This window comes from Streptomyces sp. NPDC058872 (genome assembly GCF_042743065.1).
In the GTDB taxonomy this organism is placed as follows: Bacteria; Actinomycetota; Actinomycetes; order Streptomycetales; family Streptomycetaceae; genus Streptomyces.
In genome coordinates, this window is the sequence record NZ_JBHYMK010000011.1 from 57,672 (window position 1) to 114,003 (window position 56,332).

51 protein-coding genes and 1 pseudogene (2 of these 52 only partly in view) are annotated in these 56,332 nt (G+C 72.6%); 13 read left to right on the forward strand and 39 right to left on the reverse strand.

Features of this window, described 5'->3' with window-relative positions; genetic code table 11:
- Positions 1–661 carry the 3' portion of an ADP-ribosylglycohydrolase family protein gene (locus ACFW22_RS09380; protein WP_386400953.1) on the forward strand. 407 nt of this gene lie to the left of the window's left edge, so only the last 661 of its 1,068 coding nucleotides appear in the window; the start codon falls outside the window, past its left edge; its stop codon occupies positions 659–661.
- Between the two features lie 40 nt (positions 662–701).
- Here ACFW22_RS09380 and ACFW22_RS09385 read toward each other — a convergent pair whose 3' ends face one another.
- The 5 genes from ACFW22_RS09385 to ACFW22_RS09405 all read right to left on the reverse strand — a co-directional run bounded on the left by ACFW22_RS09385 (position 702) and on the right by ACFW22_RS09405 (position 5,933).
- The gene (locus ACFW22_RS09385) at positions 702–1,202 is read right to left on the reverse strand and encodes a methylated-DNA--[protein]-cysteine S-methyltransferase (RefSeq protein ID WP_386400955.1); all 501 of its coding nucleotides are present in this window, start codon (positions 1,200–1,202) and stop codon (positions 702–704) included.
- A gap of 13 nt (positions 1,203–1,215) precedes the next feature.
- Positions 1,216–2,694, reverse strand: a complete 1,479-nt coding sequence (locus ACFW22_RS09390; protein WP_386400957.1) for an AlkA N-terminal domain-containing protein — start codon at positions 2,692–2,694, stop codon at positions 1,216–1,218.
- A gap of 287 nt (positions 2,695–2,981) precedes the next feature.
- On the reverse strand, positions 2,982–3,602 hold the full coding sequence (locus ACFW22_RS09395) for an L-threonylcarbamoyladenylate synthase (RefSeq protein WP_386400959.1): 621 nt from the start codon (positions 3,600–3,602) through the stop codon (positions 2,982–2,984).
- 10 nt (positions 3,603–3,612) lie between these two features.
- Positions 3,613–5,016 (reverse strand): phytoene desaturase family protein, encoded by a 1,404-nt coding sequence (locus ACFW22_RS09400; RefSeq protein ID WP_386401134.1) that lies wholly within the window; start codon positions 5,014–5,016, stop codon positions 3,613–3,615.
- 80 nt (positions 5,017–5,096) lie between these two features.
- Positions 5,097–5,933, reverse strand: coding sequence for an inositol monophosphatase family protein (locus tag ACFW22_RS09405; protein ID WP_386400961.1), 837 nt, complete (start codon positions 5,931–5,933; stop codon positions 5,097–5,099).
- Between the two features lie 300 nt (positions 5,934–6,233).
- On the opposite strand from ACFW22_RS09405, the gene ACFW22_RS09410 reads away from it, so the two are divergent.
- Positions 6,234–7,043 carry a serine protease gene (locus ACFW22_RS09410; protein WP_386400963.1) on the forward strand — a complete coding sequence of 270 codons (810 nt, stop codon included), beginning with the start codon at positions 6,234–6,236 and terminating at the stop codon, positions 7,041–7,043.
- On the opposite strand, the gene ACFW22_RS09415 is transcribed toward ACFW22_RS09410, so the two are convergent.
- The 8 genes from ACFW22_RS09415 to ACFW22_RS09450 all read right to left on the reverse strand — a co-directional run bounded on the left by ACFW22_RS09415 (position 6,997) and on the right by ACFW22_RS09450 (position 16,958).
- On the reverse strand, positions 6,997–8,538 hold the full coding sequence (locus ACFW22_RS09415) for an NCS1 family nucleobase:cation symporter-1 (protein ID WP_386400965.1): 1,542 nt from the start codon (positions 8,536–8,538) through the stop codon (positions 6,997–6,999). The genes ACFW22_RS09410 and ACFW22_RS09415 overlap by 47 nt on opposite strands.
- Before the next feature lie 1,121 nt (positions 8,539–9,659).
- Positions 9,660–10,673 (reverse strand): TIGR03842 family LLM class F420-dependent oxidoreductase, encoded by a 1,014-nt coding sequence (locus tag ACFW22_RS09420; protein ID WP_386400967.1) that lies wholly within the window; start codon positions 10,671–10,673, stop codon positions 9,660–9,662.
- A gap of 46 nt (positions 10,674–10,719) precedes the next feature.
- On the reverse strand, positions 10,720–12,123 hold the full coding sequence (gene hydA / locus ACFW22_RS09425) for a dihydropyrimidinase (protein WP_386400969.1): 1,404 nt from the start codon (positions 12,121–12,123) through the stop codon (positions 10,720–10,722).
- Positions 12,124–12,246: 123 nt separating this feature from the next.
- Complete coding sequence (locus ACFW22_RS09430) at positions 12,247–13,527, reverse strand: aspartate aminotransferase family protein (RefSeq protein WP_386400971.1); 1,281 nt, start codon at positions 13,525–13,527, stop codon at positions 12,247–12,249.
- Positions 13,524–14,366: a nitrilase-related carbon-nitrogen hydrolase gene (locus ACFW22_RS09435; protein ID WP_386400973.1), complete on the reverse strand. Its 843-nt coding sequence runs from the start codon at positions 14,364–14,366 to the stop codon at positions 13,524–13,526. The genes ACFW22_RS09430 and ACFW22_RS09435 overlap by 4 nt, the downstream gene beginning before the upstream one ends.
- Positions 14,367–14,776: 410 nt before the next feature.
- The gene (locus tag ACFW22_RS09440) at positions 14,777–16,075 is read right to left on the reverse strand and encodes a UL36 very large tegument protein (protein WP_386400975.1); all 1,299 of its coding nucleotides are present in this window, start codon (positions 16,073–16,075) and stop codon (positions 14,777–14,779) included.
- 107 nt (positions 16,076–16,182) lie between these two features.
- Entirely contained in the window at positions 16,183–16,563 is a 381-nt protein-coding gene (locus tag ACFW22_RS09445; RefSeq protein ID WP_386400977.1) for a PPOX class F420-dependent oxidoreductase, read from the reverse strand.
- 143 nt (positions 16,564–16,706) lie between these two features.
- On the reverse strand, positions 16,707–16,958 hold the full coding sequence (locus ACFW22_RS09450; RefSeq protein WP_386400979.1) for a helix-turn-helix domain-containing protein: 252 nt from the start codon (positions 16,956–16,958) through the stop codon (positions 16,707–16,709).
- A gap of 33 nt (positions 16,959–16,991) precedes the next feature.
- Between ACFW22_RS09450 and map the strand changes: the two genes are divergently transcribed.
- Positions 16,992–17,759 (forward strand): type I methionyl aminopeptidase, encoded by a 768-nt coding sequence (map, locus tag ACFW22_RS09455; protein WP_386400981.1) that lies wholly within the window; start codon positions 16,992–16,994, stop codon positions 17,757–17,759.
- Between the two features lie 4 nt (positions 17,760–17,763).
- On the opposite strand, the gene ggt is transcribed toward map, so the two are convergent.
- Positions 17,764–19,569, reverse strand: coding sequence for a gamma-glutamyltransferase (ggt, locus tag ACFW22_RS09460; RefSeq protein ID WP_386400983.1), 1,806 nt, complete (start codon positions 19,567–19,569; stop codon positions 17,764–17,766).
- A gap of 104 nt (positions 19,570–19,673) precedes the next feature.
- Here ggt and ACFW22_RS09465 point away from each other — a divergent pair, with 104 nt between their 5' ends.
- Positions 19,674–20,405 carry a hypothetical protein gene (locus ACFW22_RS09465; RefSeq protein ID WP_386400985.1) on the forward strand — a complete coding sequence of 244 codons (732 nt, stop codon included), beginning with the start codon at positions 19,674–19,676 and terminating at the stop codon, positions 20,403–20,405.
- Here the strand turns inward: ACFW22_RS09465 and ACFW22_RS09470 are convergent.
- Positions 20,356–21,651: a cytochrome P450 gene (locus tag ACFW22_RS09470; RefSeq protein ID WP_386400987.1), complete on the reverse strand. Its 1,296-nt coding sequence runs from the start codon at positions 21,649–21,651 to the stop codon at positions 20,356–20,358. The genes ACFW22_RS09465 and ACFW22_RS09470 overlap by 50 nt on opposite strands.
- Before the next feature lie 253 nt (positions 21,652–21,904).
- On the opposite strand from ACFW22_RS09470, the gene ACFW22_RS09475 reads away from it, so the two are divergent.
- The gene (locus ACFW22_RS09475) at positions 21,905–23,467 is read left to right on the forward strand and encodes a CocE/NonD family hydrolase (protein ID WP_386400989.1); all 1,563 of its coding nucleotides are present in this window, start codon (positions 21,905–21,907) and stop codon (positions 23,465–23,467) included.
- A gap of 522 nt (positions 23,468–23,989) precedes the next feature.
- Here the strand turns inward: ACFW22_RS09475 and ACFW22_RS09480 are convergent.
- From ACFW22_RS09480 to ACFW22_RS09530, 11 genes are all read right to left on the reverse strand, one after another.
- Entirely contained in the window at positions 23,990–24,433 is a 444-nt protein-coding gene (locus tag ACFW22_RS09480) for a DUF6278 family protein (protein WP_386400991.1), read from the reverse strand.
- A gap of 73 nt (positions 24,434–24,506) precedes the next feature.
- The gene (locus ACFW22_RS09485) at positions 24,507–25,286 is read right to left on the reverse strand and encodes an exodeoxyribonuclease III (protein WP_386400993.1); all 780 of its coding nucleotides are present in this window, start codon (positions 25,284–25,286) and stop codon (positions 24,507–24,509) included.
- Between the two features lie 172 nt (positions 25,287–25,458).
- Positions 25,459–26,091, reverse strand: coding sequence for an MBL fold metallo-hydrolase (locus ACFW22_RS09490; protein ID WP_386400995.1), 633 nt, complete (start codon positions 26,089–26,091; stop codon positions 25,459–25,461).
- Positions 26,092–26,100: 9 nt separating this feature from the next.
- Positions 26,101–27,360 carry an alpha/beta fold hydrolase gene (locus tag ACFW22_RS09495; protein ID WP_386400997.1) on the reverse strand — a complete coding sequence of 420 codons (1,260 nt, stop codon included), beginning with the start codon at positions 27,358–27,360 and terminating at the stop codon, positions 26,101–26,103.
- A complete protein-coding gene (locus tag ACFW22_RS09500; protein WP_386400999.1) occupies positions 27,348–28,214 on the reverse strand; it encodes a YhjD/YihY/BrkB family envelope integrity protein in 867 nt (288 codons plus the stop codon). The genes ACFW22_RS09495 and ACFW22_RS09500 overlap by 13 nt, the downstream gene beginning before the upstream one ends.
- Before the next feature lie 112 nt (positions 28,215–28,326).
- Positions 28,327–28,905, reverse strand: a complete 579-nt coding sequence (locus tag ACFW22_RS09505) for a hypothetical protein (RefSeq protein WP_386401001.1) — start codon at positions 28,903–28,905, stop codon at positions 28,327–28,329.
- Entirely contained in the window at positions 28,902–30,077 is a 1,176-nt protein-coding gene (locus ACFW22_RS09510) for an ROK family glucokinase (protein ID WP_386401003.1), read from the reverse strand. The genes ACFW22_RS09505 and ACFW22_RS09510 overlap by 4 nt, the downstream gene beginning before the upstream one ends.
- Positions 30,078–30,114: 37 nt before the next feature.
- Positions 30,115–30,909 carry an ATP-binding cassette domain-containing protein gene (locus ACFW22_RS09515; protein ID WP_386401005.1) on the reverse strand — a complete coding sequence of 265 codons (795 nt, stop codon included), beginning with the start codon at positions 30,907–30,909 and terminating at the stop codon, positions 30,115–30,117.
- Positions 30,906–31,961 carry an ABC transporter permease gene (locus ACFW22_RS09520; RefSeq protein ID WP_386401007.1) on the reverse strand — a complete coding sequence of 352 codons (1,056 nt, stop codon included), beginning with the start codon at positions 31,959–31,961 and terminating at the stop codon, positions 30,906–30,908. The genes ACFW22_RS09515 and ACFW22_RS09520 overlap by 4 nt, the downstream gene beginning before the upstream one ends.
- The gene (locus ACFW22_RS09525; protein WP_386401009.1) at positions 31,958–32,977 is read right to left on the reverse strand and encodes a sugar ABC transporter substrate-binding protein; all 1,020 of its coding nucleotides are present in this window, start codon (positions 32,975–32,977) and stop codon (positions 31,958–31,960) included. Before ACFW22_RS09525 ends, ACFW22_RS09520 begins: the two co-directional genes overlap by 4 nt.
- A gap of 145 nt (positions 32,978–33,122) precedes the next feature.
- Positions 33,123–33,842 (reverse strand): GntR family transcriptional regulator, encoded by a 720-nt coding sequence (locus ACFW22_RS09530; protein ID WP_386401136.1) that lies wholly within the window; start codon positions 33,840–33,842, stop codon positions 33,123–33,125.
- 139 nt (positions 33,843–33,981) lie between these two features.
- Here ACFW22_RS09530 and ACFW22_RS09535 point away from each other — a divergent pair, with 139 nt between their 5' ends.
- Positions 33,982–34,974: a Gfo/Idh/MocA family oxidoreductase gene (locus tag ACFW22_RS09535; protein WP_386401011.1), complete on the forward strand. Its 993-nt coding sequence runs from the start codon at positions 33,982–33,984 to the stop codon at positions 34,972–34,974.
- A 19-nt stretch (positions 34,975–34,993) separates the two neighbouring features.
- Here the strand turns inward: ACFW22_RS09535 and ACFW22_RS09540 are convergent, their stop codons facing one another.
- The 7 genes and pseudogenes from ACFW22_RS09540 to allB all read right to left on the reverse strand — a co-directional run bounded on the left by ACFW22_RS09540 (position 34,994) and on the right by allB (position 42,225).
- The gene (locus ACFW22_RS09540) at positions 34,994–36,172 is read right to left on the reverse strand and encodes a cytochrome P450 (RefSeq protein WP_386401013.1); all 1,179 of its coding nucleotides are present in this window, start codon (positions 36,170–36,172) and stop codon (positions 34,994–34,996) included.
- Between the two features lie 41 nt (positions 36,173–36,213).
- Positions 36,214–36,342, reverse strand: a pseudogene (locus ACFW22_RS09545) (DNA-binding response regulator); the annotation flags it as partial.
- Positions 36,343–36,384: 42 nt separating this feature from the next.
- Positions 36,385–37,596, reverse strand: a complete 1,212-nt coding sequence (locus ACFW22_RS09550; protein WP_386401015.1) for a sensor histidine kinase — start codon at positions 37,594–37,596, stop codon at positions 36,385–36,387.
- A gap of 520 nt (positions 37,597–38,116) precedes the next feature.
- Positions 38,117–39,043: a DMT family transporter gene (locus tag ACFW22_RS09555; RefSeq protein WP_386401138.1), complete on the reverse strand. Its 927-nt coding sequence runs from the start codon at positions 39,041–39,043 to the stop codon at positions 38,117–38,119.
- 171 nt (positions 39,044–39,214) lie between these two features.
- The gene (locus ACFW22_RS09560; RefSeq protein WP_386401017.1) at positions 39,215–39,661 is read right to left on the reverse strand and encodes a dihydrofolate reductase family protein; all 447 of its coding nucleotides are present in this window, start codon (positions 39,659–39,661) and stop codon (positions 39,215–39,217) included.
- A gap of 107 nt (positions 39,662–39,768) precedes the next feature.
- Complete coding sequence (gene alc / locus ACFW22_RS09565; protein WP_386401019.1) at positions 39,769–40,887, reverse strand: allantoicase; 1,119 nt, start codon at positions 40,885–40,887, stop codon at positions 39,769–39,771.
- A gap of 3 nt (positions 40,888–40,890) precedes the next feature.
- A complete protein-coding gene (allB, locus tag ACFW22_RS09570; protein ID WP_386401021.1) occupies positions 40,891–42,225 on the reverse strand; it encodes an allantoinase AllB in 1,335 nt (444 codons plus the stop codon).
- A 328-nt stretch (positions 42,226–42,553) separates the two neighbouring features.
- Here allB and ACFW22_RS09575 point away from each other — a divergent pair, with 328 nt between their 5' ends.
- Positions 42,554–43,363, forward strand: a complete 810-nt coding sequence (locus tag ACFW22_RS09575; RefSeq protein ID WP_384875888.1) for an IclR family transcriptional regulator — start codon at positions 42,554–42,556, stop codon at positions 43,361–43,363.
- A gap of 283 nt (positions 43,364–43,646) precedes the next feature.
- On the opposite strand, the gene ACFW22_RS09580 is transcribed toward ACFW22_RS09575, so the two are convergent.
- A complete protein-coding gene (locus tag ACFW22_RS09580) occupies positions 43,647–44,327 on the reverse strand; it encodes an ABC transporter ATP-binding protein (RefSeq protein WP_386401023.1) in 681 nt (226 codons plus the stop codon).
- Positions 44,324–45,400, reverse strand: coding sequence for an ABC transporter permease (locus ACFW22_RS09585; RefSeq protein ID WP_386401025.1), 1,077 nt, complete (start codon positions 45,398–45,400; stop codon positions 44,324–44,326). The genes ACFW22_RS09580 and ACFW22_RS09585 overlap by 4 nt, the downstream gene beginning before the upstream one ends.
- A 112-nt stretch (positions 45,401–45,512) precedes the next feature.
- Between ACFW22_RS09585 and ACFW22_RS09590 the strand changes: the two genes are divergently transcribed.
- A complete protein-coding gene (locus tag ACFW22_RS09590) occupies positions 45,513–46,730 on the forward strand; it encodes a sensor histidine kinase (protein WP_386401027.1) in 1,218 nt (405 codons plus the stop codon).
- Positions 46,727–47,350 (forward strand): response regulator, encoded by a 624-nt coding sequence (locus ACFW22_RS09595; RefSeq protein ID WP_386401029.1) that lies wholly within the window; start codon positions 46,727–46,729, stop codon positions 47,348–47,350. Before ACFW22_RS09590 ends, ACFW22_RS09595 begins: the two co-directional genes overlap by 4 nt.
- Positions 47,351–47,420: 70 nt before the next feature.
- Here ACFW22_RS09595 and ACFW22_RS09600 read toward each other — a convergent pair whose 3' ends face one another.
- The gene (locus ACFW22_RS09600; protein WP_386401031.1) at positions 47,421–47,735 is read right to left on the reverse strand and encodes a DUF5955 family protein; all 315 of its coding nucleotides are present in this window, start codon (positions 47,733–47,735) and stop codon (positions 47,421–47,423) included.
- A 362-nt stretch (positions 47,736–48,097) separates the two neighbouring features.
- Here ACFW22_RS09600 and ACFW22_RS09605 point away from each other — a divergent pair, with 362 nt between their 5' ends.
- From ACFW22_RS09605 to ACFW22_RS09615, 3 genes are all read left to right on the forward strand, one after another.
- Positions 48,098–48,712 (forward strand): NTP transferase domain-containing protein, encoded by a 615-nt coding sequence (locus tag ACFW22_RS09605; RefSeq protein WP_386401033.1) that lies wholly within the window; start codon positions 48,098–48,100, stop codon positions 48,710–48,712.
- A 224-nt stretch (positions 48,713–48,936) separates the two neighbouring features.
- Positions 48,937–50,559, forward strand: a complete 1,623-nt coding sequence (gene aceB, locus ACFW22_RS09610; RefSeq protein WP_386401035.1) for a malate synthase A — start codon at positions 48,937–48,939, stop codon at positions 50,557–50,559.
- Positions 50,560–50,775: 216 nt separating this feature from the next.
- Positions 50,776–51,921, forward strand: coding sequence for a GDSL-type esterase/lipase family protein (locus tag ACFW22_RS09615; RefSeq protein ID WP_386401037.1), 1,146 nt, complete (start codon positions 50,776–50,778; stop codon positions 51,919–51,921).
- Between the two features lie 72 nt (positions 51,922–51,993).
- On the opposite strand, the gene ACFW22_RS09620 is transcribed toward ACFW22_RS09615, so the two are convergent.
- From ACFW22_RS09620 to ACFW22_RS09630, 3 genes are all read right to left on the reverse strand, one after another.
- Entirely contained in the window at positions 51,994–53,781 is a 1,788-nt protein-coding gene (locus ACFW22_RS09620; protein ID WP_386401039.1) for a hypothetical protein, read from the reverse strand.
- A 50-nt stretch (positions 53,782–53,831) separates the two neighbouring features.
- Positions 53,832–54,944, reverse strand: a complete 1,113-nt coding sequence (locus ACFW22_RS09625; protein ID WP_386401041.1) for a hypothetical protein — start codon at positions 54,942–54,944, stop codon at positions 53,832–53,834.
- A gap of 97 nt (positions 54,945–55,041) precedes the next feature.
- Positions 55,042–56,001, reverse strand: coding sequence for a fibronectin type III domain-containing protein (locus ACFW22_RS09630; RefSeq protein WP_386401043.1), 960 nt, complete (start codon positions 55,999–56,001; stop codon positions 55,042–55,044).
- Positions 56,002–56,132: 131 nt separating this feature from the next.
- Here ACFW22_RS09630 and ACFW22_RS09635 point away from each other — a divergent pair, with 131 nt between their 5' ends.
- Positions 56,133–56,332: the 5' end (the start) of a hypothetical protein gene (locus ACFW22_RS09635; protein WP_386401045.1), read on the forward strand. The gene runs 400 nt beyond the window's last position; the window shows 200 of its 600 coding nt (coding positions 1–200); the start codon lies at positions 56,133–56,135; its stop codon lies off the right edge, out of view.

Consider the following 56,332-nt stretch of genomic DNA (forward strand, 5'->3'; position numbering starts at 1 on the left):
CGACGGACTGCGACCGCCGCTGACCGCCACCCGCGACAACCCGTACCAGGAGTGGATCGGGGCGCTCATCCGGGCCGACGTCTACGGCTGGGCCTGCCCGGGCGATCCGCGCCGGGCCGCCTCGCTCGCCCGGCGGGACGCGGTCCTCTCGCACACGGGGAACGGCGTGTACGGGGCGATGTGGGCGGCGGCACTCGTCGCGGCGGCCTTCACCGCACCGGACGTGCGGTCCGCCCTGGAGGCGGGCCTGGAACGGGTGCCGGCGGGCAGCCGGCTCGCCAGGACCGTACGGAACGCGATCGCGCTGCACGGGGCCGGACTCGGGTGGTCGGAGGCCCTCACCGAGCTCGCGGAACGGACGGCGGGCCTCGGTTGGCTCCACACGGTCCCGAACGCGGCCGTGCTGACGGCCGGACTCCTTTACGGGGAGGGGGACTTCAGCCGGACCATCGCGCTGACCGTGCGCGGCGGCCTGGACACGGACTCCACCGGCGCGACGGCGGGCTCGGTGGCGGGGGTCCGGTGCGGGGCCGCTGCGCTCCCCCCGCAGTGGGTGGAGCCCTTGCGGGACCGGGTGAGCAGTGCCGTCTTCGGTTACGACGGGGTGCGGATCACCGAACTGGCCGAGCGGACCGTGCGGTTGGTCACGCGGGAGGGATGAGCGGGGACGGCACCGGAAGGGCGGGGATGCGCCGTGCTGCTCAGAAGAGGGCGTCCGGTGCTGCCGCGCCCGCCTCGAAGGCGAGCAGTCGCCGCTTGCGGTCCAGGCCGCCCCCGTATCCGGTGAGACCGCCGCCCGCGCCGATCACCCGGTGGCAGGGGACGATGATGCCGACGGGGTTCTTGCCGTTCGCCAGGCCCACGGCCCGGGAGGCACCGGGGCTGCCGAGTTCTTCGGCGAGTTCGCCGTAGCTCCGGGTCTCCCCGTACGGGATGTGGCGCAGCAACTCCCAGACCTTCAGCTGGAAGGGGGTGCCGACGAGGTGCAACGGCAGCTCGAAACGGGTGAGTTCGCCCGCGAAGTAGGCGTCGAGCTGGTGGATCGCCTCGCCGAAGGGGCGTGGATCGGGATCGCCGAAGGTCTCCTCGGGCGGGCGGTGTCGCTGACCGGTCATGTGGAGACGGCTGAGGACCCCGTCGACGGCGACGAGGGTGAGCGGGTCGTAGGGGCTGTCCACGACGGTGTGCTGGACGGTGGGCACGAGAACGGGTCCTTTACGCGGGCAGGTGGTTGATCGGGTGGTCGTCGGTGGCCCAGAGGTACTGGACGGCGTAGGAACGCCAGGGGCGCCAGTGCGCCGCGCGTGCGGTGAAGGCGGCCGGGGTGCCGGGAAGGCCGAGCCCTTCCGCGGCCCGGCGGACGCCGAGGTCGCCGGCGAGGAAGGCATCGGGGTCGCCGAGGGCCCGCATGGCGATGATCTCGGTCGTCCAAGGACCGAAGCCGGGCAGGGCGAGCAGCCGGGCGCGGGCTTCCTCCCGGTCGTCGGCGGGGCTGAGCGAGAGCGATCCCTCGGCGAGCGCCCGGACGAGGGTGAGGAGGGTGGTGCGGCGGCTGCGGGGCAGGGCAAGGGTCTCGGGGTCGAGGGCGGCGAGCGCCCCGGGGTCCGGGAAGAGGTGGGTGAGGCCGCCCTCGGGGTCCTCGACCGGCGTGCCGTGCGCGGTGACCAGGCGGGCGGCGTGGGTGCGGGCGGCGGCGGTGGAGACCTGCTGGCCGAGGACGGCCCGCACGGCGAACTCCGCGGGGTCGACGGTCCCTGGCACCCGGCGGCCGGGTGCCTCGTCGACGAGCGGGGCGAGCAGGGGGTCCTCGCGGAGCCGCTCGTCGACGGCGACGGGATCGGCGTCGAGGTCGAGGAGCCGGCGGCAGCGGCTGATCGCGTAGAGGAGGTCGCGCGGGTCGGTGAGGGAGAGCCGGCAGACGATGTGGTCGGCGCGCGGGGCGAGGGCGACGATGCCGTGGCCGTGCGGAAGCCTCAGGGTCCGCCGGTAGGCGCCGTCGCGCCACTCCTCCACGCCGGGGACGGCGGTGGCGGCGAGGTGCCCGAAGAGGTTGGAGGGTTCCAACGGAGCGCGGAACGGCAGGCGGAGACTGATGACTCCGGGGACGGCCGAGGGGGGTGACGCCGCTCTGCGGACGGTGCGGGCGCGGAGTTCGCCGGGGGTGAGGGCGAAGACCTGGCGGACGGTGTCGTTGAAGGTGCGGATGGAGGAGAAGCCGGCCGCGAAGGCGACCTCGCCGAAGGGCATCGGGGTGGTCTCGATGAGCAGCCGCGCGGTCTGGGCGCGTTGGGCGCGCGCCAGGGCGAGGGGGCCGGCGCCCAGTTCGGCGAGGAGTTGGCGCTCGACCTGGCGGGTGGACCAGCCGAGTCGCCGGGCGAGCCCGGGAACGCCCTCGCGGTCGACGACCCCGTCCTGGATGAGCCGCACGGCGCGGGCGACGGCATCGGCCCGGACGTTCCACTCGGGCGATCCGGGGCTGCTGTCCGGCCGGCACCGCTTGCAGGCCCGGTAGCCGGCTCGCTGGCAGGCGGCGGCGCTGGGGTGGAACTCCATGTTCTCGGGCTTGGGCGAAACGGCCGGGCAGCTGGGGCGGCAGTAGACCCGGGTGGTACGGACGGCGGTGAAGAACACGCCGTCGAAGCGGGCGTCCTTCGACTGAACGGCCCGCACGCAACGCTCGGTATCGGTGTGCATGGATCAAGGATCGGGGACGGGCGGTGCACGGGCTGGCGAGAAAACGACATGGACGTCCCCCGGCGGGCAGCGGCTCGCACCGCTGCCCGCCCGGCCGGTGCTTCCGGCCGCACGGGGCCCCGGGGCGGCGTTGCGCCGGTCCCCGTCGAGGGGGTTGTCATCGGCGGGGCGGTCACGATCACGGGTGGCCCCTTCCGCACGGCGCGCCTGAACGGACCTGCGCGGACACCGCGCGACGGTCTCGGCCCGCCCGAGAGGTCCTGCCCACGGGCGCCGGGCGCCCCGGGCTACTCGAAGCGGGAGGTGTCCCCCGCCCCGCGCCGGACGATCTCGGGCTCGCCGCTGGAGAAGTCGACGACGGTGGTGGGTTCGGTGCCGCACTCGCCGGAGTCGAGCACCGCGTCCACCTGGTGGTCGAGCCGTTCCTTGATCTCCCAGCCCTGGGTGAGCGGCTCGGCCTCGTCCGGCAGGAGCAGGGTGCTGGAGAGCAGCGGTTCGCCGAGTTCGGCGAGGAGCGCCTGGGTGACGACGTGGTCGGGGATGCGGACCCCGACCGTCTTCTTCTTGGGGTGCAGCAACTGGCGCGGCACCTCCTTCGTGCCGGGCAGGATGAAGGTGTACGCCCCGGGCGTGGCGGCCTTCACCGCGCGGAAGACGTCGTTGTCGATGTGCACGAGCTGGCCCAGCTGGGCGAAGTTGGCGCACATGAGGGTGAAGTGGTGCCGGTCGTCGAGGTCGCGGATGGCCCGGATGCGGCTGATGCCGTCCCGACTGCCGAGCCGGCTGCCGAGCGCGTAGCAGGAGTCGGTCGGGTACGCGACGAGCGCCCCGTTCCGGATGGAGTCGGCCACCGCGCCGATGGTGCGGGGCTGGGGGTTTTCGGGATGCACGTCGAAGTACTTGGCCATGGGGGCCAGTCTATTTTCGCAGGCTCCGCCAGACGGCCTTCGCCGCGTTGTGCCCGGACATGCCGTGGACGCCGGGTCCCGGCGGAGTCGCGGAGGAGCAGAGGAAGACCGCCGGGTGCGGGGTCGCGTAGGGGCGGAGGGAGAGGGTGGGACGCAGCACCAACTGGAGGCCCCGGGCGGCTCCACAGGCGATGTCACCGCCGACGTAGTTGGCGTTCCGCTCGGCGAGTTCGGGCGGGCCCGCGGTGGCGCGAGCCAGGACGCGATCGCGGAAGCCGGGCGCGAAGCGCTCGATCTGTCGCTCGATCGCCTCGGTGAGGTCGCCCCGCCAGCCGTTCGGCACGTGCCCGTACGCCCAGAACACGTGCTTGCCCTCGGGCGCGCGGGAGGCGTCCACGAGGCTCGGCTGGGCGGTGATGAGGAACGGGACCTCGGGGGCGGTGCCGGAGGACGCCTGCCGGAGGGCGGCGCCGATCTCCCCGGAGGTGGGGCCGACCTGGACGGTGCCGGCCCGGCGGGCCTCCTCCGCGGTCCACGGCACGGGGCCGTCCAACGCGTAGTCGATTTTGAAGGCGCTGGCGCCGTACGCGTAGTGGTCGTAGTGGCTGCCGAAGCCGGCGATCCTGGCGAGCGCGGTGGGCGAGGTGTCGAAGACGTAGGCGCGGGCCGGCGGCAGGTCGTCGAGCCGCTTCACTTCGAAGTCGGTGTGGACGGCGCCGCCGAGGTCCTTGAGGTAGGCGACGAGGGCGTCGGAGATCGATTGCGAGCCGCCCCGGGGCATCGGCCAACCGCCGGCGTGCGCGGCGAGCGCGAAGACCAGGCCGACGGCTCCGGTCGCGAACCCGCCGAGCGGGGCGATGACGTGGGCCACCAGTCCGGCGAAGAGTCCCCGGGCCTTCTCGTCCCGGAACCGGCGCATCAGCCAGGTGGACGGCGGGAGGCCGGCGATGCCGAAGCGGGCGAGGGTGACCGGGTCGCGGGGCAGTGCGGTGAGCGGCAGCTGCATGAAGTCCGCCGCGAGGGTGTCCCACTTGCCGAGGAAGGGCGCGACGAGACGGCGGTACGCCCCCGCGTCGCGCGGTCCGAAGGAGACCGCCGTCTCGGCCACGGAGCGGGCCAGGACGGCCGCGGTGCCGTCGTCCCAAGGGTGGGCCATGGGCAGTTCGGGGTGGAGCCACTCCAGGCCGTACCGGTCGAGCGGCATCGTCTTGAACACGGGCGAGCCCGCACCGAGGGGGTGCACGGCGGAGCACGGGTCGTGACGGAAGCCGGGGAGGGTGAGCTCCTCGGTCCTGGCGCCGCCTCCGACGGTGGACTTGGCCTCGAAGACGGCCACGGACAGTCCCCGCCGGGCCAGTTCCACGGCGGCGGTCAGTCCGTTGGGTCCCGCCCCCACGACGACGGCATCGAGCATCGACGTCTCGTTCGTCACCTTCGGACTCCTTCGTCAGCCGATGGCCAGGGTCCCAGGATAGGCCGCGTGTCCGACGGGCCTCACCCGCCCCCGAGGAGCCCTCGGATCCGCTCGGCGGTCGCCGCGTCCCGGGCGGTCGTGAACGGCAGCGCGTTCCCGCCGGCGATGCGGAACGGCTCGCCCGCGATCGTGGTGTGCGCACCGCCCGCCTCGGCGACCAGGAGGAGTCCGGCCGCGTGGTCCCACGCGTACTCCCAGGAGAACGCGGTCCCGTCGAGCGTCCCGCGCGCCACCGCGAGGTACTCGAGCCCGGCCGAGCCGCAGGGGCGGGGACGCACGCCCTCGACGTCGAGTCCCTGCAGGGCCTGCTTCTGCTCCGGGCTGGTGTAGTCGGGGTGCGAGGTGGCCACCTCCAGGACCGCGCCGGGTGCCGGCGAGCCGGAGCGTATCGGCCGTCCGTTGAGCGTGGCGCCGCGACCGCGCACGGCGACGGCGAACTCCTCCAGGGCGGGGGCGAAGGTCCAGGAAGCGAGGACCTCTCCGTGGTGGGCGAGGGCGACGAGGGTGCAGAAGGCGGGATCTCCGTGGACGAACTGGCGGGTGCCGTCGACGGGGTCCACGATCCAGACGGGAGCGTCGCCGCGCAGCGCCTCGTACACCGTGGGATCGGCGTGGACGGCCTCCTCGCCGACGACCACCGAGCCGGGCAGCAGGGCGGTCAGGGACCTGGTGAGGTGGGCCTCGGCGGCCCGGTCGGCGACCGTGACCAGGTCGTGCGGCCCGTTCTTCTCGATGATCTCGTCGCTGGCCAGTTGCCGGAAGCGGGGCGTGATCTCGGCGGCGGCTGCCTTGCGAACGGCCTCCTCCACCTCGGTCGTACCGCCGCCGAGGACGTGCTCAAGGAAGTCTTGGATCATGCCTCCAGCTAAGCACGGGCCGCCGACAACCGGAATGCCGCGCTTGTCACCCCGTGTTTCCCCGGGGTGCACCCCACGGCCTCGTGCGTTCCGCACGGTTGCTGCGGGGCTCCGGTGTCCCGCGGGGCCGCCGTCGCCCGTCACCCGGGGCACGGGCGGTCCCGCCGGTGGGGCCGGCCCCTCCCGGGGGAGTGACCGGACCCGGCCCGGTTCGTTGATGCCCACACGGGCACGAGGCTGAGGAAACGTCTCCGCATGCCGACCGCCCGGACACGAGGTCGACGACGGTTCGGAGGTCCCATGGGATGGGCGAGGAAGCTCACGACCGCGCTCGCGGGGGCGCTGCTGGCGATGGGCCCGCTCGGCCCGGCGCCGGCGCACGCCGTCGTCGGGGGGCACGAGGCCCGTCCCCATCAGTATCCGTTCATGGCCGGGCTCGTGGACCTGGCGGAGCGGCGGGTGGTGTGCGGCGGGGCGCTCATCGGCGACCGCTGGGTGCTCACCGCCGCCCACTGCCTGACCGGCTCGTACGGCAGCACCGCGCGGGTCGGCGTGCTCCTCGGCGAGCACGACCTGACGCGCGGGGACGAGAGTCCGAACGCGGTGCTGGTGGCCCCTGCGGCGTTCCTCACCCACCCGGGCTACGACCCGGCCGCCCAGCGCGACGACATCGCCCTCGTGCGGCTGGCCGAACCGGTCGTGTTCAACCGCGACGTCCGCCCGGTCGCCCTGCCCGCCGGGTACGCCCACGACTCCTTCGACCACACCCGGGTCGAGGCCCCCGGCTGGGGCGCCACCTCGTTCGGCGGGCGGACCTCCGGCGTCCTGCGGACCGTGCTCCTCGACACCATGGACAACGCGGCGTGCGGGGCCCGGGGCGTGCCCCGGGTCACCAGCGCCCAGTTGTGCACGTACACGCCCGGCCGCGACACCTGCCAGTACGATTCCGGCGGTCCCCTGGTCCGCGCGGTGGGCGGCAGGCCGTACCTGATCGGGCTCGTGTCCTACGGCAAGGGGTGCGCGACCGACACCCCCGCCGTGAACACCCGCGTCTGGTCCCACCTCAGCTGGATCGGGAGGACGACCGGACCGCTGCCCCCCGCCCCATGAGGGCGGTGTAGAGCAGCAGTGCGGCGGCGAGCCCCACGGCCCAGCCGTAGTCGGCGAGCGGCTTGAGGAAGGGAATCAGCCCGTCCGCGGGGAACGGGCCGGTTCCCGGGGCCGAGTGGGATCCACCGACCGCGAGCACGCCGCCCACCGCGAAGGCGAGGACGGCGGCCGGGTTCCACCCTCCGCGGTACCAGTAGGGACCGTCGGCCCGGTAGAGCCCTTCGAGGTCGAGGACGGTCCTGCGGACGAGCCAGTAATCGGCGATGAGGATGCCGGCGACCGTGCCGAGGAGGCCGCCGACCAGCCCGAGCCAGGTGAAGATGTACAGCTCCGGGGTGGCGGTGAGCTTCCACGGCATGATCAGCACCCCGACGACTCCGGTGATCAGCGCTCCCGTGCGGAAGCTCACCCGCCCCGGGGCGAGGTTGGCGAGGTCGTACGCCGGGGAGACGACGTTCGCGGCGATGTTCACCGACAGGGTGGCGACGAGCACGGTCACCAGGGCGAAGAGGAGCCCGAAGACGTTGTCGGTCCGGGCGGCGAGCGCCACCGGGTCCCAGAGGGGTGCTCCGTACACGGCCTGCGAGCCGGAGGTGACGAGCACCGAGAGCAGCGCGAACAGGGTCATGGTGGTGGGCAGTCCGAGGCTCTGGCCGAGGACCTGGGCTCGCTGACCGGCACCGAAGCGGGTGAAGTCGGGGATGTTGAGGCTGAGGGTGGCCCAGAAGGCGATCATCCCCATCAGGGCCGGGAAGAAGACCGGCCAGAAGTCCGCGCCCCATCCCAGCTTCGACGGCTGGTCGAGGAGCGGTCCGAGGCCGCCCGCCTTGACCGTGATCCAGGCGAGGAGCGCGAACGCGCCGACGATCACGAAGGGCGCGGCCCAGTTCTCGAAGCGCCGCAGGGCATCCATGCCCCGGTAGATGATGGCGAGTTCGAGCACCCAGAAGAGGACGAAGCAGAGCCAGAGGGTCCAGGGTTGACCGCCGATCCGGGACGCCCCGGCCCAGCCGCCGCCGAGGGCCTTGTCGAGGAGGACGAAGATGCCCTGGCCGCCGATCCAGGTCTGGATGCCGAACCAGGCGCAGGCGACTCCGGCCCGGACGAGCGCGGGCAGGTTGGCCCCGCGCAGTCCGAAGGAGGCACGGGCCAGGACCGGGAACGGAATGCCGTACTTGGGGCCCGCGTGCCCGGTGAGCAGCATCGGCACGAGCACGACGACATTGGCGAGGGCGATGGTGAGGACGGCCTGCTTCCAGTCCATTCCGAGGGCGACGAGACCGGAGGCGAGCATCCAGGAAGGGATGTTGTGGGCCATGCCCACCCAGAGGGCGGTGAAGTTGTACGTCGTCCAGCGGCGCCCGGAGACGGGGACCGGAAGCAGGTCCTCGTTGACGAAGCGGGGATCGGCGGGGGCCGCGCCGGGCGCCAGTTCGATGCGGCCGGTGCTCGTGTCGGAGCTCTCGGGTCTTCCGGAGGAGGCGGTCGTGGTCATGGACGGAACCCTTCGTTCGGGGACGGAACGAGGCCGTGCGGAGGGCGTGGGGTTCTTGACCGTGCGGAGTCTCCTCGCGCGGGGAGGGGGCGTCAAGGAGGCGGGAACCCCAGGGTGGTCCGCCTCGTCGGCGGTGGAGCGAAGGAGTCGTCGACCGGCTTCTGCTCGGTACCGACGAACTGCTCGAGAACGGCGGGCACGGCCCCGACCACGACGTCGGCACCGGGGACCGCGTTCGCCTAAGCGAATTGCCCCGGGAGGTCGCGCGGGCCCGTCGAGCTCCTGCGCGGGCGGACCGCCCCGCCGCACCCGGTCGGCGAGGGGCTGGCACTGCAGGAACACGGCCTTCAGGGTCCACTCGGCCTCGTCGTGCGGCTGCCGGGCGGTTCGCCGGCGTTCGGCCTCCTGGGTCGACACGTCCCGGCCGCAGCTCGCAGCACGCTCGGCCCCCAGACGGCTGAGCACGACCTGGAACGTCTCCGTCAGCTCACCATGGACCGTCACCTGGGTGCGTCGACCAGGCTCACGTACATCAGCGTCCGCCATCGCCTTGGTCAGACGCTTAACGGGGCACGTCGACGCGGAACAGGGGCGCGTTGGTCACCAGCATGACCACAAGACCCCTCGCCGATCACCGGTGCCTGCGCACACGGGCGGGGTCGAAGACGGTGTCCCACGGCCCCATCAGCGGTGCGGTCGCGGCCACGAGCATGAGGGCGTTGCAGAAACATGGACGGGCCGACCGACTTCAACCGTCTCGAAATCGACCGGGGGCGACCTCACCCGGATTATCCGCTCCACGGCGGAGGACCTCAACGCCTACAAGATGATCCATTTCGGAGGTCGCCCGATCCGGCGACAGGGCGCCGCGTGGTCGTCGATCAACACGGGCAGTGCCGCCAGAAGGGCGTCCGGGTTCGTCTTCACGCACTGACCAGCACATGCCCTTCGCCGTGGTTGCGACCAGCACGAACCCTGGAGGGGCGCCTTCCACCGCTGACGCCGCGCCAGCGGCTTTCCCGGCGGGCGCAAGGATCGCGCCGCGCCTGACGGGATGTGTCCTCCGGAAGGGGTGGACGGCCGTCATCCAGCTGCCTCGGTGCCCGGACCGGGCGACCTCGTCACCGAAGGGCGGGGATGACATCGGCGCCGTAGGCGTCGATGGTGCCCTCGCGGTTGTCGTGCATGTCGTAGACCGCGAACTGGTCGACGCCCAGGTCCTTGAGGTGGCGGAGCTTGTCGACGTGGGCCTCGGCGGGGCCCAGGAGGCAGAAGCGGTCGACGATCTCGTCGGGGACGAAGGCGGTGTCGGGGTTGTCGGCGCGGCCGTGGTGGGAGTAGTCGTAGCCCTGTCGGTCCTTGATGTAGGCGGTCAGCTCCTCGGGGACCATGGAGGAGTGCTCGCCGTACTTGGACACCAGGTCGGCGACGTGGTTGCCGACCATGCCGCCGAACCAGCGGCACTGGTCGCGGGCGTGGGCCAGCGCCTGGGGCGAGTCGTCGGCGGTGACGTAGGCGGGGGCGGCGACGCAGATGGTGAGGGCATCGGGGTCGCGGCCCGCGTCGACGGCGGCCTGCCGGACGGCCTTGACCATCCACTCGGTGAGGAAGGGGTCGGCGAGCTGGAGGATGAAGCCGTCGGCCTTCTGCCCGGCCAGCGCCAGGGCCTTGGGCCCGTAGGCCGCCATCCACACCGGAAGCCTTCCGTGCTTGATCCAGGGGATGCGGACCGGGTTGCCGTCGACCTGCGCCTCCCGGCCCTCCGCCAGGTCCCGGATGACCTCGATGGCCTCGCCGAGTCGGGCCAGGGTGTTGGGCTTGCGGCCGGCGACGCGCATCGCGGAGTCGCCGCGGCCGATGCCGCAGACGGTCCGGTTGCCGTACATGTCGTTGAGGGTGGCGAAGGTGGAGGCGGTCACCTCCCACGTCCGCGTCCCGGGGTTGGTCACCATGGGGCCGACGTGCAGCTTGGTGGTGTTGGCGAGGATCTGGCTGTAGATGACGAAGGGTTCCTGCCACAGCACGGCGGAGTCGAAGGTCCAGCCGTAGCGGAAGCCGTTGCGTTCCGCCCGGCGCATCAGGCCGACGACCTGCGAGGCGGGCGGGTCGGTCTGCAGGACGAGTCCGAAGTCCACGCGGGACCTCCAAGTTCGAATCGGTACGGTGCGGTCCTGGGACGCTTCAGCCCAGGTACTGGCAGGTGGAACGCGGCACGAAGGTGCCGTGGCCGGCACGGCCCACGTACGTGCGCCGGTCGATGACGAGTTCGCCGCGGGAAAGGACCGTCTCGACCTGCCCGGTGACCGTCCTTCCCTCGTACGCCGAGTAGTCGACGTTCATGTGATGGGTCTCGGCCGACAGCACCTGCGTGGCGTGCGGGTCGTAGATGACGACGTCGGCGTCGGCGCCGGGCGCGATGGTGCCCTTCTGCGGGTACATGCCGAACATCCTCGCCGGGGTCGCGCAGGCGATCTCGATCCAGCGACGGCGGGAGAGGTGGCCGTCCACGACCGCCTGGTGGAGCAGGTCCATGCGGTTCTCCACCCCGGGAAGGCCGTTGGGGATCTTCGAGAAGTCGCCGCGTCCCAGCTCCTTCTGTCCCACGAAGCAGAACGGGCAGTGGTCGGTGGAGACGACCTGGAGGTCGTTGGTCCGCAGCCCCCGCCACAGCGCCGCCTGGTGTTCCTTCGGACGGAGCGGGGTCGAGCAGACGTACTTGGCGCCCTGGAAGTCCGGCTCCGCCAGGTTGTCCGTGGACAGGAACAGGTACTGCGGACAGGTCTCGCCGAAGACCGGCAGCCCCATGTCCCTGGCCGCCGCCAGCTCCGCCACGGCCTCCTGGGCCGAGACGTGCACGACGTACAGCGGAGAGCCCGCCACCCGGGCCAGCTGGATCGCCCGATGCGTGGCCTCCGCCTCCAGCAGGGTCTTGCGGACCTCGCCGTGATACCGCGGATCGGTCTCGCCCCTCGCCAGCGCCTGCTCCACCAGCACGTCGATCGCGATGCCATTCTCGGCGTGCATCATGATCAGCCCGCCGGTGTCACCGGCCACCTGCATCGCCCGCAGGATCTGCCCGTCGTCCGAGTAGAAGACGCCGGGGTAGGCCATGAAGAGTTTGAAGGAGGTCACGCCGTGCTCGATGAGCTTCGGCATCTCCTTCAGCGTCGACTCGTTCACGTCCGACATGATCATGTGGAACGCATAGTCGATCGCGCACTTCCCGTCCGACTTCGCGTACCAGGCGTCGAGCCCTTCGCGGAGGCCGTGGCCGACGGTCTGGACGGCGAAGTCGACGATGGTGGTGGTACCGCCCCAGGCTGCGGCACGGGTGCCCGTCTCGAAGGTGTCGGAGGCGAAGGTGCCGCCGAAGGGCAACTCCATGTGCGTGTGGGCGTCGACCCCGCCGGGGAGCACATAGCGGTCGGTGGCGTCGATGGTCCGGTCGGCGGTCCAGCCGGCCGCCGTGTCCGATCCGTGGGTCGCGAGGGCGACGACGCGGCCGTCTTCGATCAGCACGTCGGCATGGAGTTCGTCGGCGGCGGTGACGACGAGGCCTCCGCGGACGAGGGTACGGGTGCTCACGGGACTCTCCCTTGTCGAGGCGGGGGTTACGGATTCCTACGACCCGTCCGGCACGGGACCGCGACGCTTGGAGGTGCCCTGGTGGAGGGGCGCCACGGGGGCGGGGCCGCGGACCGACCGGGGCTAGAGGGTCGCGAGGGCCTGTTCGAGCATCGCGGCGCCTTCCTCCGCCTCGGCCACCGTGAGCGAGAGCGGCGGTGCGATGCGCAGGGTGCTGGTGTTGTGTCCACCGCCCTTGCCGATGAGCAGGCCGTTCTCCCGGGCCGCCTCCAGGACGGCGGCAGCCGCGTCGGGGTTCGCCCGGTCGGTGCCCGGCTCGGTGAGCTCGATGCCGATCATCAGGCCGCGGCCCCGCACCTCCCGGACGGCCGGCACTCCTGCCGCGGCGGCCCGGATCCGCTCGATGAGGAGACCGCCGACACGGCGGGCGTTGCCCTGGAGGTCGTGCTCCAGGAGGTAGGAGAGGTTGGCCAGGCCCGCGGCCATGGTGATCGGTGAACCGCCGAAGGTGGAGATGGAGTTGGCGTCGAGGCAGTTCATGATCTCGGCACGGGCGACGACACCGCCGATGGACATGCCGTTGCCGATCCCCTTGGCGAAGGTGAGGATGTCGGGCGGTCCGGCCTGGCCGTGGGCCTGCCACCCCCAGAAGTGGTCGCCGGTGCGCCCCCAGCCGGTCTGCACCTCGTCGGAGATCCAGAGGATGCCGTGCTGGTCGAGGACCCGGCGGAAGGCGGCGTAGAGGCCGTCGGGCGGGGAGGTGAAGCCGCCGACGCCCTGCACGGGTTCGGCGATGAGGGCGGCGACCTCAGGGGTGTGGCCGAGGAGGTCTTCGAGGTCGGCGACGCAGGCTTGGGTGAACCCCTCGTCGGTGTGGGCAGCGTAGGGGCCGCGGGTGCGGACGCCGCCGTGCACGTACAGGGTGTGGAGCGGGGAGAGGCCGGTGGGTGACCAGGCGCGGTTGCCGGTGATGCCGATGGTGGAGAAGGAACGACCGTGGTAGCTGTTGCGCATCGCCAGGATCTGGGAGGAACGGCGGTACGTGGTGGCGAGCAGGAGGGCCGCGTCATTGGCCTCGGTCCCGGAGGTGGTGAAGAAGACCCGGGCGTCGGGGATGCCGGAAAGTCCTGCGATCCGCTCGGCGAGCTCCACCATGGGGCGGTTGAGGTAGAGCGTGGAGGAGTGGATGATCCGCCCCGCCTGCTCGGCCACGGCCTTGGTGACTTCGGGCAGGGCGTGGGCGGTCATGGTGGTGAGGATGCCGCCGAAGAAGTCGAGGTACGTGCGCCCCTCGGCGTCCCAGACGCGACGGCCCTCGCCGTGGGTGATCTCGAGGGGATCGCGGTAGTAGAGGGAGACCCAGTCGGGGATGACGGCCTTGTGCCGGGCGTACAGGCTGGTCACGGCCGCACCAGTCCCTCGTACGCGTCGGGGCGGCGGTCGCGGTAGAAGGCCCACTGCTGGCGGACCTCCTCGATGAGGCCGAAGTCGAGGTCGCGGACGACGAGTTCCTCCTCCTTGTCGGAGGCGACGTCGCCGACGAACTGCCCGCGCGGATCGACGAAGTAGCTGGTGCCGTAGAAGTCGTTGTCGCCGTACTCCTCGATGCCGACCCGGTTGATCGCGGCGACGAAGTACTCGTTGGCGACGGCGGCGGCGGGCTGTTCCAACTGCCAGAGGTAGGAGGAGAGGCCCCGGTGCGTGGCCGAGGGGTTGTAGACCAGTTGGGCTCCGTTGAGGCCGAGTTGACGCCACCCCTCGGGGAAGTGCCGGTCGTAGCAGATGTAGACCCCGATCCGGCCGACGGCGGTGTCGAAGACCGGCCAGCCGGCGTTGCCCGGGCGGAAGTAGTACTTCTCCCAGAAGCCCTTGACCTGGGGGATGTGGTGCTTGCGGTACTTGCCGAGGTAGCTGCCGTCGGCGTCGATCACGGCGGCGGTGTTGTAGTAGAAGCCCTCGCTCTCGACCTCGAAGACGGGCACGACGATCACCATGCCGGTTTCCCGGGCGAGGTCCCTCATCCGGCGGACGGTGGGGCCGTCCGGGACGGGCTCGGCCCAGCGGTAGTGCTCGGGCTCCTGCACCTGGCAGAAGTAGGGGGCGTTGAACACCTCCTGGAAGCCGATCACCTTGGCACCCTGCCGGGCGGCTTCCCGGGCGTGCTCCTCGTGTTTTGCGATCATGGATTCGGTGTCGCCGGTCCAGGTCGCCTGGACGAGCGCGGCGCGTACGACGTCGGTCATGAGCTGCTCCTTCGGCACGGCGTCAGAGAGCCTCTACGCACGTAGACGCGATGCGTAGGAGGAGAACGTAAGCCCCGTCACACCCCGGAGCAAGACCGCCGCCGTGAAGCGGCCGAGTCGATCATGTTTCATACCCGACTGGTCCACGTCGGACACGTACCGACACGTACGGAAGCAGGCGGAAAGCTCCTCGACCACGTGCCCCCGTACCCCCGCGCCCCCGCGCCCCCGGAGATCCGTGCCCCCGGAGATCCGACGGCCGTCCGCCACGACCGGACGGGCCGGCACCGTCCCGACGGCCTCCGGGGCGGGACCGGCCGCCCGGCGTTCGCCCGGGGGGAGGCGAGGAACCGCCGACGGGGGCCGCCCGGGTGGGGAGCCTCGGCACACGGCGCGGGGTGCGCCCCGGCTCACGCCCCCGCCAGGCCCGCCACGCGCAGCGCATGCAGCAGATCGCGTTCCCGAGAGGTGGACACCACCCGGGCGGCGGAGAGGAGTTGGGGCACCAGGCCGTGCGGGTCCGCTCCCGCGAGGCGAGCGGCGTCCTCCGGGGCCCGGACCCGGACGAACGCGACGAGGAGGGCGTGCGCCTCGCGGTGGTGCTCCTCCGCGTGCAGCGCGGCGCACGCACCGGCGAGCTCCTCGACCGGGCGCGCCACGCCCTGCCGGAGCAGTTGCTCGCAGTCGGCGGCCCGGCCCGCGTCGGCGAGGACGCCGGCGACGGCGGCGAGCCGCCCCGGCGGCAGCGAGGCCGCCTCCCACAGCAAGGTGGACCAATCGACGCCGAGCCCGGCCCGGTGCAGCTCCGCCGCGAGGGCGGGCAGGCGGTCGAGCGGTCCGCCGAGGGCCTCGCAGAGGAGGGCATGGGCCTCACCGCTGCGCCCCTGGGAGCGGAGGCGGCGCAGGGCGTAGACCGCGTTGGCGGCGGCGCGGCGCGCTTCGACGGGATCCGGTACGGGGGCCGGGCCGCGCGCTCCGGGCGCGCCGCCCGATTCCACGGCGCCCCCGAACCTGGCCCCCCTGGGCGCCGCTCCCCCCGCGGGGAGGGCCGGCAGCGGGACCGCCTCCGCCGCCTCCTCGGCCTCCTCGTCCAGCCAGGCGTACCGGGCTCCTCGGGGACGCCGCTTGGCCTTGCCGGACTGCGCTCCGGGTGGAGCTTCCACCGTCGGGCGGGCTGCAGCGGAGGACTCGGCGACCGAGGAGCGGGCGGACGGGCGCGCCACGGCGCGGTCGAGTCGGGCCGTCAGTTCGGTGACGCGGGCGGTCGCCCTGGTCTGGTCGTCGAGGGCCCAGGCGAGGTCGTGCTCCAGCCGGGCCGCCTCGTCCGGGTCGGGGGCGGCGCGCAGCCGTTCGCCGAGCTCGCGGCTGCGGGACTCGGCGTACCGCCGTTCGTCCTCCATCAGGTGTCGGCGCTCGGCGAGCGCCTCCACCCCTCCGGGACGCCGGTCATGGGCTCCGGCGGCCTCCTCGTACAGGGCGCGACCGCGGGCGGCGAAGGGCCCCTCGGCGGCTTCCCCCACGTCCTGGAGGACTGATTCCACGACGTCCCAGGGCAGGATCTCCGCCCCGTCGAGGCAGGCGCGCAGGCCCTCGGGGTCGCGTGCGGCGAAAACTCCGTACCAGCCGGCGTCCGGTCGGGCACGGCCCACCAGGTCCGTCAGCCAACTCGTGAACGCAGCAACTTCCACCGGGAGTTGATACACCGTCATGCGATACGCACCTGCCCCGCCGTCGACTGGAACCTTCCGGCCGCGGGCATTGGACCGCATTCGTGTTACGGGACGACTACGGACCGTTTTCGACTGGGTGTGACGGGTCAGAAAGTGACGACGATTCCGGCGTGCGGACGCTTGCCGAGTCGAAGGATCATGCCCGGCACATCGGTGAGCCAGAACTGCCAGGTGTACTTGCGCGCCAGCAGGCGTCGAATCCGACGCAGCTCCTCGTCCTCCACCAGCCGCCCCGTTCCCTTGACCCGCTCCGCACCTTCGGCCACGTTGCCGCGCAGGTCACAGAGGGCGAACTCGACGCGGGGGTCGTTCCGCAGGCGCTTGACCTTCCAGGAGTCGCTGCGGGTCCAGACGTACAGCTCCGAGCCCTCCACCTCGTACCAGACGGGCGTCGCGACTCCCGTGCCGTTCTTCCGGAAGGTGGTCAGGCTGATGTAGCGGCCGCGCCGCAGCTCTTCGGGCATCATGCCGGCAGCCTAGGCCCTGCCCCGGGCGCCGGGGCGGGGAACCTCGACCCCACCCGGATCCACCGCCGGGGACGTCACGGGGCCCGGCGGGCTCCCGGGCGGTGGGCGCCGCGGGGACGGGAGCGCCCGGCCGGTCCGGCGGCTCAGACGGGGGCCGGGGCGCAGTGCGCCACGAGCTCGTCCATGGACAGGTCGAGGACCCCTGCCAGGGCCGCGACCGTGAAGAAGGCCGGGGTCGGCGCCCGCCCCGTCTCGATCTTGCGGAGGGTCTCGGCGGAGAGCCCTGCGGCCGTGGCGATCTCCACCATGGTCCGCTCTCCGCGCGCCTCGCGCAGGAGCAGTCCCAGGCGCTCGCCGCGCTCGCGCTCTTCGGGGGTCAGGGGTGTGCGTACCATGTCCCCATACTAATACCGGTATAATAATTGGCCATGGTGAAGATCAAGACGAATGAATCCCTGGCCGCCATGCGCGAGGCGGGGCGGGTGGTGGCCCGCGCCCTCGCGGCCGTACGGGCGGAGGCCGCCCCCGGTGTGCGGCTCGACCGACTGGACGAGGTCGCCCGCCGCGTGCTCGGCGGGGCGGGGGCGGGCTCGCCCTTCCTGGACTACCACCCGGACTGGGCGCCCGTGCCGTTCCCCGCGGTCGTGTGCGTGTCCGTCAACGACGCCGTGGTGCACGGCATCCCGGACGGAAGCCGGTTGGCCGCGGGCGATCTGGTGTCCGTGGACTGCGGGGCGACGCTGGACGGCTGGGCGGGCGACTCGGCGGTGAGCTTCGTGGTGGGCCGGGGCCGGCCGGAGGACGAGCGGCTGATCAGCACGGCGCAGGACGCCCTCGCGGCGGGCATCGGGGCCGCCGTCGTGGGCAACCGGATCGGCGACGTCGCCCACGCCATCGGCCGGGTCTGCCGGGCCGCCGGATACGGCATCCCGGACGGCTTCGGCGGCCACGGCATCGGCCGCACCATGCACGAGGACCCGGGCGTCCCCAACGAGGGACGCCCGGGCCGGGGCATGAAGCTGCGTCACGGGATGGTGCTGGCGATCGAGCCGATGCTCATCGGGGGCGGGACGGACGAGCACTACACCGCACGGGACGGCTGGACGGTCCGCACGTCCGACGGCTCGCGCGCGGCCCACGTCGAGCACACGGTGGCGATCACAGACGAGGGCCCGCGCGTCCTCACCGTGCCGTAGCGGGTCAGGGCGCGGGCCGCACCACCATCGCCGAGCCGCCGCCCCGGCGGACCGTCTCCGCGGCGGCCACCCAGCGGCCGTCCGGGAGGCGCTGGACGCCGGTCGCCGCGCCGATCTCGGGATTCTGCCGGAAGCCGTGCCCGATGGCTTCGAGCTCTTCCCTCACCGGGCTGTTCCACAGGGCGGGTTCGAGTTCGGTGGTGCTCTGGTTGCGCTGGCTGGCGCGTGGCGTCGCGATCGCCTCGACGAGCGGGAGGCCCCGGTCGACGACCCCGGTGAGGGTCTGGAGGACCGTGGTGATGATGGTCGCACCGCCCGGGGAACCGAGCGCGAGGACGGGCCGGTGGTGCCGGTCGAGGACGATCGTCGGGGAGATCGAAGAACGCGGCCGCTTCCCGGGGCCGGGCAGGTTCGGGTCGTGGACGGCCGGGTTGGCCGGGGCGAAGGAGAAGTCGGTCAGCTCGTTGTTGAGCAGGAAGCCCCGGCCGGGCACGGTGATGCCGCTGCCGCCGGTGGACTCGATGGTGAGGGTGTAGGCGACGACGTTCCCCCACTTGTCCGCCACCGTCAGATGGGTGGTGTTCTCGCCCTCGTACGTGGTCGGAGCGGCCGTCCCCCCGGTTGCGCAGGGTGCGGGGTCCGCGGGGTCGCCGGGCGCCAGGGGGCTGGTGAGGACGGCGTCGTCACGGATCAGACAGGCTCGGGAGTCAGCGTAGCGCTGGGACAGCAGGCCCCGGGTCGGAACGGACTCGAAGGCCGGGTCGCCGATCCAGCGCCCCCGGTCGGCGAAGGCGATGCGGCTGGCTTCGATGAACTGGTGCAGGTAGTCGGCCCGGGAGGCACCGGCGAGGTCGGTGCCCTCCAGGATGTTGAGCGCCTCGCCGACGCTCGTGCCGCCGGAGGAGGACGGCGCCATGCCGTAGACGTCGAGTCCCCGGTACGCGACCTTGGTCGGCGCGCGGAACACCGTCCGGTACGCGGCGAGATCACGCTCCGTCAGGTCTCCGGGGCGGACCTTCCGGGTGGCGTCCGGTCGGACCGGGGGCGTGCGGACGGTGTTCACGACGTCCCTGGCGAGCGGCCCCCGGTAGAGCGCGCCGACGCCTTCGCGGCCGAGCACCCCGTACGTACGGGCCAGGTCGGGGTTCTTGAAGGTGCTGCCGACCACGGGCAGTCGCCCGCCGGGCAGGAAGAGCTCCGAGGTGGCCGGGAAGTCGCGGAAGCGGGCTTCGTTGGCGGCGGTCTGCGCGCGGAAGGTCTCGTCGACGACGAAGCCCTCGCGGGCGAGGCGCTCGGCGGGTTTCAGCAGGGTGGCGAGCCGTTTGCTGCCCCAGGCGTCGAGGGCGGCCTTCCAGGTCGCGGCGGTGCCGGGGGTTCCGACGCCGAGGCCGCTGGTCTGGCCCTCTGCGAAGGGGATCGGCGTCCCGCCTTCCGTGAAGAGGTCGGGACCGGCGGAGCGGGGCGCCGTCTCGCGCCCGTCGATCGTCCGCACGGTACGGCTCTTCGCGTCGTAGTACACGAAGAAGCCACCGCCCCCGATGCCCGCCGAATAGGGCTCCGTGACGCCGAGGGCCGCTGCGACGGCGACGGCGGCGTCGACCGCGTTGCCCCCCTTGCGGAGCACCTCGATGCCGGCGGCCGAAGCATCGGCGTCGACACTGGCGACGGCACCGCCGTATCCGACCGCGACCGGTTCCTTGACGGGCGGGCGGGCCGCGGGTGGAGCCGTCGGTGGCGCGGCGGCCCCCAGCGAGAGCACCGTCACCGCGACGGCGAGCAGGGAGACCTTGCCTGCGGCAGAGCGACGCATTCTTACCTCCAGTCAACGACCGTCCGCGCAGGGTAACTTCTCCCACCGCTTCCCGTCAGGACCGCCTCGAACTGAGGGTCGGATCGCCGCTACCATGCGCCCCCATGAACGATGACGTCCGGAACATCGTGCTCGGCGTGCTGGCGACCGGGGTCAGTGCCTCCATCGGCTGGCTCGCCCGCACCTACCAGTGGCGGCGCAAGCTCCGCCGCACACAGGCCTTCTTCGGGCTGCCCAAGGGCTCCGAGTGCCTGCTCGTGGTGAACAAGGAGGCCGGCGGGAACGGCGCCGTGCACCGCTACGACGTCTTCGCGCTGCTCGAACTCAGCGCGTTGATCAAGGATTGCGGGGCGCACGCGCGCATCGTGCAGCACGACCGGGCCCACCAGGGGTTCGGCGACCGCACGGAGTTCTGCGTGGGCGGGCCCGGCTCCAACCGCCGCATGGCCGCACACCTGGCGACCCTCCTTCCGGGGCTCACGGTGAACGTGGACGTGGAACGCGGCCCCGATCAGGGTTCGTTCCTGATCGGCTCGGAGCGCTACCGCATGGACGCCGGGGTCGAGGAGTACGTGATCCTGGCCCGGCTGACCGCGGGTGAGGACAGCCGGCCGGTCTTCCTCTTCTGCGGGCAGCGGGCCATCACCAACCAGGCCGCCACCCGCTATCTGAGCCGCCACCACGCGTCACTGGCGCGGCGGCACCGCTCGGGCTCCTTCGTCCTCCTCCTGAAGGTGGTCAACTCCCAGGCGTACGGCCCCGATGTGGTCGAGCTGGTGGCTGACGTCACCCGGGCGGCACGGACGGCCCCAGCGGTCGAACCGGCAGCGACTTGATCCCGTTGACGAAGTTGGAGACGAGGCGCCGGGGCCGTCCCGTCAGGGCCACTCCACCGCAGGCGGCACGCATCTCCTCGTGGAAGACGCGGAGTTGGAGCCGGGCGAAGTGCGCGCCGAGGCAGACGTGCGGGCCGTCCCCGAAGGACACGTGCGGGTTGGGCGCCCTTCCCAGGTCGAGGCGGTGGGGGTCGACGAAGACCCGTTCGTCGTGGTTGGCGGAGGCGTGGAAGACGACGACCTTGTCGCCGGCCCCGATCGACCGCCCCGCGAGCTCGGTGTCACGGGTGGCGGTGCGCCGGAAGGAGAGCACCGGCGGGTGCACCCGCAGCAGTTCGTCGACCGCCGTGTCGAGGGAGGTCTCGCCCCGCCACAACCTCCGCTGTTCACATTGGTTTTCGGCGAGGGCGAGGACTCCTCCGGGGGCCGCGGCACGGACCGTGTCGTTTCCGGCGACGGTCAGCAGGAAGAAGAACATCTCCAGCTCGGCGTCGGCCAGTTCGGAGGAGGCGAGCACGCTCATCACGTCGTCGGCGGGGTGCACGCGCTTGTGGGCGGCGAGCTCCCGGGCGTAGGAGAACATGTCGGCGAGCTGGCCGGGTGAGCGGGGGTTCACCGGCCGTCCTTCGGCGTCGCGGACCGGCGGTTCGTCGGGATCCTGATAGGCGATGATCCGTTCGGTCCAGGCGTGCAGCAGCGCCCGGTCGCCCGGCGGCACCCCCAGCAGGTCGGTGAGGTTGAGCAGCGCGTAGTCGTCGGTGACGGTGCGGACGAGGTCCACCTCGCCGCCCCCGGCGAAGGCGGTGCGCAGCAGGTCACGGGCCCGTTCGCGGGCGGTCACGGCGAAGCGTTCGATCCGCCCGGGCGTGAAGGCCCGGCTGACGAGCCGCCTCAACCGCCCGTGCCCCCGGGGGCCTCCCCCGCCCGAACGGGACGGGAGGCCGGGAGCGGGGTCCTGATTGAGCATCATCCGTCGGATGAAGGGCAGATCGGCGGGGTCGGGGTCACGGATCTGGGTGGCGCCGAGGTGCGAGGAGTACGTCACCGGATCCTTCAGCACCGTGATGACGTCGGCGTGTCGCGTGACGGCCCAGAAGCCGGGTCCGGCCGGCCAGCCCAGGACCTCTGCTTCCTCCTGCCAGGCGACGGGGGCGTGGTCGCGCAGCGCGCGGAAGCGCTCGTGCGGGATGCCCTCCGCGTAGATGCGGGGGTCGAAGACGTCGGGCCCCTCGCTCGTGTCCCCCACCGTGCCTCCGTCCGGGGTGCTCCAGGGGTGAAGAGGTCCTCATGATGACAGCGCGGCGGCGTTTTCCGTAGGGCCGGTCGCGCGGTTCGCGGTCCTCGGACGAGCCCTTCGGCGGCGCCCCCTCGCCACCAATCGTTACCCGTGCGTAACTCGCCGAGTAGTTACCAGGGGTAAGTCAGTCCGGTTACCGTCGGGTCACTTTCACTGCCCCCCCATCACTGCCCCCACAGTGCCCTCCAGTGAGGAGTGACCCGTGCGCACACCCCTGGTCCTCGCCGTCTCCACCGCCCTCGCGGCCGGGGCGGCACTCGGACTCGCACCCGCCTCCCAGGCCGCCGAGACCGGAACCGCCATGGGCAACATCCGCTTCGTCGACATCACCGGTGACGGCGGAACCGTCCTCAAGGCGAACGTCGTCGCCCCCGCCGGAGCCGACGGCACGGTTCGCCATCCCCTGATCGTGCTGCCCACCAGCTGGGCCGTGCCCCAGGTCGAATACCTCGCCCAGGCGCAGCAGCTCGCCGACTCCGGTTACGTCGTGGTGAGTTACAACTCGCGCGGCTTCTGGCAGTCCGGCGGCGAGATAGAGACGGCCGGACCGAAGGACATCGCCGACGCCTCCAAGGTGATCGACTGGGCCCTCGCCCACACCCCGTCCGACCCGGCCCAGGTGGGAATGGCGGGGGTCTCGTACGGTGCGGGAATCAGCCTGCTCGCCGCCGCCAACGACCCCCGGATCAAGGCCGTCACGGCACTCAGCGGCTGGGCGGACCTCATCCAGTCGATCTACAGCGGTCGCACCCAGCACCTCCAGGCAGCCGCCCTGCTCGGTGGCTCCGGCTACCTCACCGGCCGTCCCGGACCCGAACTCAAGGAGATCCTCCGCGACTTCCTCTCCTCCAACCTGGCCAAGGAGGAGGACATGATCGCCTGGGGCCGCAAGCGCTCCGCCTCCGAACAGATCGACCGCCTCAACGCCAACGGCACCGCGATCATGCTCGGCAACGCCTGGGGCGACACCGTCTTCCCGCCCAACCAGTACGCGGACTTCTACGAGAAGCTCACCGGCCCCAAACGACTGGAGTTCCGACCGGGCGACCACGCCACCGCCGAGGCCACCGGCCTCCTCGGCCTCCCCAATGACACCTGGACCAGCGCCCGCCGTTGGTTCGACCACCACCTCAAGGGCGTGGACAACGGCGTCGACCGGGAGCAGCCCGTTCGGATCAAGCCCCGTTCCGACGCCGCCTACGAGGGCTACCCGGACTGGAAGTCCGTCGAGGCCAACCGCAGGAAGATCGCGCTCGGCGGCACACAGCGGATCTGGGCCAACATCGACTCCGGCGCCAACGGCGGCGTCGTCCTGCTCTCCAACCTGCTGGACCAGTTCTTCCACACCCCGCCCGTCACGTCCGTACCGCTCCTCCCCCGCGCCTTCGCCGGCGTCTGGCAATCGGAGCGGTACGACGCACCACAGCGGGTGCGCGGCACGGTGAAGCTGCACACCACGGTCAGCTCCACCAAGGGGAGCGGCACCTTCGTCGCCTACCTCTACGACGTGGGCCCGCTCGGCCTCGGAAAGCTCGTCAGCAACGCCCCGTACACCTTCCACGACCGGGCCCCGGGCCAGTCGTTCGGCGTCGACCTGGAACTCTTCTCCACCGCCTACGACGTCCCCGCCGGACACCGGCTCGCCCTGGTCATCGACACCGTCGACCCCCTCTACATCGAGCACAACCCGACCGGCGCGCAGCTGACCTTCTCCTCCCCCACGGTCGACCCGTCGTACGTGTCGGTCCCGCTACGGGCGAAGTGATCACCGGCTGCGGCCGGGCGGGTGCGGCTCCCGGGGCACGACGCCCCTTGCTGCTGTCCCGGCAGCAGCGTCCCCGGTCGGCCGGTGCGACTCCTACGGCCCCGACCTTCGGGCCGTGACGTCTTCCACGGGCCGCCCCGGTGGTGCACCGGGAGAAGCGCCGGGACCGAGGCCCGCGCCCCGCGTTCGACGGCGCAGGACGGCCCCTCGCAGCGGGCGGGCGGTCGACGTGGGAGTGCGGTGGCCCGCGCGGCCCGGATCGAGGCCGCGGAGGACGACCGTCTCCCCGCCCCCGACAGCGGGGGCACGGGACCGGAGGAGGCACGGCAGGCCGTGGCGCCCCTGGGCGCCACGCAGTTCGAGCAGCGGATCGACGACGGCCATGCGCTGCCCCGCCCCCTTTCTCGGTGGTGTCGCGACAGCGCAAACTTCCCACGGGAGAAAGGGACTTCACACTCGACACGCATAAGACCCGGATAAACAGTATTTACTGCACGAGTACGGCGTGGAGCGGGGTCGCGGTCAGTGCTCGGAGGCCTCTGCGTACACCTGGGCGAGCTGTGGTGCGCCCGTCATCGCCCAGTCGAGTCCGGCTTCGACCACCTGGATCTCCCGGCCGGAGGCCAGCCACACCACGGGGCCGCCGCCGGGATGCACCTGCCAACGGGCGCCCGGTACGTTCCGGACGATCACGGTGCCGAGGTACAGCCCGGCGTCGTTCCCGAACCAGGGCAGTTCCTCCGGCTCGTTCCGCCACCGGGGCGGCAGCTGATCGAGCTCCTGGAGGGAGGTCGGGGTGTCGTCCAAGTCCACCCCGACCTCTCCCGCGCGGGTGCGCAGCAGCGTGCACTCGGAGAGCAGTTCGGCCACGCCCTCCGGGTCCCGGTCGAAGGCTGCCGCCAAGTGTCCGTCGGTGGATTCGGGCTCGTGCCGCTTGGGCCAGCCGCCCAGAAAGGGAATGTTCATCCGAACAGCGTCGCACCGTCGCCTCCCGGCCGACCAGACGGCACGCGGTGATCCCCCCGCCCCTGGCGTCGGATCAGACGTCGAGGTCCACCACCACCGGGGCGTGGTCCGAGGCCCCCTTGCCCTTGCGCTCCTCGCGATCGACGTAGCCGTCGGTGACCGCTTCGACGAAGGGCTTGTTGCCGTAGACCAGGTCGATGCGGATGCCCTTGTTCTTCGGGAAGCAGAGCTGGCGGTAGTCCCAGTACGTGAAGGGGTGGTCGTACTTCAGGGGGCGCGGAACCACGTCGGTCAGACCGGTCCCGCGCAGGGCCGCCAGGGCGGCGCGCTCCGGCTCCGTCACGTGCGTGGCGCCCTCGAACACGGAGACGTCCCAGACGTCCTCGTCGGTCGGGGCGATGTTGTAGTCGCCGAGGACGGCGAACGGCCGGTCCGCCGCCGCGTCGTCCGCAACGGCGTGCTTGAGGGCCTCCAGCCACCGGAGCTTGTAGGCGTAGTGCTCGTGGGTCACCTCGCGGCCGTTCGGTACGTACACCGACCAGACGCGGACCGGGCCGCAGGTCGCGGAGATCGCCCGGGGCTCCTCCGCCCCGTCGTACTGCGGGCCGCCGGGGAGGCCGACGACCACGTCGTCGAAGCCGACGCGGGAGAGGAGGGCCACGCCGTTCCACCGGCCGGTGGCGTTGACCGCCGACTCGTAGCCCAGGGCGCGCAGTTCTTCGGTGGGGAACTGCTCGGCGGAGCACTTGGTCTCCTGGATGCACAGCACGTCCGTGCCGCTGCTCTCCAGCCAGGCCAGGAGCCGGGGCAGCCGGGCCGTGATCGAATTGACGTTCCAGGTGGCGATGCGCATGCCCGCAAGCCTACTGGCGGGGTGTGACGGTCGACCTCCGCGGCACTCGCCGACGGCAGGCGGAGGGCGACCCCGGTGGCGGCGCCCGGGGGCGGAGGCGGTGCTCGGGGCGGTGCTCCGGGTCCGCCCCGCGACTCCGTGCGCCCCTCCGCCTTCCACCGCGGAGGGACCCTCAGAGCAGGGTGGACGCGCCCGGGGCCAGCCGGGCGTGGGCGGTGCCGCCGAGCTCGCCGATCTGGCGGTCGTAAATGGGCCGGGCGAGGTCGGTGAGCAGCGCGTCGTGGATGTCGTACGCCCGCCGCGGTGCGACCTCGCGCACGTAGTCGATGACCTCGGAGATCTTGTTCCACGGCGCCATGACGGGGAGCAACAGCGTGTCGACGGGGTGATCGGGCACGGTGAGCGCGTCGCCGGGGTGGAAGACGGCGCCGTCGACGAGGTAGCCCACGTTGGTGATGCGCGGGATGTCCGGGTGGATCACCGCGTGCAGCTCGCCGTGGACCTGGACCTCGAATCCGGCCGCGGTGAAGGCGTCGCCGTGTCCGACGGTGTGCACCCGCCCCGGGAAGGCGGCCGAGAGCCGGTCGGCGACGCTGCGCAGGGTCCAGAGCTCGACCGCCGGATCGGCCTCCAGGGCGCTGCGCAGCCGCCCCTCGTCGAAGTGGTCGGGATGCTCGTGGGTGACGAGGAGTGCGTCGGCGCCGAGGACGGCGTCCTCCTCGGTGAACATGCCGGGGTCGAGGACGAGCGTGCGGCCGTCCTTCTCCAGCCGCACGCAGGCGTGGGACTTCTTGGTCAGCTTCACGGGGCCAGGCTACGCCGGCGGCGTCGTCTCCTCCGCGATGACCCGGGTGACCACTCCCAGCGCCGTCTCCGCTGCGGGCAGGCCGCAGTACACGCCCGTGTGGAGGACGACCTCGCGGAGTTCCGCGGGCGACAGCCCGTTGCGGAGGGCGGCACGGGTGTGGTCGGCGAGTGCCTCGCGGTGGCCTCCGGCGATGAGGGCGGTGAGCGTCACGACGCTGCGGGTGCGCCGGTCGAGGCCCTCGCGGCTCCAGACCTCGCCCCAGGCATAGCGGGTGACGAGTTCTTGGAAGGCCCCGTCGGGGTCGGCGGCGAGGGCCCGGTCCACACGGGTGTCGCCGAGGACCTCGCGGCGCAGTCCGAGCCCCTTCTGGTACGGGTCGGGGCGGCCGGCCTCGACGGGCTCGTCGGCGGGGGCGGCGGGGGCGGCCGGGGCGACGGGCACGGGCTGCGGCGGCACGGTGAGGGAACCGCTGGTTTCCTTGGGAGCGCCGCTGAAGTGCCCGCCGAGCAGGTCGGTGACGGCGGCGGGCTGCTCGACGGGGGTGAGGTGCGAGGCGCCGGGAACGACGGCGAGTCGGGCGTCGGGGATGCCGGCGACCAGGGTGCGGGCCTCGGCGGGGCCGGTGACCTGGTCCTCGGAACCGACGACGACGAGCGCGGGAACGCCGATGTTGCCGAGGGCCTCGCGGACGTCGAAGACGGCGAGGGCCTCACAGGCGGCGACGTAGCAGGTGGGGTCGGTCGTCCGGACCATCTGCACGGCCCAGTCGACGATGGCGGGCTGGGCACCGGCGAAGAAGGGGGTGAACCAGCGTTCGGGAGCGGTGCGGGCCATCGGCTCCATGCCGTGGGTGCGGACCATCACGCCCCGCTGGCGGAACTCGTCTGCGGTGCCGAACCGGGGCGAGGTGGCGACCAGGGCGAGGGAACTGACCCGATGGGGTGCCCGGAGGGCCAGATCGAGGCCGACGGCCCCGCCGAGGGAACAGCCCGCGTAGGCGAAGCGCTGGACGCCGAGCGCGTCGAGGGTGACGAGGAGCCGGTCACCGAGCTCGGCGACGGAGGTGAAGGGCATCGCGGGTGCACCACCGTGCCCCGGCAGGTCGAACCGGACGACCCGCCAGTCCCGGGTGAGTTCCGGTATCTGTCGGTCCCACATGTGGAAGGTGGTGCCCAAGGACGGTCCCAGGACGAGGACCGGGGCGTCCTCCCGGCCGTCGACGCGGTGCTGCAGGGTTTCAGCTTTGATCTCGCTCACCCGCCCCACGCTTCCACATTCGGGTCCTCCGTGGGGGACGGGGGTGCGAGATACCGGTTGAGCGGGGGTTCCTGGGCCAGTACGGCACCGATGGTGATGGCGAAGGTGAGCGCGGCGCAGAGGACGATCAGCCAGGACAGCAGGGTCAGGACCAGGCCGAGGGAGCCGTACTCGTTCAGGGCCCGGTTGAGCGCGCCCGGCATGTAGAGCCGTGCGGTGAGGCCGAGGGCGGTCGTGGCCGCGCCGGCCAGGAGCGCTCCGGGCAGGAGCGGCAGCCAGGGGACGCGGTTGGCGAGGAACAGGTGCTGGGTCCACAGCCAGACCCCCGTGCTGACGAGGAAGTACGCCGGCAGTCCGAGCCAACCGCCGATGCCGAACCCGCCGCGGAGGGGTGCCTGGAAGAGGACCACGACGACCAGGGCGAGCAGCCACACCGCCCAGCGCCAGGCCGCGACCCTGGTGCCGGCCCTGGGCAGGTCCCAGGCCCGCTCGCACACGCGGGCCATCGCACGGCTGAAGCTGGTGGCCGACACCAGGGCCACGACCGCGCCGACGGTCCCGGTGGTCTCCCGCAACCCTTCGGAAGCGGTCTGGTCCAGGACCTGCTGCAGTTCCCGGTCGGAGAGGCCGGTGAGCCCGAACATCGCGCGGAGGGAGTCGCGCATCTGCTCGCGCACGGCGAGCGGGGCGAAGGCCGCCACGGCGAAGAGGAGCGGCACGGCGGCCAGGAAGGCCTGGGCAGCGAGGCGCGTCCCGGCGTCCAGGAGGTTTCCGCTCACGAGCCTGCCGGTCAGTTCCGCGAGGACCGGGAAGCGGTCCTCGGCTCCGGTCCGGATGTTCCGCACCCGGCTCGCCCACGACATTCCGCCTCCCGACCCCACCCGGTCCGTCCCGCCATTGGACGCGAATCGGCGCGCCCGCGCGAGCCGGGCGGGTCGTCCGGGAGGGGCGCGGCCTCCGGTCGGGCACCCCGGCTCAGGGGCTGGTGGTCGAGACCGCATAGACGCGGGGGAAGGCCGGATCGGTGAGGTCGACGGTGAGGTCGGTGGCCGGGCGGGGTTCCTCGCGGGTGACGGTGGTGCCCGCCCAGGTCATGCCGTCGGCGAAGGTCCAGCCGACGATGCCGGCGTCCCGGTCGCCGACGGTGACGCTGCCGGGGACGAGTGCGGCACGGGAGGTGCCCGAGTCCGCGAGGAAGGCGTCGAGCCCTCCGGCCGTCGTGGTGAACTGCACGTACAGCCGGCTCGTCTTCCAGTTGCTGGTCTCGTAGTAGGCGACGCCCCAGGCCCCGGAGGGAACGGGGACCTCGAAGACCCGGCGCTTCATCAGGGAGGGCCAGTTGTCCTGGAGGCCGGCCGCCGAGGACTCGCGCTCCTTGTCGCGACCGCTGTCGCGGCTCTGGCCCGCCGAGATGACCAGGTAGCCGGCCGGGATGCCGACGAGGAGCACGATGATCACGGCCGTCAGCCAGCGGCGGCGGATCATGTGCCGACGGTCCTCGGGCAGCTTGTCCTGGGGGGTGCGGGGCGGGGCGGGGCGGTGGGTCAGGCTCATGAAGGCGGTTCCTCGGGGGGACGGACGGCCCGGCCGGAGGTCCCGTTGCGCAGGGCCTGGGCGTAGCGCTCGTACCGTTCGTACCGCTCGACCCGGCGCCGGTTGGCGCGGCGGAAGCGGCGGGCGACGAGGCGGGCGAGGTCGGCGGCGCCGACCATGCCGGCCTCGGGGCCGAGCTGGGCGCGGGTGATGCGGGCCTCCGGGCGGTAGCCGCGGCCGGTGAGGTGGCGGCGGAAGGCCTCCCTGGCGGGGCCGATGAGGAGGTCGTCGGCGGCGGAGACGCCTCCGCCGATGACGAAGCAGGAGGGGTCGAGGGCGGCGGCGAGGTTGGCGATGCCGACGCCGAGCCACTGGCCGATGTCCTGGAGCAGTTCGACGCACATGGCGTCGCCCTCGCGGGCGAGCTCGGTGATGAGGGGGCCGGTGATGTCGGAGACGTTGCCCTTCACGCGCTCGATGATCTCGTACGCGACCGGGGAGTCGGCGGCGGCCAGTTCGCGGGCCTCCCGGACCAGCGCGTTGCCGGAGCTGTACTGCTCCCAGCACCCCCGGTTGCCGCAGGGGCACCGGTGTCCGCCGGGGACGACCTGCATGTGGCCGAACTCGCCGGCGACTCCGTACTTGCCCCGCTTGACCCGGCCGTCCTCCAGGATGGCGCCCCCGATGCCGGTGCCGAGGGTGATCATGACGAGGTGGTCCTCGCCGCGTCCGGCGCCGAAGCGCCACTCGGCCCAGGCCGCGGTGTTGGCGTCGTTGTCGACCATGACGGGAACGGCGAGGCGCCCCTGGAGCGCGTCCCGGAGGGGCTCGTTGCGCCAGGCGAGGTGCGGGGCGAAGAGCACCCGGGCCCGGTCGGCGTCCACCCAGCCGGCCGCGCCGATGCCGACGGCGTGCACGTCGTGCCGGTCGGAGAGGTCCAGGACGAGTTCGACGATGGTGTCCTCGACGACCTTCGGACTCTTCGACTTGTCGGGGGTCTCGGTGCGGACCTTCTCCAGGATGTTCCCGTCGGCGTCGACGACCCCGGCCATCACCTTCGTGCCGCCGATGTCGATGCCGACGGTCGGCACCCGCGGCGCCGTCAGGTGGGAGCGCCGTTCCCGGGTGCCGACGGTCCGCAGCACGGTGCCGCGGGCGGAGCCCCGGTGCGCGAGGTCACGGTAGGTACTCATCGGCTCCGATTCTGCCAGGCGGGGCGTCAAGCGGCCGTCACGTCGCGGAGGGGCGCTCCAGTTCGTGGCGCAGGTCCTCCAGCTCGCTGCCACCGGCCATCTGCCGGGTCAACTCGTCCAGGGAGACGGAGTCCTTGGTGTGGCTCGCCGCCATGACGCCCCGCTTGAGGAGGACGAACCGGTCGCCGACGAGATAGGCGTGGTGCGGGTTGTGGGTGATGAGGACCACGCCGAGGCCCTGGTCACGGGCGGCGGCGACGTACTTGAGGACGACGCCGGACTGTTTGACGCCGAGTGCGGCGGTCGGCTCGTCGAGGACGAGGACCTTGGCGCCGAAGTGGACGGCGCGGGCGATCGCCACGCACTGGCGCTCGCCGCCGGAGAGGGTGCCGATCGGCTGGTCGACGTCGCGGAGGTCGATGCCCATGCGGAGCAGGGCCTCCCGGGTGGTGGTCCGCATCAGGTCGACGTCGAGCCGTTTGAAGGGGCCGGAGCCCTTGGTGGGCTCGGAGCCGAGGAAGAAGTTCCGCCAGACCGGCATGAGGGGGACGACGGCCAGGTCCTGGTAGACGGTGGCGATGCCGCGGTCGAGGGCGTCGCGCGGACGGGCGAGGGTGACCTCCTCGCCCTCGATGCGGAAGGTGCCGGCATCGTGCCGGTGGAGACCTGCGACGATCTTGATGAGGGTGGACTTGCCGGCGCCGTTGTCACCGAGGACGCAGGAGATCTCGCCCGCGCGGACTTCCAGGGAGACCCCTTCGAGGGCGCGGATGTTGCCGTAGTGCTTGCTGACGTCGGTCAGCTCGATGAGGGGGGCGGCTCCGGTCGTCATTTGGTGGCCTCCACGCGCTTGCGGATCCAGGCGTTCAGCAGGGTGGCGAGCAGCAGCATCGCGCCCAGGAAGAACTTGAACCAGTCCGGGTTCCACTCGGCGTACACGATGCCCTTGCTGGTCATTCCGAAGATGAGGGCGCCGACCGCGGAGCCGACGGCGGACCCGTATCCGCCGGTGATCAGGCAGCCTCCGATGACGGCCGCGATGATGTAGATCAGCTCGTTTCCGACGCCTTCGCCGGACTGGACGACGTCGAAGGAGAAGAGCAGGTGCTGGCCGGAGATCCAGGCGCAGAAGGCCACGCCCGTGTAGAGGCCGATCTTCGTGCGCCGGACGGGGACGCCGACCGCGCGGGCCGCCTCCGCACCGCCGCCGACGGCGAAGATCCAGTTGCCGAAGCGGGTGCGGAGCAGGATCCAGGTGGCGAGCGCGACGAGGACGATCCACCACAGGACGGTGACCTTCCACTCGACGCCGCCGATCGTCCACTCCGAGGCGAAGACCTTGTGGGCGGAGGGGAAGCCCTCCATGTCGGCGATGCTCTTGGTGGAGACGGTGCCGGTGACCAGTTTGGTGACGCCGAGGTTCAGACCGGTCAGCATCAGGAAGGTGGCGAGCGTGATGATGAAGCTGGGCAGTTTGGTCCGCGTCAGCATGACGCCGTTGAAGGCACCGATCGCGAGGGTGACGAGCAGCGAGACGCCGATGCCGACCCAGACGTTGGCCGTCATCTGATAGCTGAACATCGACGAGACCAGCGCCGAACTGGTGACCAGGACGCCTGCGGAGAGGTCGAACTCGCCGCCGATCATCAGCAGGGCGACGGGCACGGCCATGATGCCGAGGGTGGAGGCCGCGTAGAGGACGGTGCCGAGGCTGGACGGCTTCAGGAAGCCGTCGGCGACCACCGCGAAGAAGGCGAAGACCGCGAGCGCGCCGACGACCGACCCCAGCTCGGGGCGGCCGAGGAGCTTCTTCAGCGGGGTGGTGCGGAGCAGTCGTTCGTCCACGTGGTCGAGGTCGTCCGACGTCGGGGTGGTGGAACTCATCGGGTGCCCCGATCCGCGTACTGCTTCAGCGCGCCGGCCTGGTCCTTGGTGATGATCTGCGGACCGGTCAGGACCGGCTTGCCGCCGCCGAGGACGTCGGCGTTGTAGCGGTACAGCCAGAGCAGGTCGACGGCCTCGTAGCCCTGGAGGTAGGGCTGCTGGTCGACGGCGAAGCCCAGGCTGCCGTCCTCCAGGCCGGTCGCGACCTTGGCGTTGAGGTCGAAGGTGTCGATCTCGGCCCGGCTCCCCGCGCTCTTCGCGGCTTGGACCGCGGTGTCGGCGAAGGGGGCGCCGAGGGTGACGACGGCGTCGATGTCCTCGTCGGACTGGAGCTTGGCTTCGATCGAGGCCTTGACGTCGGGCATGTTGGTGCCGTCGACGTACAGGTTGACCAGTTCGCCGTCGAAGGTCTTCTTCGTTCCGGCGCAGCGCTGCTCGTGGCCGACGTTGCCCTGCTCGTGCAGGACGCAGAGGGCCTTCTTCCTTCCGCGCCGGTCGAGCTCCTCGCCGACCGCCTCGCCGGCGACGGTCTCGTCCTGCCCGATGTGGGTGAGCGCGCCGTAGGCCCGGGACTGTTCGGCGCCGGAGTTCACGGTGATCACCGGGATGCCGGCCTCGACCGCCTTCTCGACGGCGGCCTTCATGGCGTCGGGCTTCGCGAGGGTCACGATGAGCCCGTCGACGCCCTTGGCGACGTACGAGTCGATCAGCTGCGCCTGCTGTTGCGCCTCGTCGCTGTGGGCGTAGAGGAAGTTGATGTTGTCCTTGACCGCGGCCTGCTCGGCGCCGTTCTGGACGATGTCCCAGAAGGTGTCGCCATCGCCCGAGTGGGTGACCATGGCAAAGGTCCACCGGGGGGTGTCGACGGCCGCCCTGCCCTGTGCGGCGGCGGCCTTGCGGGCGTCCTCCGCCCGCTTCCCGCCGGTGCTGCTGCACCCGGCGAGCGCCGTGGTGAGCGCGAGCGCGAGCACTGCCCCGATCGCGGCGCGCACCCCTCCTGTCCTGAGCCTGGTCACGAGCTCGTGCCCTCCTTTATGTCCTTCTGCGTGCATTGCAGTATCGGTCATGCAGGTCGAGGCGCTCGCCAGGGGGCTCCGGCCGCCCGTTCCCCGAGCTGAGCGGTGCGGTCGTCGCGGCGACCGCACCGGCGGCGTGCCCGGGCTACGGGCGGACCATCAGCTGGAACTCGAAGGAGTAGCGAGCCGCTCGATAGAGGTGGGAGCCGTACTCGACGGCCCGCCCGGTGTCGTCGAAGGTGATCCGCTCCATCGTGAGCAGCGGAGCGCCCTCCGGTTCGTCGAGCAGTGCGGCCTCCGCCGCGGTCGCGGCACGGGCTCCGACGATCTGGCGGGCGCTGTGCAGGGTGACTGCCGCGGAGCGGAGCATGCGGTAGAGGCCGGTGCCCTCCAGGGTTTCGGTGTCGAGGACGACGAGGCCCGCGGGCAGGTGGTTGTGCAGGTGGGCCAGGGGCTCGCCGCCTGCCGTGCGGAGTCGTTCGAGGTAGCGGACCTCGGTGCCCTCGGGCACGCCGAGGGCGGCGGCAACGGGTGCGGTGGCGGGTTCGAGGCGGTTGGCCAGGACCCGGGTCGCGGGGCGCTGCCCGGCCGCGGCGAGGTCGTCGTAGAGGCTGCTGAGCTCCATCGGGCGACGGACCCTGCTGTGCACGACCTGGGTGCCGACGCCCCGGCGGCGCACCAGGAGGCCCTTGTCGACCAGGGTCTGGATGGCCTGGCGGACGGTGGGGCGGGAGAGTCCCAGGCGGTTGGCGAGGTCGATCTCGTTGCCGAGGAGGCTGCCCGGAGCCAGGCTCCCGTTCTCCACGGCGCCCTCCAACTGCTGGGCGAGCTGGAAGTAGAGCGGGACCGGACTGGTGCGGTCCACGGAGAGCGGGGGCAGGGGAGAGCCGGACTGCTTGGACACGGGGGGAGCGTAACCGGGGTCGTTCACGGCGGGAAGTCATGACGTCCGGTTGTCCTGACAAATCCTTGACACCCGGGGCGGTCCGCTCCACGGTGGGGCCATGCGCATCGGACTCATCGGTACGGGACGGATCGGGAGCTTCCACGCGGGTGTGCTGGCCCGCCACGCGGAGGTGGAGGCGTTGGTCGTGGCGGACGCGGACGCCGCCCGGGCGGCGGCGGTCGCGGGGGCGCTCGGGGCGGAGGCCGCACCGGACGTGGACGCACTGCTCGGGCAGGCCCTGGACGCCGTGGTGATCGCCTCCGCGACGGCCGCGCACGCGGAGCTGATCGCCCGTGTCGCCCGGGCGGGCCTGCCGGCCTTCTGCGAGAAGCCGATCGCCCTGGACGTGCCCGGGACGCTGGCCGCGCTCGACGCGGTGGCCGCGGCGGGCACCGCACTGCAGCTGGGCTTCATGCGCCGCTTCGACGCCGGCTACCGGGCGGCGCGCGCGGCGGTGCGGTCGGGGCGGCTGGGCCGGCTGCACACCGTGCGGGCGGTCACGTCCGACCCCGAGCCGCCGCCGGCCGCCTACCTGCCGCTCTCCGGGGGGCTCTTCCGGGACTGCCTGGTGCACGACTTCGACGTCGTCCGTTGGGTGACCGGGCGGGAGGTGGTCGAGGTGTACGCGACGGGCTCGGACGCGGGCCCCGCCGTGTTCCGCGAGGCGGACGACGTGGACACCGCGGCCGCCGTGCTCACCCTGGACGACGGGACCCTGGTGACGGCGACCGCGACCCGCTGCAACGGCGCCGGGTACGACGTCCGCATGGAACTGGCGGGCGAACGGGACCAGATCGTGGTGGGCCTGGACGACCGCAGCCCGCTCTCCTCCGTGGAACCGCAGGGACCGCCCGCCCCCGGCAAGCCCTGGCCCGGCTTCCTGGAGCGCTTCGCCCCCGCCTACGAGGCGGAGCTGGACGCCTTCGTGCGTCTGGTGCGCGGCGAGGCCCCCAATCCCTGTGACGGCCGGGAGGCCCTGGCGGCGCTCAGGATCGCCGAGGCCTGCGAGCGTTCGCGCCGGGAGCGGCGTCCGGTGCGGCTGGAGTCCTGACCACCGCGGTGCCGGGCACTCACCAACGGACCGGGAGGTGACGGACGCCCCGCATGAGCAGGCCCGGCAGCCACTCCCAGGGCGCGCCCCCGGGATCCAGTTCGAGGCGGGGGAAGCGTTCCAGGAGCGTGCGCAGGGCGATCCGGCCCTCCAGGCGGGCGAGCGGGGCGCCCAGGCAGTAGTGGATGCCGTGCCCGAAGGCCAGGTGGCCGCGGGTGTCACGGCGGATGTCGAAGCGGTCGGGTTCGGGGAAGCGGCCCGGGTCCCGGGCGAGCGCGCCGATCCCCACCAGGACGTTCTGTCCCGCCGGGATCACGGTGTCGCCGACGGTGACGGCCTCCCGGGTGAAGCGGACCGTGCTGGTCTCGACCGGTCCCTCGTAGCGCAGGGACTCCTCGATGGCGCCGTCGAGGAGCTCCGGATCGGCGCGCAGGGCGGCGAGCTGTTCGGGGTGGATGAGCAGGTTGCGGACGGTGTTGGAGATCAGGTTGACCGTGGTCTCGTGACCGGCGAGCAGCAACAGGTAGGCCATGGCACGGAGTTCGGTGGCGGAGAGCCGGTCGCCGTCCTCGGCCCGGGTGGCGATCAGGCCGGAGAGCAGGTCCTCGGCGGGACCTGCGCACCGCTTGTCCTCGATGAGTGCGTCGAGGTAACCGGCCAGGCCGACCATGGCGTCGGTCATGCTCTGTTCGTCGGTGGGGCTGACCAGCTCGTTCGACCAGCCGCGGAAGGTCTCCCGGTCTTCGGTCGGGACTCCGAGGAGTTCACAGATGACGGTGACGGGCAGCGGGAAGGCGTAGGCGTCGACGAGGTCGGCGCGCCCGGCCGGTTCCATGGCGTCGGCGAGCTCGTGGGTGAGCCGCTCGATCCGGGGGCGCAGGCCCTCTGCCCGGCGTCCGGTGAACTCGGCCGTGACCAGGCGGCGCAGCCGGGTGTGGTCGGGGGCGTCCGCCGAGAGGAGGTGGACACCGATGATGTCCTCCTCCGACGGCCGGACGCCGATGACGGACGGGGACTTGGCGAGTCGGGGGTCGGCGAGCGCGGCACGCCCCTCGTCGTGGCCCACGACGAGCCAGAATCGGAAACCGTCGGGCATCCGCACCTCGTGGACGGGGCCTGACTCACGGAGCTTCGCGTAGACGGGGTACGGGTTCGCGATGAAGTCCGCGCCGTACTCCCCCAGTTCGATGACGGACATCTCCGAAGGTTATCCGATTGGTCACCGCGGGGAGGCTCGTCGCCGTGGTCGTGCCGGTTCTCGTCGAGGAGGCCGGCGTCGTGGACGAGGAGCGCGATCTGAACGCGGTTGTCGAGGTCGAGTCCGGCGAGGACGCGGGAGACGTGGGCCTTGACCGTGGGAACGCTCAGAACGGACCAGGGGACCGTCGTCGACGATGGGCGGCCTGATGGTCATGCGGGCCACGGTAGCCAGGCCCGCACGGCGAACCCGCCGTCGTCTGTCGGGCCGTGGTCCAGCCGACCGCCGGCGAGGGCGGCCCGCTCGGTGAGGCCGATGAGTCCCTGTCCGGAACCGGGGACGTGCGGGATCGGCCCGGTCGGGGCCGGATTCCGGACCTCGACGGTGAGGCCGTCGCCCGGGCGGCCCCGGACGGTGAGGGTGACCGTGGCACCGGGGGCGTGCTTGCGGGCGTTGGTGAGGGCCTCCTGTGCGATGCGGTAGACGGTGCGGCCGGTCGCCGCGGGAACCGCGGCGGGGTCGTCGACCGCGGTGTCGAGGACCACGTCCGCACCGACTGCGCGTGACTCGGCGACCAGCGCATCGAGGGTGGCCAGGGTGGGTCGGGGGCGGTCGCCCTCGCCGTCCTCGCCGGGTGCGCGGAGGACTCCGATGATCTCGCGGAGGTCCTGGAGGGCGTCATGGGCGCTGTCACGGATGACTCCGGCGGCACGGGCGATCTGCTCGGGCGGGGCATCGGGACGAAACTCCAGCGCTCCGGCGTGCACGCTGAGCAGGGTGAGCCGGTGGGCGAGGACGTCGTGCATCTCGCGGGCGATGGCCTCGCGGGCGAGCCGCTGGGCCTGGGCGGCGCGCAGCTCCGCTTCGGACTCGGCCCGACGGGCCCGTTCCCGGAGCGCCTCGACGAGCTGGCGCCGGGAGCGGACGAGCATGCCCCAGGCGGTGACGAGCAGGATGAGGACGAACCCGAAACCGATCAGCAGCCCGGTGTTCACCGTGGGATCGGGTCGGACGAAGGCCTGCACGGTGGAGGCGGCGGCGGCCAGCGCCCCGAGCCAGGCGACCTCTCGGAAGGGACGGCGTACGGCGACGCTGAACAGGCTCACGAGGACGGCGCCGCCCGCGGCCGGGACGACGACGCTGAGCAGGGAGAGGGCGACGGAGAGCCCGACCGGCCAACGGCGGCGCAGCCACAGGGCGCAGCAGGCCGCGCCACCGGCCAGCAGGTCGAAGAGGATCGCGGGGTCGCTGTTGTACGCGGCGCCGTTGTCGACGTCGACGAGGCCGACGAGGGCCGCGAGCAGGAACAGGGTGGCGTCGACGATCCAGTCGCGCACGGTGCGGCGGGTCCGCCCCTTCCCGTCCCCGCCCGATTCGACCAGGTGGGAAGGGAGCAGCAGGCGCTGCGGGTCCGTACGTGTCATATCCGCAATGTACGCAGGTCGGGGGTGGTCCACCGGGTGTGCGGGGCGGTCGGGCTACCGGAGTCGCGCAGGTCGACACTTCGGTATCGGCTGCGGTGGACGGACGGGGGCGCGGCTCGATCGCCTCCTCGATCACGATCGGATCGTGAAGGGTTTCCTCGGGGCTTCGGGATCTCATGGCCGCTGGTCGGGGCCGCCGGTGTGGTGCGCGAGCCGACGGGCGGTGGTCCGGGTGGGGACGGTGACTGCGGTGAGGCTCGTCGCCCTCGCGGTTGCCGGGGCCGACGACCAGCAGGCTGACTGGCTGCAGACCGGGGTGCACGACGCGCTCGTGGAGCTGGACGGTGCGCTGGACGTCGCAGCGGTCTGTGGGCGGCTCGCCCGGGACCCGGAAGAGGCCGTCCGTCGGGGCGCCGCGGAGGTCTCTGCGGGGGCGGACGGCACCGGATGCCGAGGTGGGTCGAGCTGCCCGTGGGCTGGTTCGTGCAGGCATCGCGCGGGGAACGCACGCCCGCGGAACTCACCCGGAGCCCTCGTCCGCGGCGCGGCGCCCCCAACTGGTTCCCGCGAGAACGAGGAGTGCACCGGCGAGACCGAGTGCTCCGGGGCGGTCTCCGGCGACGGCGATGCCGGCGGCGGCGGCCCAGAGCGGCTCCGTCCCGAGGAGGAGGCTGACCCGGGAGGCTGAGGTGCGTCGGACGGCCCACATCTGCACGAAGAAGGCGAAGAGCGTGCAGAAGACGGCGAGGAAGAGGAGGCCCGCCCAGGCTCGGGGGCCGAAGTCGAGGGCCGTGGCCCAGGGCGAAGCACCGGCACCGGGAAAAGCGGCGATGACGGCGAACACGGCCACGGCGGAGCCGAGTTGCACGGTGGTGAGGGAGAGCGAGTCGGCCGATCGGACCGCCTTGATCCGGGACATGGCAAGGACGTGGACGGTGCGCGCGACGGCGGCGAGCAGCATGAGCAGGTCACCGGTGGAGGGCGCGGTGAACCCGGCGCCCTGGGTCAGCAGGACCACGCCCGTGACCGAGAGCGCAGCAGCGGCGAGAAACCCCCGGGCCGGGCGGACCCGGGTGAGGGCGGCCTCGGCGAGCGGGGTGAAGATCATGGTGAGGCTGATGATCAGGCCCGCGTTGGTGGCCGAGGTGTGGACGACGCCGTACGTCTCCAAGAGGAAGATCCCGCTGAGGATCAGCCCGAGGACGGCGGCCCCCCTCCACTGGGACGCGCTCAGGGTCCGGAGCCGGCTCCACCCCACGGCGACGAGGACGGGCAGCACCACGGCGAACCGCAGCACGAGGACCGCGATCACGGTGTGGCCGGTGGTGATGCCCTTGGCCGCGAGATAGCTGGAACCCCAGACGACGGCGACGAGCAACACGGGCAGATCGGTGAGCCATGCCCGGCGCGGTGCGCCGAGGGACACCGGTGCGGCGATCGAGGACATCGCGGACCGCTTCTCCAACTCTGCTGGTGGGGTGGAGGCTTCGACGGCTCGCACTCGGAGGCATCACGGTACCCCGGGAGGCCCGTGGTGGCTACACCTTTCCCCCGGGCCGTGGGCGCGGGCCCGTGGCCGGCGCGGAAGGCCCCGGAAGTCGCCACGGGCGCGACCGCTTCAGTGGCTGCCGTACGCGGGACGGCCCGCCAGCGCATGGGCGTGGAGGGCGACGCCCGCTCCGGTGACGCGCGCGTCGACGTGGCGGAAGGCGGTGGGACGGACCCCGTCGGTGAAGAGCCGGCGCCCCGTGCCGAGGACCACGGGAAAGGCGGCCAGGTGGAGGGTGTCGATGAGGTCGTGGTCCAGGAGGGTGCGAGCGAGGCCGGCGCTGCCGTGCACCTGGATCTCTCCGTCGGTGCGCTCCTTGAGCGCGGTGACCTCCTCGACGGCATCACCGCGGAGCAGGGTGGTGCCGCTCCAGCCGGCCGAGGCGGGGGTGGTGGTGACGACGTACTCGGCGAGGCCGTTGAGCTTGGTGGCGATGGCGTTCTCGGGGTCGGTCTGCCGGGGCCAGCAGCCCGCGAAGACGTCGTACGTGCGACGGCCGAGGAGGAAGGCGGGCACGCGGCACGGGTCCGCGGGGGTTGCGCGGGGGCGCACCGGTGCTGTCGGGCCGGTGCGCCCCCGCGGGCCGGGCGGGGTGTCGTGCCCGCCGGGTCCGGACGGGTCCGTCAGCCGCCGAGTTCCTGGTGGCGGGCGGTCAGCCGCGCCGCACCGGCCTCCGTGAGGGAGCCGAAGAGGCGGAGGCGGGAAATGCCGCCGTCCGGGTAGATGTCGATCCGCACGCGGGCACCGACCGCCGGGGCGTCGAGGACGAACCGGTGGTTGGTGTCGGGCTGGAGGCGGGTCCGGGGCAGGACCTCGGTCCACTCGTCCGAGCCTTCGGCCGCGATCGAGAGGGCTGCCCAGCCCGCGCTGTTGCCCTTGAGGTAGGCGGTGTCGATCTCGACGGCGCGGATCTCGGACTCGGCCGCCAGGGCGTAGCGGATCCAGTCGTTGCCCTTGTCCCGGCGGCGGCGGGTCTCCCAGCCGTCGTCCATCTTGCGGGAGCGGCCGGGCTGGATGGTGTTGGTGGCCGGGGAGTAGAAGCGGTCCGAGGCGTCCTCGACCCGGCCGCCGTTCTCCAGGGCCGCGAGGTCGAAGGTGCCGAGCACGCCCAGCCACTGCGGATCGGGGGCGACCTCTCCGTGGACGCGGAGCCGGGCGATGCCGCCGTCGGGGTGCTGGTTGACGCGCAGGTGCGTGAAGCGCTGCTCCACGTCGACGGCGAAGCCGTTGGCGGCGTGCCCGCCGATGGCGGTGCGGGGGACCAACGTCGTCCACTTCACGTCGTCGGCGAGGAGTTCCTCGGGCGAGGGCGAGCCGGCCACGGAGGCGGCCTCGACGGAGACGGCCTGCGGGTAGTTGCCGCGGAAGTGGGCGGTGTCGATGACGATGCCCCGGACGACGCCGGGTGCGCCCAGTCGGACGAGGGCCCAGTCGTGGTCGGCCTCGGTGGGGTGCGGCTCCCGGGCCGAGGCGCCGCGGCGGCGGCGGGTCTCCCAGCCGTCCATGATCTTGCCCTTGTGGCCGAAGTGCTCGGGGTCGAACTCGGCGGCCTCGGGCTTGAGCAGGTTCTCGCGCTCGGCGAAGAACTCGTCGTTGGCGGCGATCACACCGGCGCCGAGGCGCCGGTCCGCGAGGTCGGCGTACTGGGTGAAGGGGAAGTCTGCCGTGCGGTAGTCGGCGTACGGGTCGCCGCCGCCGTAAGGGCTGGCGTCGCCGGTGAAGGAGGGTATGCCGGTGCTCACGGGTCAGTTGTTCCTTTCGAGGAGGCGGCCGGAGGGCTCGGTGAGGACGCCACGATCGGCGATGCGCTCTCCGCGCAGCCAGGTGGAGGTGACGACACCGCTGAGGGTCTTGCCCGCGTAGGCGGTGATGCGGTTGCGGTGCTGGAGCTCGGCCGGGTCGACGGTGAAGGCGGCGTCCGGGTCCAGGACGGCGAAGTCGGCGTCGCGCCCGGGCGCGATGGCGCCCTTGCGGTTCAGCCCGGCGAGCCGGGCCGGCCCTTCGGACATCCAGCGGACGACGTCCTCCAGGCCGTGGCCGCGGCGCCGGGCCTCGGTCCAGATGACGGGCAGGCCGAGCTGGAGGGAGGAGATGCCGCCCCAGGCGGAAGCGAAGTCCGGGGTCTTCAGGTCGGCGGTGGACGGCGAGTGGTCGGAGACGATGCAGTCGATGGTGCCGTCCGCGAGCCCCTGCCACAGGGCGTCCTGGTTGGTCGCCTCTCGAATGGGCGGGCAGCACTTGAACTCGGTGGCGCCGTCCGGGACCTCCTCGGCGGTGAGCGTGAGGAAGTGCGGGCAGGACTCGACGGTGACCTTCAGGCCCTCGGCCTTGGCGGCGGCGAGGACCGGCAGCGCGTCCGAGGAGGAGAGGTGCAGGACGTGGACGCGGGCGTTGAGCCTGCGGGCCTGGTTGATCAGGTTCTCGATGGCCGTGTTCTCGGCGTCCCGGGGGCGGGAGGCGAGGAAGTCCGCGTACGCCCCGCCCGTCCGCTGGGGCGCGGCAGCGAGGTGGTGCGGGTCTTCGGCGTGCACGATCATCAGGCCGCCGAAGCCGGAGATCTCGGCGAGCGAGGTGGCCAGCTGTTCCTGGTCGAGCGAGGGGAACTCGTCGACCCCGGAGGGCGAGAGGAAGCACTTGAAGCCGTAGACGCCCGCGTCGTGGAGGGGGCGCAGGTCCTTGACGTTGTCGGGCAGGGCGCCGCCCCAGAAGCCGACGTCGACGTGGGCCTTGCGCCGGGCGACCTCCTGCTTGACGCGCAGGTTCTCCACGGTGGTGGTCGGGGGCAGCGAGTTGAGCGGCATGTCGAGCAGGGTGGTGATGCCGCCGGCCGCGGCGGCCCGGGTGGCGGTCCAGAAGCCCTCCCACTCGGTGCGGCCGGGGTCGTTGACGTGTACGTGGGTGTCGACGAGTCCGGGCAGGACGACGTCGTCGCCGACGTCTTCCAGCCGGGCGCCGGCCGGTACCTCCGCGTCGTACGGCAGCACGGCGGCGATCGTCCCTCCGGAGACGGCGATCGACGCCGGGCGCGTCCCCTCGGGGGTGATGACGCGCGTCGAGCGCAGGACCAGGTTGACGTCCACCCGTACCCCTTCTTCAAGCACTTCAGCGGGAAATTCAACGAACTGTTGAAAAGGAGTCTTCACTTCCGGACGACGGGTCGTCAAGGGCACACTTCCCGCATCGACGTCCGATGCGCCCGACTTAGAGGTTTCCACAAAGTGGAATGAAAATTCCGTACAGTAGAACGTAGCTCTGCACATGCGGGGTAGCCCCGGGCCGCTCCGGGCTGCCGCTGACACCGGACAAACACCCCCTGACCGGCGCTGACGCGGACACCGGGACCACGTGTCCCGGCGAACGGCCCGGTAGGCTGCTGCCTTGCCCGCCCGCCTCGAAAGGACCGTTGACGTGCCGACGTCCAGCGCCAGCACCACCGACGCCGCCAAGCCCGCCGCCGCGAGCGGGGGCGTCCAGTCCCTCGAGCGCGCCTTCGACCTCCTGGAGCGGATGGCCGACGCGGGCGGGGAGGTCGGCCTGAGCGAACTCTCCGCCAGCAGCGGACTCCCGCTCCCCACCATCCACCGCCTCATGCGCACCCTCGTCGCCTGCGGCTACGTGCGCCAGCAGCCCAACCGCCGGTACGCGCTCGGCCCCCGCCTCATCCGGCTCGGCGAGTCCGCCTCCCGCCTCCTCGGCACCTGGGCCCGCCCCTATCTGGCGCGCCTCGTCGAGGAGACCGGCGAGACCGCGAACATGGCGCTGCTCGACGGCGACGAGATCGTGTACGTGGCACAGGTGCCGTCCAAGCACTCGATGCGCATGTTCACCGAGGTGGGCCGGCGGGTCCTGCCGCACTCCACCGGCGTCGGCAAGGCGCTGCTCGCGCACACCCCTGCGGAAGAGGTCAGGGCGCTGCTCGCCCGCACCGGCATGCCGGCCGCCACCGAGAAGACCATCACCACCCCGGAGGGCTTCCTCGACGCGCTCGTCGCGGTCCGCGAGACGGGGTACGCGGTCGACGACAACGAGCAGGAGATAGGGGTCCGCTGCCTCGCGGTGTCCGTACCGGACTCCCCCACCGCGGCGGCCATCTCCATCTCGGGCCCTGCGGGCCGGGTCACCGAGGCGGCCACCGAGAAGATCGTCCCGATCCTCCAGGAGGTCGCCCGCGAGCTGTCGGCGGCCCTCGCGAACACCTCCGGCAACGGCCAGGGCTGAGCCCTTTCCCCTCCCCCGGCGAACGAGCGCGCGGGGAGGGGCCGCCCGCTGACGGGGAGCGACGCGGTCCGGCTGCGACCCGCCCCCGGACCGGCGTGTGGAGCACTCGCGCCGGACGGCCGGGCCCGGACCGTTGGGGCGCCGCCGGTCGATGCGGTCCGGCGAACCGACGACGGCACGCCCCCGCACGGGGACGTGCCGACCGCCGGTGGACCACCCCGAGGGGCACGGGCCTGCCGGGACACCGGGCCTGCCGGGACGCCGGCCGTCCCGCGCGCACGACTCAGGTTCGCACCGCCTCCGTCAGTCGGCCGTCCTGGACCGTCACCGTGTGGTCCGTACGGGCCGTGTGCGTGCGGTCGTGGGTGACGAGGACCGTCGCCGTCCCCCGCTCGACCGTCAGCGTGGCGAGCAGCTCCATGACGGCAGCCCCCCGCTCGTGGTCGAGCGCGCTCGTCGGCTCGTCGACCAGGAGCACGGACGGTTCGTTCATCAGCGCCCTCGCGATGTTCACGCGCTGGCGCTGGCCGCCCGACAGTTGGTGCGGCCGTCGGTGGGCCTGGTCCTCGAGGCCCACCGCGGCGAGGAGCCCTTCCGCCCGGTCGCGCGCGGCCTTGGGCGAGCGGCCGGACAGGTGGGCCATCACCTGGAGCTGTTCCACCGCGCTCAGCGAAGGCAGCAGATTGGGCTGCTGGAAGACGATCCCGATGTGTTCGCGCCGCAGCTCCGCCTTGGCCGCAGGGGTGAGGGGCCCGGTGTCCGTACCGGCGACGACCACCCGCCCCTCGTCCGGGGTCACCAGGGTGGCGGCCACCGCCAGGAGGCTGGACTTTCCGGAGCCGGACGGGCCGACGACGGCCGTGAGCGTACCGGCGGGGACGGTGAGGGAGACGGCGTCGAGGGCGGTGAGCCGGCCGTCGCCGTCGGGGTAGGTGAGGGTGACGGCGTCGAGGACGAGGCTCATCGGGCGCTCCCGAGGGCGGTGAGGGGGTCGACGGCGGTGATCCGTCGGATGGACAGTGCGGCGCCCAGGACACCGAGGACGATGATCACGGCGGCGGGGCCGAGGACGGTGAGCGGTTCGAGGACGAAGGGCACGTTCCCACCGCTGACCAGGGCACCGATGCCGACCGCCAGTACGGTGCCGAGCAGGGTGCCGGCGCCGAGCATGAGGACGGCTTGCCCCAGGGCGTCCTTGAGGAGGTACGGGGTGGAGGCGCCCAGCGCCTTCAGGACGGCGACGTCACCACTGCGCTGGATGGTCCAGACGGTGAAGAAGGCTCCTATGACGAGCGCGGAGATCGCGAAGAGGAAGCCGCGCATGAGCTGGAGCGAGCCGTTCTCGGCCTGGTAGGACCCTATGGCGGTGAGGGCGTCGTCGGAGGTCCTGGCCTCGGTGCCGAGCGCTTCGTCACCGGCCGCCCAGTCGACGTCCTGGCCGCTCAGCGCGATGACGGTGGCCTCCCCCTGGGAGGCGGTGCCGCTGCGACCGAGCTCCTGCCAGTCGTCGAGCGAGGTCCACACCACGGGGGTGTGGCTGTACGAGGCGTCGCCGGAGACCGCGGTGACGGTGACCTCCAGCGGACCGAGACGGACGGCGCTGCCGGTGGTGACCCCCAGCTCCTCCGCGGCCGACTCGGACAGGACCGCCTTCCCCGCGCCGACGGTCCCGGGGGCGAGCCCGGCGTCCGGCTCCGATCCGAAGGCGGAGACCGCGGCGGTGCGGTCCCCGGCGACGGCGTTGACGGTACGGATCCCGAGCGGCTCGGCCTCCGTCACCCCGGGCCGCTCCGCCCACCCGCGCCACTGGTCCTCCGTCACCGTCGAATTGGTGAAGGAGGCCGACTGCCCGGACGGCGGCGCCGCGAAGGCCAGCCGGTCGGCGGGCAGGCCGGTGATCGCGGAGACGTTCTCTCGCGCGAGTCCGGCGGTCAGCCCGGACAGCAATCCCACGAGCAGGGTGATCAGCACGATCACCGTGCCCATGAGGGTGAAACGCCCCTTGGCGAATCTCAGGTCTCTCCATGCCACGAACATGCTGACCAGAGTGGTCCGCGAGGGCTTCCGCGGGCATCGCGCCACGGATGGCTCCGCCATCAAACTTTCGGTTGAGTCCGGACGGCCGCGCGCTGTCTACGCTGGAGGGGACATGGATCCGCGTTCCCTCACCCCCGCCCTGCGCGCCCTGCGCCTCTGCCTGCACCTGCTCATGGCGGGTCTGCTCGTCCTCGCCGCGGCGCGGGCCCGTTCGACCGTCGGAACCGTGATGGCGCTGGTCACGGGCGCGGTCTACGCGGCCGGCTCGTACCTGCCGTCCGTGCGGAGCTCCCAGCGGGCCGCCGCCGTCTGGCTGGCCGTCCTCGGTGCGTCCTGGCTCGGACTGCTCTGGCTCACCCCCGAAGCGCTCTGGCTGGCCTTCCCCCTGTACTTCCTCCAGCTGCACCTGCTGCCCGCGCGCTGGTCGCTGCCGGCCGTGGCGGTGACCGCGGGGGCGGCGATCCTCTCGTACGTGGGGCACGGCGCCCCGCTCAACCCGGGGGTCTTCATCGGACCGCTGCTCGGCGCGGCGGTCGCAGTGGCGACGGTCCTCGGCTACCAGGCGTTGTACCGGGAGAACGAGCGGCGGCGCCGACTCATCGAAGAGTTGATCGAGACGCGGGCGGAGCTGGCCGCGGCGGAGCGGCACGCGGGAACCCTCGCCGAGCGGGAGCGGCTGGCCCGCGAGATCCACGACACCCTCGCACAGGGCCTGTCGTCGATCCAGCTGCTGCTGCGCGCGGCCGAGCGGGCACTGCCGCCGGCCTCCCCCGCCGCCGTCCACATCGGCCGGGCGCGCGAGGCCGCCCAGGACAACCTGGCGGAGGCACGGCGCTTCGTCCGGGCCCTCTCGCCACCGGACCTGGAGCGCGGTTCCCTGGCGGCGGCCCTGGAGCGGCTGTGCGCGCCGGGCGGCGGCGCGGCCCCGCGCGATCCGAGCACCAGCGGGGCGGTCCCGTACGGCCTGGGGGACGGGCCGCGGGTCCGCTTCTCGGTGAGCGGCACACCGGTCGAGCTGCCCACCCCGTACGAGGTGGCGCTGCTGCGGATCGCGCAGTCTGCGCTGGCCAACACGGTGCGGCACGCCTCGGCCTCGCGGGCGGAGATCACCCTGTCGTTCATGGACGCGTCGGTCACCCTGGACGTGGTCGACGACGGCGTCGGCTTCGACCCCGCGTCCGTGCGCCCCTCCTCCGACGGCGGTTTCGGGCTGCCGGCGATGCGCTCGCGCGCGGAGTCGCTGGGCGGCACCTTCACCGTCGAGTCGGCGCCCGGACAGGGCACCGCCGTCGCCGTCTCCCTCCCCCTTCCCACCGGAGCTTCCACATGACCATCAGACTGCTCCTCGCCGACGACCATCCGGTGGTGCGGGCGGGCCTGCGCGCCGTCCTCGACACCGAGCCCGATTTCGCCGTGGTCGCCGAGGCGGCCACCGCCGAGCGTGCGGTGGAGCTGGCCGCCGGCGGGGGCGTGGACGTGGTGCTGATGGACCTGCAGTTCGGTGCGGGGATGCACGGTTCGGAGGCGACGGCGGCGATCACGGCGGCGGGCGGACCGAAGGTGTTGGTCCTGACGACCTACGACACGGATGCGGACATCCTGGCGGCGGTGGAGGCGGGCGCCTCCGGTTACCTCCTGAAGGACGCGCCGCCGGAGGAGTTGGCGGCTGCGGTCAGGACGGCGGCGGCCGGGCAGTCCGCCCTCGCGCCGGCCGTGGCGCACCGGCTGATGGACCGGATGCGGACCCCTGCCCAGGCACTGACCAAGCGGGAGTTGGAAGTGCTCCAGTTGGTGGGCGAGGGGCTGTCGAACCAGCAGATCAGCAAGGCACTGTTCCTGTCCCAGGCGACCGTGAAGTCCCATCTGGTGCACATCTTCGCGAAGCTGGGCGTGGACTCGCGCACGGCGGCCGTGGCGGCGGCGACGGCACGCCGACTGATCCGGCGGTAGCCGGCCGGGGCCGCAGCCCCGGCCGGCGCCGGGGGACGGCGGTCCGTCCGCCCCTCCCGGGTCGGAACGCCTAGGGAGGGGGCGGGGGGCCGAAGAGCTCGACGGCGCGGCGGACCGCCGCGAGACCGCCGGCGAGCGCGCTGACGGAACCGACCGAGCCCGCCACGAGCAGCAGGGAACGGCGCAGCCGTCGCACTTCGGGCTCGCCGCTCAGCGCCATCGCGTCGAGTGCGGCGAGTTCTTCCTCGGCGATCCCCCGGTCGGCGAAATCGATCCGGAGCACGGCCAGTTCTCGGCGGAGCCGGGACACGGCGGAGCGCAGTTCGGCCACCCTGGGGTCCATGCCCTCGCCGGTCACTCGCCTCTGCCCCACGCTTCGCAACATGGTTCTCCCCCTCGCACGACGCCGTGCGCAGCACTCCACTCCGAACGCTCCGAGCGGACCCGCCGTGCGGGTGGTCGGCGCCGCGAGTCGCCGCCAGTTAACTCCTCCGCCCCCCGCCGCGCCAGCCTTGGCGGACGGAATTCAGCTGATCTGGCGAGGAGTCGACCACCCCTCCCCCTCCCGGCACGGACGACCACGGATCCCGCTGCACGTACGGCTCGGGAGCCCCGTCCGGACCCGCGGCCACACGGGGATCCGCAGGCCCGGACGGACCCTCGTCCACGTCCGGCGGGCCGGCGCCCGCCCCTCGCTCCCGGGCCCGGTCGGAGCTTTCCGGGCAGGCCGTGAGGTATGCAGTCCCCATGACAACAGCGCATGAGCGACCCCCCGTCGTCGCAGGACTGCTCCTCGCAGCCGGAGGCGGAAGGCGACTCGGAGGACGCCCCAAGGCCCTGCTCACCCACCGGGGGCGCCCCCTGGTGGAGCACGCGGTGGAGGTCCTGCGGGAGGCCGGGTGCGAGGTCGTGCACGTGGTGCTCGGCGCGTCGGCCGCTGCGGTGCGGGAGCGGGCCGGACTGGCGGGCTGCGTCCTGGTGGAGAACCCCGAGTGGGCGGAGGGGATGGGTTCCTCGCTGCGGGCCGGGCTCGGCTCGTTGGCCGACGATCCGCACGGCGTGGACGCGGCGCTCGTGCTCCTGGTCGACCAGCCGGGGATCGGGGCGGAGGCCGTGGCACGCGTACGGGCGGCGTACGAGTCCCGGAGCACCCTGGCGGCGGCCTCGTACGACGGGCAGCGGGGCCATCCGGTGTTGTTCGGCGCCGCGCACTGGGCGGGGATCGCGGTTTCGGCGGTGGGCGATCGGGGCGCACGGGACTACCTGGCGGCGCACCGGGATGCGATCACCCCGGTGGACTGTTCGGATGTGGCCGAGCCCTATGACATCGACACGGAGGCGGACCTGTCCCACCTGGAGTGAAGCGGCTGGCACTCAGCGCCATGTTCTGTCGATCCGGAGAATCTCGACATCAACAAACCATTGAACTTCCACCATGAGGAAACTACTATCCACTGTTCAGAAGCCCTGCTCGTTCAGGGGACGCTCGCGGCCGTATCTCGGCACCGTGGCACTCCGTGCCGCCCCGCAACGCCCGGCGGCCGCCTGGCACCGCCCGTGAAGTCCGCCGAAGGAAGTGACAGTTCATGTCCGCACCAGCGCCGTCCAGCCTGGCCGTCGTCGACGCCGAGCCCCTCCCCCGCCAGGAAGAGGTGCTCACCGAGGCCGCCCTGGCCTTCGTCGCCGAACTGCACCGGCGGTTCACCCCGCGCCGGGACGAACTCCTCGCCCGGCGGGCGGAGCGCCGCGCCGAGATCGCCCGCACCTCCACCCTGGACTTCCTCCCGGAGACCGCCGCGATCCGCGCCGACGACTCCTGGAGGGTCGCGCCGGCCCCGGCCGCGCTGAACGACCGCCGGGTCGAGATCACCGGTCCGACCGACCGCAAGATGACCATCAACGCGCTCAACTCCGGCGCGAAGGTCTGGCTCGCCGACTTCGAGGACGCCTCCGCTCCGACCTGGGAGAACGTGATCCTGGGTCAGGTGAACCTGATCGACGCCTACACCCGGAACATCGACTTCACCGATCCCAAGTCGGGCAAGTCGTACGCCCTCAAGCCGGCCGATCAGCTCGCCACGGTCGTCATGCGCCCGCGCGGCTGGCACCTGGAGGAGCGGCACCTCGCTGTCGACGGGCGCCAGGTGCCCGGCGCGCTCGTCGACTTCGGCCTCTACTTCTTCCACAACGCCCAGCGCCTGATCGACCTCGGCAAGGGCCCGTACTTCTACCTCCCGAAGACGGAGTCGCACCTGGAGGCCCGCCTCTGGAACGACGTCTTCGTCTTCGCCCAGGACTACGTCGGCATCCCGCAGGGCACCGTCCGCGCCACGGTCCTCATCGAGACCATCACGGCGGCGTACGAGATGGAGGAGATCCTCTACGAACTGCGCGACCACGCCGCCGGACTCAACGCGGGCCGCTGGGACTACCTCTTCTCGATCGTCAAGAACTTCCGCGACGGCGGCGCGAAGTTCGTCCTGCCGGACCGCAACGCGGTCACGATGACGGCCCCCTTCATGCGCGCGTACACCGAACTCCTCGTGCGCACCTGCCACAAGCGCGGCGCGCACGCGATCGGCGGCATGGCGGCCTTCATCCCGTCCCGCAAGGACGCCGAGGTCAACAAGGTCGCGTTCGAGAAGGTCACGGCGGACAAGGAGCGCGAGGCGAACGACGGCTTCGACGGCTCCTGGGTCGCCCACCCCGACCTGGTCCCGATCGCCATGGCCTGCTTCGACGCCGTCCTCGGCGAGAAGCCGAACCAGAAGGACCGCCTGCGCGAGGACGTCTCGGTGGCCCCCGGCGACCTCATCGCGATCGATTCGCTCGACGCCCACCCCACCTACGACGGCCTGCGCAACGCGGTCCAGGTCGGCATCCGCTACATCGAGGCGTGGCTGCGCGGCCTCGGCGCCGTCGCCATCTTCAACCTGATGGAGGACGCCGCCACCGCCGAGATCTCCCGCTCCCAGATCTGGCAGTGGATCAATGCCGGCGTGGTCTTCGAGAACGGCGAGACCGCCACTCCCGAGCTGGCCCGCGAGGTCGCCGCCGAGGAGCTGGCCGCCATCCGCCACGAGATCGGCGAGGACGCCTTCGCGGCGGGCCGGTGGCAGCAGGCGCACGACCTGCTGCTGCACGTCTCCCTCGACGCGGACTACGCGGACTTCCTGACCCTGCCGGCATACGAGCAGCTGGTCGGCTGACCGCCCCCTTCGAACGGCCCCGTCCCCGGTGAACGCACAGCTCCGGGGGGCGGGGCCCCGTCATGGCCGGTTTCTTGCGCCTGTCGGGCCACAGGGGACGTAACCCAACCGAAACATGCAGCTACCTAGCGGTAACAAGCCACGCCGTGCGAGATTCCGCCATGCCACCGGCCGGCGGCTGTCCCCCACGTCACTGCACACCGCAGGAGCACAGCCATGCCTTCGATCCCCCACCGCGCGCTGCGCACACTCCTGGCACTGTGTACGGCCACCGGGCTCGCCGCCGTGGCGGCCCCACCCGCCCATGCCTCCCCCGACAACGGTCCCACCGCCGTCGTCGCCATGGGCGACAGCTACATCTCCGGCGAGGCCGGGCGCTGGCTCGGCAACAGCCTCACCAACTCCGGCAGCCGCAACGGCACCGACCGGGCCTGGACGGGCAGCGGTTACGCCCCCTCCCGGGTGTACGGCACCACCGCGGGCGGCTGCCACCGCTCGGACACCGCCGAGGTCAAGAGCGCCGGACCGATCGCCGACTCCCTGATCAACCTGGCCTGCTCCGGGGCGACCACCAAGAACGTCTTCCGCGCCTCCCAGGGCGGGGTGGCCTTCAAGGGCGAGGCGCCCCAGGCCGACCAGCTCGCGGCCGTCGCCGCCTCGCACGACGTCGAACTGATCGCGCTGTCCATCGGCGGCAACGACCTCGGCTTCGCCGACGTCATCACGACCTGCGCGACCGACTACATCATCTGGTACTCGTACTGCCACGACGACCAGCAGGTCGCGGTCGACGCGAAGATCGACCGCGCGATGTCCGACGTCGGACGGTCCGTCGACGAGATCCGGGCGGTCATGGCCGGCGCCGGGTACGCCGCGTCCGACTACCGGATCGTCCTGCAGTCCTACCCCTCCCCCATCCCCCGCGCCTCCGAGAACCGTTACGTCGAGAGCGGCTGGTCGCGCACCAGCACCGGCGGCTGCCCCTTCTGGAACGCCGACTCCACCTGGGCCCGCGACTCCCTGGTCCCCCAGATCGCCAACCGCCTGAAGGGCGTCGCGACGGCCAAGGGCGTGCAGTTCCTCGACCTGCGGGACGCGCTCCAGGGCCGCGAGGTCTGTGCGAAGGCGAGCCGCCAGGTGACGGCCGCGGCGCCGCCGTCGGGGACGACGAGCGAGTGGGCGCGCTGGATCGACAGCCAGAGCACCCAGGGCCTGGTGCAGGAGTCCATGCACCCCAACGCCTACGGGCAGCAGGCCCTCGGCCGCTGTCTGGCCCTGGTCCAGGCCCGCCCGACGGGACACCAGAGCTGCCGGAACACAGCCGGGGCGGGACCGTCGGGGATGTACCTCACGGCGGGCTGACCCTCCGGCGTCTCCACGGCGGGGTGACCCCCGCCGTGGAGACGCGCGGAAGGGAACTGCGGGGCACGAAGGTCAGGGGAGGGTGATGCCCAGCGGGCGGAGCACCCGCTCGGTCTCGTGGCGGTCCGCCGCCGCCATCGCCCGGACCAGGGCCGCGGAGCCGCCCGGCCAGTCCGCCGCCGCCGCGTCGAAGGCGGCCCGACGGGATTCCAAGGGACCCTTCTTCGCGGGCAGGGCATCGAGCACGTGCAGGGCCCGGGCGGAAGCGCGCACCTGGATCGGGTCCGCCGGCTCGCCCCGCAGGCGCAGTGCCTCGTGGGCACGGGCGCCGACCACGGGGTCGCGCAGGGCGCCCCGCAGGGCCTCGGGCGGTGCGCCGGCCGTGTCGAGGGCGGCGAACAGCCCCCGGGTGGCAGCCGCATCGGAGGTTCCCGCGTGGACGGTGCCGAGGGCGGCGAGCAGTCGGGACCAGGCGTCCGTGGTGTCCCCGTGCGCGCGGAGCCAATCGGCGAGCACGCGCACGGCGACCGACGCGGACCAGCCGCTGGCCGCGGCGATCAGGTCCGGGGCGGTCCAGGCGGTGAGCCCTCCGGCGTCGGGCGCGGTGACCCCGCGCACTGTGAGCAGGTAGCGCACGACGCCCGCGCCGCGCGGGGTGAGTCCGAAGGCGTCCCCGCTGCGAAAGGCGAGGCCGGTGGCGGCCAGGCGGTCGACGACCGCGGCGAGGTCACGGGCCGGCCGTTCGAGCCGGGCCCGGTCGGCCTCGTTCAACTCCACCAGCCCCAGCAGACGCACGAGCTCCGGCAGGGGTGGAACGGCGTACGGTCCGCTCGCCCCGTCCGGCACCGGTGCGGGCAGGTCCTCCAGGTCCGGATCGACGGCCCAGTCCTCGTATTCGGCCGTCCTGCGGGCGATGGACTCCGGGGCGCAGCCGCGCTGGTAGAGCGCGTACAGCAGGTGCGGTGCCTCGCCCCCGTAGGGCTCGAACTCCTCCTCCGCGAGCTCCTCGACGGCGGTGATGAGGGCGTCCGCGTCCTCCTCCACGGGCCCGTCCTCGATCGCGGGCGGCGGAGGGACGGGGACGGCGGGATCACCGTAGTAGTCGAGGTGCTCGTCGAGGAGGGCGTCGGCCAGCACGAGGTGGGGGAAGGCGTCGGGGCCCGGGGCGAAGCGCGCGTAGGGGCCGGCCAACTGCTCGGCGAGGCCGGCGGCGGTCCAGCGGTCCTGGAGCGCCGCGGCGAGCCGTCCGATGCCGGTCGCCACGGCGTGGTCGGTGAGCAGCGGCCCGGCGGTCGGAGGCTTCTCGGCGTCCCTCACGTACGCCCGGGTGAGCGCCTCGGCCAGCAGGACGTCGGCGAGGGCCGTCCGCCCCATGAGGTGGGCGCGGCGCACGCCGTCGGGAAGGGGCGCGCCGTCGAGGGCGGCGAGTCGACGGCGCACGTCCTCCGGGTCGTCGAGGTCGGTGCCGCAGGTCCGCAGCAGCGAGGCGTACCAGCGGTGCCAGGTGAGGTTGCCGGGGTCGTTCATGGCGCGCTCGAAGTCGGGCGCCGACTCGGCGACGGCCAGGGCGATCCGTTCCCGCCGTCCTCCGTCGAACCGCGCCGCGAGCGCCCCGAGGACGGCCGGGTAGGCGGCGAGGCGGCCGGGCGGCGCGTACACGAAGGTCGGCAGGTCCTCGACCAGGAGTTGCCGCACGAGGCCGGGCGTCGGCTCGGGCACCCCCGTCGTCCGGTCGGCCCCGCGCAGCGCGAGGAGCCCCAGGACGACTTCGGCGGCCCGCACGAAGGCGGGGTCACGATGCTCGGGCGCTCCGTCGAGGAGGCTGTCGAGCCCGGTGTTGGTGAGGACGGTCTCGGCCACGCTTCCCAGGGTAGTTCCGGGGGAGCGGATCCGGCGGGCAAGGCCGGGGGTCAGGAGTGTCGCCGCAGTTCGCGGGCGACGTGCGTCAGGTGCTGGGCGTGGCCGGCGCAGATCCAGGCGTCGGGGTGGCCGGTGCCCAGCGGACCGCGGCCGTCGGCGCAGGTGCTGAGCCAGCGGTCCCCCGCGCTGTATCCGGCTCCCCTGAAGTCCGGGGAGGCGACGATCTCGCGGGCGAGCCGACGGACCGTGACGTGGTGGTCGGGTCCTGCCGGCACCTCGCCCACGAGGAAGGTGCGTGCGGTGGTGTACCGCAGGGCTCCGCGGAAGGGGTCGGGGCCCGTGTCGGAGACCCGGTCGGCGCTCGCCGGGTCGTGCGCTCCGTAATCTCCGTGGACGGGGTGCGCTCCCTGCCGGCCGACCGCCCGGCGGAGCAGATCGGGGAGGAACCGGTCGGTCCGGTACGTCTCGGTCAGGGGCGCCCCGTAGCCCCGGGGGTGGGTCTCGGGAAAGGCCCCGGCGAGCAGGACGACGGTGCGCCAGGGGTGGAGGGACCCAAGGGCGTCCAGGGCACGGAGCGCCGTGCGGGAGGGGTCCCGGTGGTCCTCGTCGACCGCTCCCAGGTCGAGCAGGAGGTCCACCGGGCACCGTGCGAACGCGATCCGTTCGAGCAGGGAGCCGACGGCGTCCCGGAGCCGCTCGTGCGGGAGGTCCTGCGGGGACACCCGGAGGCCGAGGCCGTTTCCGCTCGCGCGGGCGACCTCGGCACTCGCCTCCTGCTGCCGGGCGTCCCGTTCGACGCCCGTCACCGGCCGGAGCGGGGTGCGCACCAGGAGGCTCCGGAACTCCGCGAGCAGGTGCCGCGGCTCGCCCTCTGCATGGCGGACGTCCACCCAGGCGGGTCGCCCGCACTGCACTCCCACCATCCGGTGCAGGACGGTGCGCAGGTGCCCGACGAGGGCGAGCGGGTCCGGATCGGGGCGATGGAGCGCCCCCTTCCGCCGTGTGCGGGCCCCGCCGGCGCGGGGCGGGACGGTCCAGAGCGGGGTGACGACGGCCCGGACGTCCGGCGTCAATGCGCCGTAGGCCACGAGGCCGTTCGGGCGTGCGGGCAGCGCGGGTACGTAGATCGGATCGGACATCGGATCGGACATCGGATCGGACATCGGTGCCCCCCCAGCGGCCTGTCGCATCCCCTGTTCGCAGGGTGAGGGTCCGTCACGCCCTGCGAAAGGATGCGGTTCCGGCCAAGAGCAGGGAAGTTCAGCGCACCACCGCCGTCCGCGGAGCGGAGAAGTCGCCCCAGGTTCCGTCCGGGAGCCGGGCGCGGAGGGTCACGACGTAGCGGGTGCCCGGGGGGTCTTGGACCGCGAAGCCGTAGCTGGCGCGGCCGGTGGGGGGATCGGTGCCCCACACGATGGTGGTGGCGAAGCGGCCGTTGAGGTGGAGCTCGTGGTGGGTGACCGGTGCTCCCGTCCTCGGCGGGGTCCAGGTGAGGGTGATCTCGCCGGGCGCCGTCGCGACGGCGACGTCTTCGGGGGCGGTGTTCGGCGGGGCTCCCGGGGAGGGTGCGGTGGTGAGGTCCGCGGGGGCGCTGTCGGGTGAGGAGTTCTCGGCGGCGTCGCGCGCGCGGACCGTGAACGCATAGGCGGTGCCGGGTCGCAGGCCGGTGAGACGGGTGGTGGTGGCGGTGCCGGGAACGGTGTGGATGCGGACGTCGGCCCGGTAGACGTCGTACGCGGTGACCCGGGTGTCGTCGTGCGCAGGGGACCAGTGGAGGGTGGCGGCGCGACTGCCGTCCGCGGCGGCGCGCAGACCGGTGGGGGCGGTGGGGGGCGTGCGGTCTTCGGCGGCGGCGGGGAGGGTGGTCGCGGTGACGGTGGCGCTGGGCGGCGAGACCTTGCCCGCGGCATCACGGGCGCGGACGGTGAAGCGGTGGCGGGTCGCGGGGGCGAGGCCGGTGACGTCGGTCATCAGGGTCGCTGCCGGAAGGTCCTTGACCTTGTGGCCCTCGCGATAGACCGCGTATCCGGTGACGGCGCGGTCGTCGGTGGCTGCGTTCCACATGACGTGGACGGTGCTCGCGCTGCCCGCGGTGGCGGTGACTCCGGTGGGCGCGGTGGGTGGCCCGGTGTCCTGCGGGACGGGGGCCACGGGTGCCGAGCAGGCGGCGAGGACGAACACGAGGATGGCCAACGGGCTTGCGGAAAGCGGGCGTTGCATGCTCCAACCTCCATCCTTGAGAAAGGTCCAGACCTATATCGCACAGGAGGTGACGGTCGGGCAAGGGGGCGGTGTCAGTGGGGTGCGCTTCACTGAGAACATCACTCTCCGTAGTCGAATCAGGAGGATGCGTGACGGACCGTACGACGTATGTGACGCTCACCGGGGTGCGCCGCCGCGGCTGGACCGACGCGATGGTGCGGGAGCTGCTCGGCAGGCCGGACTTCCAGGGGCGCGACCCGCGCCGCTGGTCCCCCGCACCCGTGTGCCTCTATCTCTTGGCACGCGTGCAGACGGTGGAGCGGACCCCCGAATTCGCCGAGACCGCGAC

Coding starts and splice junctions, on each gene's coding strand:
- ACFW22_RS09515 (WP_386401005.1), bottom strand. CDS start 30,909: ATGACGACCGGAGCCGCCCCCCTCATCGAGCTGACCGACGTCAGCAAG.
- ACFW22_RS09520 (WP_386401007.1), bottom strand. CDS start 31,961: ATGAGTTCCACCACCCCGACGTCGGACGACCTCGACCACGTGGACGAA.
- ACFW22_RS09485 (WP_386400993.1), bottom strand. CDS start 25,286: ATGCGCATCGCCACCTGGAACGTCAATTCGATCACGGCCCGGCTGCCC.
- ACFW22_RS09505 (WP_386401001.1), bottom strand. CDS start 28,905: ATGAGCCTGACCCACCGCCCCGCCCCGCCCCGCACCCCCCAGGACAAG.
- ACFW22_RS09615 (WP_386401037.1), top strand. CDS start 50,776: ATGCCTTCGATCCCCCACCGCGCGCTGCGCACACTCCTGGCACTGTGT.
- ACFW22_RS09415 (WP_386400965.1), bottom strand. CDS start 8,538: ATGACCACGACCGCCTCCTCCGGAAGACCCGAGAGCTCCGACACGAGC.
- ACFW22_RS09605 (WP_386401033.1), top strand. CDS start 48,098: ATGACAACAGCGCATGAGCGACCCCCCGTCGTCGCAGGACTGCTCCTC.
- ACFW22_RS09445 (WP_386400977.1), bottom strand. CDS start 16,563: ATGATGCCCGAAGAGCTGCGGCGCGGCCGCTACATCAGCCTGACCACC.
- ACFW22_RS09540 (WP_386401013.1), bottom strand. CDS start 36,172: ATGTCCGTCATCGAACTGGGGGAGTACGGCGCGGACTTCATCGCGAAC.
- ACFW22_RS09410 (WP_386400963.1), top strand. CDS start 6,234: ATGGGATGGGCGAGGAAGCTCACGACCGCGCTCGCGGGGGCGCTGCTG.
- ACFW22_RS09535 (WP_386401011.1), top strand. CDS start 33,982: ATGCGCATCGGACTCATCGGTACGGGACGGATCGGGAGCTTCCACGCG.
- ACFW22_RS09400 (WP_386401134.1), bottom strand. CDS start 5,016: ATGCTCGATGCCGTCGTCGTGGGGGCGGGACCCAACGGACTGACCGCC.
- ACFW22_RS09630 (WP_386401043.1), bottom strand. CDS start 56,001: ATGCAACGCCCGCTTTCCGCAAGCCCGTTGGCCATCCTCGTGTTCGTC.
- ACFW22_RS09465 (WP_386400985.1), top strand. CDS start 19,674: ATGAACGATGACGTCCGGAACATCGTGCTCGGCGTGCTGGCGACCGGG.
- ACFW22_RS09435 (WP_386400973.1), bottom strand. CDS start 14,366: ATGACCGACGTCGTACGCGCCGCGCTCGTCCAGGCGACCTGGACCGGC.
- ACFW22_RS09600 (WP_386401031.1), bottom strand. CDS start 47,735: ATGTTGCGAAGCGTGGGGCAGAGGCGAGTGACCGGCGAGGGCATGGAC.
- ACFW22_RS09595 (WP_386401029.1), top strand. CDS start 46,727: ATGACCATCAGACTGCTCCTCGCCGACGACCATCCGGTGGTGCGGGCG.
- ACFW22_RS09550 (WP_386401015.1), bottom strand. CDS start 37,596: ATGACACGTACGGACCCGCAGCGCCTGCTGCTCCCTTCCCACCTGGTC.
- ACFW22_RS09625 (WP_386401041.1), bottom strand. CDS start 54,944: ATGTCCGATCCGATGTCCGATCCGATGTCCGATCCGATCTACGTACCC.
- ACFW22_RS09510 (WP_386401003.1), bottom strand. CDS start 30,077: ATGAGTACCTACCGTGACCTCGCGCACCGGGGCTCCGCCCGCGGCACC.
- ACFW22_RS09500 (WP_386400999.1), bottom strand. CDS start 28,214: ATGTCGTGGGCGAGCCGGGTGCGGAACATCCGGACCGGAGCCGAGGAC.
- ACFW22_RS09585 (WP_386401025.1), bottom strand. CDS start 45,400: ATGTTCGTGGCATGGAGAGACCTGAGATTCGCCAAGGGGCGTTTCACC.
- ACFW22_RS09440 (WP_386400975.1), bottom strand. CDS start 16,075: ATGACGGTGTATCAACTCCCGGTGGAAGTTGCTGCGTTCACGAGTTGG.
- ACFW22_RS09405 (WP_386400961.1), bottom strand. CDS start 5,933: ATGATCCAAGACTTCCTTGAGCACGTCCTCGGCGGCGGTACGACCGAG.
- ACFW22_RS09580 (WP_386401023.1), bottom strand. CDS start 44,327: ATGAGCCTCGTCCTCGACGCCGTCACCCTCACCTACCCCGACGGCGAC.
- ggt (WP_386400983.1), bottom strand. CDS start 19,569: ATGCGTCGCTCTGCCGCAGGCAAGGTCTCCCTGCTCGCCGTCGCGGTG.
- aceB (WP_386401035.1), top strand. CDS start 48,937: ATGTCCGCACCAGCGCCGTCCAGCCTGGCCGTCGTCGACGCCGAGCCC.
- ACFW22_RS09390 (WP_386400957.1), bottom strand. CDS start 2,694: ATGCACACCGATACCGAGCGTTGCGTGCGGGCCGTTCAGTCGAAGGAC.
- ACFW22_RS09590 (WP_386401027.1), top strand. CDS start 45,513: ATGGATCCGCGTTCCCTCACCCCCGCCCTGCGCGCCCTGCGCCTCTGC.
- ACFW22_RS09480 (WP_386400991.1), bottom strand. CDS start 24,433: ATGAACATTCCCTTTCTGGGCGGCTGGCCCAAGCGGCACGAGCCCGAA.
- ACFW22_RS09555 (WP_386401138.1), bottom strand. CDS start 39,043: ATGTCCTCGATCGCCGCACCGGTGTCCCTCGGCGCACCGCGCCGGGCA.
- ACFW22_RS09450 (WP_386400979.1), bottom strand. CDS start 16,958: ATGGTACGCACACCCCTGACCCCCGAAGAGCGCGAGCGCGGCGAGCGC.
- map (WP_386400981.1), top strand. CDS start 16,992: ATGGTGAAGATCAAGACGAATGAATCCCTGGCCGCCATGCGCGAGGCG.
- ACFW22_RS09395 (WP_386400959.1), bottom strand. CDS start 3,602: ATGGCCAAGTACTTCGACGTGCATCCCGAAAACCCCCAGCCCCGCACC.